This window comes from Cupriavidus sp. 05N39, assembly GCF_056397325.1.
In genome coordinates this window covers 1-57671 of sequence record NZ_JBFTNE010000044.1, presented here as the reverse complement: position 1 = coordinate 57671, position 57671 = coordinate 1, and the positions used below count along the sequence as shown (strand labels likewise).

The 57671-nt window shown below is 65.0% G+C and carries 47 protein-coding genes and 1 pseudogene; 25 read left to right on the top strand and 23 right to left on the bottom strand.

Going from position 1 to position 57671, the window contains the following annotated elements; all coding sequences use genetic code 11:
* Positions 1-70 precede the first annotated feature (70 nt).
* Together AC1DN0_RS21605 and AC1DN0_RS21600 are read left to right on the top strand one after the other, a co-directional pair.
* Positions 71-274 carry a DUF465 domain-containing protein gene (locus AC1DN0_RS21605; protein ID WP_035860131.1) on the top strand — a complete coding sequence of 68 codons (204 nt, stop codon included), beginning with the start codon at positions 71-73 and terminating at the stop codon, positions 272-274.
* 144 nt (positions 275-418) lie between these two features.
* Positions 419-2530 carry a DNA repair helicase YoaA gene (locus AC1DN0_RS21600; protein WP_441631277.1) on the top strand — a complete coding sequence of 704 codons (2112 nt, stop codon included), beginning with the start codon at positions 419-421 and terminating at the stop codon, positions 2528-2530.
* 84 nt (positions 2531-2614) lie between these two features.
* Here AC1DN0_RS21600 and AC1DN0_RS21595 read toward each other — a convergent pair whose 3' ends face one another.
* Entirely contained in the window at positions 2615-3445 is an 831-nt protein-coding gene (locus AC1DN0_RS21595; protein WP_035860133.1) for an outer membrane protein assembly factor BamD, read from the bottom strand.
* Positions 3446-3461: 16 nt separating this feature from the next.
* Here AC1DN0_RS21595 and AC1DN0_RS21590 point away from each other — a divergent pair, with 16 nt between their 5' ends.
* Positions 3462-4679, top strand: a complete 1218-nt coding sequence (locus AC1DN0_RS21590) for an RluA family pseudouridine synthase (RefSeq protein ID WP_035860220.1) — start codon at positions 3462-3464, stop codon at positions 4677-4679.
* Entirely contained in the window at positions 4669-5460 is a 792-nt protein-coding gene (gene pgeF, locus AC1DN0_RS21585; protein ID WP_441631233.1) for a peptidoglycan editing factor PgeF, read from the top strand. Before AC1DN0_RS21590 ends, pgeF begins: the two co-directional genes overlap by 11 nt.
* Before the next feature lie 13 nt (positions 5461-5473).
* On the opposite strand, the gene AC1DN0_RS21580 is transcribed toward pgeF, so the two are convergent.
* Positions 5474-5755, bottom strand: coding sequence for a hypothetical protein (locus AC1DN0_RS21580; RefSeq protein ID WP_477111175.1), 282 nt, complete (start codon positions 5753-5755; stop codon positions 5474-5476).
* Between the two features lie 370 nt (positions 5756-6125).
* On the opposite strand from AC1DN0_RS21580, the gene phaC reads away from it, so the two are divergent.
* The 12 genes from phaC to AC1DN0_RS21520 all read left to right on the top strand — a co-directional run bounded on the left by phaC (position 6126) and on the right by AC1DN0_RS21520 (position 18219).
* Positions 6126-7919 carry a class I poly(R)-hydroxyalkanoic acid synthase gene (phaC, locus tag AC1DN0_RS21575; protein WP_477111176.1) on the top strand — a complete coding sequence of 598 codons (1794 nt, stop codon included), beginning with the start codon at positions 6126-6128 and terminating at the stop codon, positions 7917-7919.
* 79 nt (positions 7920-7998) lie between these two features.
* The gene (locus AC1DN0_RS21570; protein WP_477145988.1) at positions 7999-9180 is read left to right on the top strand and encodes an acetyl-CoA C-acetyltransferase; all 1182 of its coding nucleotides are present in this window, start codon (positions 7999-8001) and stop codon (positions 9178-9180) included.
* A gap of 115 nt (positions 9181-9295) precedes the next feature.
* Positions 9296-10036, top strand: a complete 741-nt coding sequence (locus AC1DN0_RS21565) for a 3-ketoacyl-ACP reductase (protein WP_035860140.1) — start codon at positions 9296-9298, stop codon at positions 10034-10036.
* Between the two features lie 200 nt (positions 10037-10236).
* Complete coding sequence (locus AC1DN0_RS21560; protein WP_441631224.1) at positions 10237-10485, top strand: hypothetical protein; 249 nt, start codon at positions 10237-10239, stop codon at positions 10483-10485.
* Positions 10486-10491: 6 nt separating this feature from the next.
* Positions 10492-11043 (top strand): polyhydroxyalkanoate synthesis repressor PhaR, encoded by a 552-nt coding sequence (gene phaR, locus AC1DN0_RS21555; RefSeq protein ID WP_477145987.1) that lies wholly within the window; start codon positions 10492-10494, stop codon positions 11041-11043.
* 262 nt (positions 11044-11305) lie between these two features.
* Positions 11306-11608, top strand: coding sequence for a type II toxin-antitoxin system HigB family toxin (locus AC1DN0_RS21550; protein ID WP_441631222.1), 303 nt, complete (start codon positions 11306-11308; stop codon positions 11606-11608).
* 3 nt (positions 11609-11611) lie between these two features.
* Positions 11612-11968 (top strand): helix-turn-helix domain-containing protein, encoded by a 357-nt coding sequence (locus tag AC1DN0_RS21545; protein WP_477103931.1) that lies wholly within the window; start codon positions 11612-11614, stop codon positions 11966-11968.
* Positions 11969-12394: 426 nt separating this feature from the next.
* On the top strand, positions 12395-13375 hold the full coding sequence (locus tag AC1DN0_RS21540) for a tRNA dihydrouridine synthase (RefSeq protein WP_477145986.1): 981 nt from the start codon (positions 12395-12397) through the stop codon (positions 13373-13375).
* 178 nt (positions 13376-13553) lie between these two features.
* Positions 13554-14933 (top strand): 30S ribosomal protein S12 methylthiotransferase RimO, encoded by a 1380-nt coding sequence (gene rimO / locus AC1DN0_RS21535; protein WP_045241720.1) that lies wholly within the window; start codon positions 13554-13556, stop codon positions 14931-14933.
* 103 nt (positions 14934-15036) lie between these two features.
* Positions 15037-16221, top strand: coding sequence for a beta-ketothiolase BktB (gene bktB, locus AC1DN0_RS21530; RefSeq protein WP_441631216.1), 1185 nt, complete (start codon positions 15037-15039; stop codon positions 16219-16221).
* 12 nt (positions 16222-16233) lie between these two features.
* On the top strand, positions 16234-16887 hold the full coding sequence (locus tag AC1DN0_RS21525) for a hypothetical protein (RefSeq protein ID WP_441631214.1): 654 nt from the start codon (positions 16234-16236) through the stop codon (positions 16885-16887).
* Positions 16888-16992: 105 nt separating this feature from the next.
* A complete protein-coding gene (locus AC1DN0_RS21520; protein WP_477111177.1) occupies positions 16993-18219 on the top strand; it encodes a cystathionine beta-lyase in 1227 nt (408 codons plus the stop codon).
* A gap of 60 nt (positions 18220-18279) precedes the next feature.
* On the opposite strand, the gene serB is transcribed toward AC1DN0_RS21520, so the two are convergent.
* A complete protein-coding gene (gene serB / locus AC1DN0_RS21515) occupies positions 18280-19134 on the bottom strand; it encodes a phosphoserine phosphatase SerB (RefSeq protein ID WP_441631210.1) in 855 nt (284 codons plus the stop codon).
* Positions 19135-19452: 318 nt separating this feature from the next.
* Between serB and AC1DN0_RS21510 the strand changes: the two are divergent.
* The 4 genes and pseudogenes from AC1DN0_RS21510 to AC1DN0_RS21495 all read left to right on the top strand — a co-directional run bounded on the left by AC1DN0_RS21510 (position 19453) and on the right by AC1DN0_RS21495 (position 25358).
* Positions 19453-19694: pseudogene (locus AC1DN0_RS21510) on the top strand (type II toxin-antitoxin system Phd/YefM family antitoxin).
* A gap of 495 nt (positions 19695-20189) precedes the next feature.
* Positions 20190-21083, top strand: coding sequence for a lecithin retinol acyltransferase family protein (locus AC1DN0_RS21505; protein ID WP_477111178.1), 894 nt, complete (start codon positions 20190-20192; stop codon positions 21081-21083).
* Between the two features lie 149 nt (positions 21084-21232).
* Positions 21233-22993, top strand: a complete 1761-nt coding sequence (locus AC1DN0_RS21500) for a DUF262 domain-containing protein (protein ID WP_477111179.1) — start codon at positions 21233-21235, stop codon at positions 22991-22993.
* A gap of 25 nt (positions 22994-23018) precedes the next feature.
* Complete coding sequence (locus AC1DN0_RS21495) at positions 23019-25358, top strand: GmrSD restriction endonuclease domain-containing protein (protein WP_477111180.1); 2340 nt, start codon at positions 23019-23021, stop codon at positions 25356-25358.
* A gap of 278 nt (positions 25359-25636) precedes the next feature.
* On the opposite strand, the gene AC1DN0_RS21490 is transcribed toward AC1DN0_RS21495, so the two are convergent.
* The 4 genes from AC1DN0_RS21490 to mfd form a co-directional block, all read right to left on the bottom strand.
* On the bottom strand, positions 25637-27025 hold the full coding sequence (locus tag AC1DN0_RS21490) for an amidohydrolase (RefSeq protein ID WP_477145985.1): 1389 nt from the start codon (positions 27023-27025) through the stop codon (positions 25637-25639).
* A 79-nt stretch (positions 27026-27104) separates the two neighbouring features.
* Positions 27105-28409 (bottom strand): MFS transporter, encoded by a 1305-nt coding sequence (locus tag AC1DN0_RS21485; RefSeq protein ID WP_477145984.1) that lies wholly within the window; start codon positions 28407-28409, stop codon positions 27105-27107.
* 80 nt (positions 28410-28489) lie between these two features.
* Positions 28490-29695: an acetylornithine deacetylase gene (gene argE / locus AC1DN0_RS21480; protein ID WP_441634008.1), complete on the bottom strand. Its 1206-nt coding sequence runs from the start codon at positions 29693-29695 to the stop codon at positions 28490-28492.
* A 173-nt stretch (positions 29696-29868) separates the two neighbouring features.
* A complete protein-coding gene (gene mfd, locus AC1DN0_RS21475) occupies positions 29869-33330 on the bottom strand; it encodes a transcription-repair coupling factor (RefSeq protein ID WP_441634010.1) in 3462 nt (1153 codons plus the stop codon).
* A 350-nt stretch (positions 33331-33680) separates the two neighbouring features.
* On the opposite strand from mfd, the gene ispD reads away from it, so the two are divergent.
* The gene (ispD, locus tag AC1DN0_RS21470) at positions 33681-34457 is read left to right on the top strand and encodes a 2-C-methyl-D-erythritol 4-phosphate cytidylyltransferase (RefSeq protein WP_441634012.1); all 777 of its coding nucleotides are present in this window, start codon (positions 33681-33683) and stop codon (positions 34455-34457) included.
* Between the two features lie 40 nt (positions 34458-34497).
* Complete coding sequence (ispF, locus tag AC1DN0_RS21465) at positions 34498-35007, top strand: 2-C-methyl-D-erythritol 2,4-cyclodiphosphate synthase (protein ID WP_477103203.1); 510 nt, start codon at positions 34498-34500, stop codon at positions 35005-35007.
* Between the two features lie 52 nt (positions 35008-35059).
* Here ispF and AC1DN0_RS21460 read toward each other — a convergent pair whose 3' ends face one another.
* The 6 genes from AC1DN0_RS21460 to ompR form a co-directional block, all read right to left on the bottom strand.
* The gene (locus AC1DN0_RS21460) at positions 35060-35641 is read right to left on the bottom strand and encodes a GNAT family N-acetyltransferase (RefSeq protein ID WP_477103204.1); all 582 of its coding nucleotides are present in this window, start codon (positions 35639-35641) and stop codon (positions 35060-35062) included.
* Between the two features lie 212 nt (positions 35642-35853).
* Positions 35854-36375: a carboxymuconolactone decarboxylase family protein gene (locus tag AC1DN0_RS21455; RefSeq protein WP_035860200.1), complete on the bottom strand. Its 522-nt coding sequence runs from the start codon at positions 36373-36375 to the stop codon at positions 35854-35856.
* Positions 36376-36516: 141 nt separating this feature from the next.
* Positions 36517-37065 carry a peroxiredoxin gene (locus AC1DN0_RS21450; RefSeq protein ID WP_020201245.1) on the bottom strand — a complete coding sequence of 183 codons (549 nt, stop codon included), beginning with the start codon at positions 37063-37065 and terminating at the stop codon, positions 36517-36519.
* 289 nt (positions 37066-37354) lie between these two features.
* Positions 37355-38656 (bottom strand): MFS transporter, encoded by a 1302-nt coding sequence (gene tcuC / locus AC1DN0_RS21445; RefSeq protein WP_441634018.1) that lies wholly within the window; start codon positions 38654-38656, stop codon positions 37355-37357.
* 550 nt (positions 38657-39206) lie between these two features.
* Positions 39207-40556: an ATP-binding protein gene (locus AC1DN0_RS21440; protein ID WP_035871030.1), complete on the bottom strand. Its 1350-nt coding sequence runs from the start codon at positions 40554-40556 to the stop codon at positions 39207-39209.
* Positions 40557-40569: 13 nt separating this feature from the next.
* Positions 40570-41292 (bottom strand): osmolarity response regulator transcription factor OmpR, encoded by a 723-nt coding sequence (gene ompR, locus AC1DN0_RS21435; protein WP_006576352.1) that lies wholly within the window; start codon positions 41290-41292, stop codon positions 40570-40572.
* A gap of 256 nt (positions 41293-41548) precedes the next feature.
* On the opposite strand from ompR, the gene AC1DN0_RS21430 reads away from it, so the two are divergent.
* The gene (locus tag AC1DN0_RS21430) at positions 41549-41875 is read left to right on the top strand and encodes a hypothetical protein (protein WP_441634021.1); all 327 of its coding nucleotides are present in this window, start codon (positions 41549-41551) and stop codon (positions 41873-41875) included.
* A 163-nt stretch (positions 41876-42038) separates the two neighbouring features.
* Here the strand turns inward: AC1DN0_RS21430 and AC1DN0_RS21425 are convergent, their stop codons facing one another.
* The 3 genes from AC1DN0_RS21425 to hpnD form a co-directional block, all read right to left on the bottom strand.
* On the bottom strand, positions 42039-42935 hold the full coding sequence (locus AC1DN0_RS21425; protein WP_035871026.1) for an SMP-30/gluconolactonase/LRE family protein: 897 nt from the start codon (positions 42933-42935) through the stop codon (positions 42039-42041).
* Between the two features lie 102 nt (positions 42936-43037).
* Complete coding sequence (locus AC1DN0_RS21420) at positions 43038-44312, bottom strand: Zn-dependent hydrolase (protein WP_441634023.1); 1275 nt, start codon at positions 44310-44312, stop codon at positions 43038-43040.
* 133 nt (positions 44313-44445) lie between these two features.
* Complete coding sequence (gene hpnD, locus AC1DN0_RS21415; RefSeq protein ID WP_477145983.1) at positions 44446-45282, bottom strand: presqualene diphosphate synthase HpnD; 837 nt, start codon at positions 45280-45282, stop codon at positions 44446-44448.
* 599 nt (positions 45283-45881) lie between these two features.
* On the opposite strand from hpnD, the gene AC1DN0_RS21410 reads away from it, so the two are divergent.
* Positions 45882-47009, top strand: a complete 1128-nt coding sequence (locus AC1DN0_RS21410) for an efflux RND transporter periplasmic adaptor subunit (RefSeq protein ID WP_477111182.1) — start codon at positions 45882-45884, stop codon at positions 47007-47009.
* Between the two features lie 10 nt (positions 47010-47019).
* Entirely contained in the window at positions 47020-50133 is a 3114-nt protein-coding gene (locus AC1DN0_RS21405) for an efflux RND transporter permease subunit (protein ID WP_477145982.1), read from the top strand.
* Between the two features lie 53 nt (positions 50134-50186).
* On the opposite strand, the gene AC1DN0_RS21400 is transcribed toward AC1DN0_RS21405, so the two are convergent.
* The 7 genes from AC1DN0_RS21400 to AC1DN0_RS21370 all read right to left on the bottom strand — a co-directional run bounded on the left by AC1DN0_RS21400 (position 50187) and on the right by AC1DN0_RS21370 (position 57669).
* Positions 50187-50597 carry a DUF3830 family protein gene (locus tag AC1DN0_RS21400; protein WP_035871016.1) on the bottom strand — a complete coding sequence of 137 codons (411 nt, stop codon included), beginning with the start codon at positions 50595-50597 and terminating at the stop codon, positions 50187-50189.
* 33 nt (positions 50598-50630) lie between these two features.
* The gene (locus AC1DN0_RS21395) at positions 50631-51821 is read right to left on the bottom strand and encodes an amidase (protein ID WP_477111183.1); all 1191 of its coding nucleotides are present in this window, start codon (positions 51819-51821) and stop codon (positions 50631-50633) included.
* Between the two features lie 111 nt (positions 51822-51932).
* Positions 51933-52916, bottom strand: a complete 984-nt coding sequence (locus AC1DN0_RS21390) for an ABC transporter ATP-binding protein (RefSeq protein WP_441634044.1) — start codon at positions 52914-52916, stop codon at positions 51933-51935.
* Positions 52917-52971: 55 nt separating this feature from the next.
* On the bottom strand, positions 52972-54045 hold the full coding sequence (locus tag AC1DN0_RS21385; protein ID WP_441634032.1) for an ABC transporter ATP-binding protein: 1074 nt from the start codon (positions 54043-54045) through the stop codon (positions 52972-52974).
* A gap of 4 nt (positions 54046-54049) precedes the next feature.
* On the bottom strand, positions 54050-54934 hold the full coding sequence (locus tag AC1DN0_RS21380; RefSeq protein ID WP_477111184.1) for an ABC transporter permease: 885 nt from the start codon (positions 54932-54934) through the stop codon (positions 54050-54052).
* Between the two features lie 38 nt (positions 54935-54972).
* Positions 54973-55923: an ABC transporter permease gene (locus AC1DN0_RS21375; RefSeq protein ID WP_477111185.1), complete on the bottom strand. Its 951-nt coding sequence runs from the start codon at positions 55921-55923 to the stop codon at positions 54973-54975.
* A gap of 144 nt (positions 55924-56067) precedes the next feature.
* The gene (locus tag AC1DN0_RS21370) at positions 56068-57669 is read right to left on the bottom strand and encodes an ABC transporter substrate-binding protein (RefSeq protein WP_477145981.1); all 1602 of its coding nucleotides are present in this window, start codon (positions 57667-57669) and stop codon (positions 56068-56070) included.
* Positions 57670-57671 lie beyond the last annotated feature (2 nt).

Here is a 57671-nt window from a genome sequence, read left to right as displayed (position 1 = left end):
CCACGCGGTGCCAGCGTCGGAAGCCATACCGGCCCGSCGGCGCCAGCGCCGGCTTTGATCGGGGGAGCCCATGGACCGCAACCTGAATACCTTATCGCGGCAGATCATGGAGTTGCAGATCGAACACCGCGATCTCGATTACCTGATTGACCGCATGGCGGCTGACGCCACGCATGACGAGCTGCAGCTGCGGCGCCTGAAAAAGCGCCGCCTCAAGCTCAAGGATGCGATTACCTTGCTCCAGCTTCAGCTCGAGCCGGACGTGCCCGCCTGATTCCCCTTGTCCACGGGCCGTCGCTGAAGCGGTCCGCCATAAAGCCTCGCCTTGCCCGCCTCCGAAGAAGACCTTTCCGCCACGCCCGCGGTCCCCGTAACRACCACCGTGTCCGCTGCGGCCGACACGCCAGATACGCCCGCAATGCCGGCCGCCAGCGGTACCGGGCCGTCCGGTGCCGCGGTATCGCATGCCGCCGAACTGGCTACCATCTTCGCCCCGACCGGGACCCTGGCGCAGGGCATCGAAGGCTACCGCCCGCGCGAGGCGCAAGAGCGCATGGCCGAGGCCGTTGCCAGCGCGATCGAGCGCGCCGACACGGTCATCGTCGAGGCCGGCACCGGTACCGGCAAGACCTTTGCCTATCTGGTCCCCGCCATGTTGTGGGGCGGCAAGGTCATCCTCTCCACCGGTACCAAGAACCTGCAGGACCAGCTCTTCCTGCGCGATATCCCCACGGTGCGGCGCGCGCTCAATGTGCCGGTGTCGGTCGCGCTGCTCAAGGGGCGGGCCAACTATCTCTGCCACTACCATCTGGAACGCGCCGAAATCCAGGGCCGCCTGGCCTCGCGGCAGGACGCCGCATGGCTGCGCGAGATTGCCCGGTTTGCCAAGGTGACGTCCACGGGCGACAAGGCCGAGCTTGCCTCGGTGCCGGAAAACGCGCCGGTATGGCAACTGGTCACTTCGACTCGCGACAACTGTCTCGGCACGGAGTGCCCGAACTACAAAGAGTGCTTTGTCATGCGCGCGCGCAAGGAGGCGCAGCAAGCCGACCTGGTGGTGGTCAACCATCACCTGTTTTTTGCCGACGTCGTACTGCGCGACACAGGCATGGCGGAACTGTTGCCGGCGGCCAACACAGTCATCTTCGACGAGGCGCACCAGCTGCCGGAGACGGCCACGCTGTTCTTTGGCGACAGCCTGTCGACCAGCCAGTTGCTGGAGCTCGCGCGGGATACCGTGGCCGAAGGCCTCTCGCACGCGCGGGACGCCGCCGACTGGGTGCGCATCGCGGCACCCCTGGAGCGTGCCGCGCGGGACTTGCGGCTGGCCTTTACCAAGGACAATGCGCGCCTGGCGGTGAACCAGATCGAAGCGGACCCGCGCATCAGCAAGCCTTTTTTTGAGACGCTGGACGCACTCGAAAGTGCGCTGGGGGAGTTCGTGACCCTGCTGGAAAGCCAGGCAGAGCGCGCCGAGTCGCTGGAGCAGTGCCACCGCCGCGCGGTGGAGCTCGATCAGCGCCTGGCGGCCTGGCGTAGCGAATCCAAGGCCGCGCCGCAGCCCGCCGCGAGCGGCGAGGCGCAAGATGGCGCGGTGGCGGCCCCTGCAGCCGCCTTCGGGCCGGACACGGTGCGCTGGGTGGAGGTGTTCTCCCACACGGTGCAGCTGCATCGCACCCCGTTGTCGATCGCGCCAATCTTCACGCGTCAGCGCGAAGGCCACCCGCGAGCCTGGGTATTTACCTCGGCCACGCTCTCGGTGAAGGGCAATTTCAGCCACTACGCTGCCCAGCTCGGGCTGGACAAGGACAGGTCGCTGACCTTGCCAAGCCCGTTCGACTACGCCGAGCAGGGCCTGCTCTACGTGCCGCGAGACCTGCCGGCGCCGCAGTCGCCCCAGTTCACGGAAGCGGTGGTGCAAACCGCGTTGCCGCTGATCGAGGCGGCGGGCGGTCGCGCCTTTCTGCTCTGCACCACGCTGCGGGCGGTGCAGCGTGCCTCCGATATGCTTTACGAGGCCTTCGCGGAGCGCGGCCTGGCACTACCCCTGCTGGTCCAGGGCCAGGCCAGCCGCACGGAACTGCTCGACCGTTTCCGTGAGCTTGGCAATGCGGTGCTGGTCGGCAGCCAGAGTTTCTGGGAGGGCGTCGACGTGCGTGGCGAGGCGCTGTCACTGGTGATCATCGATAAACTGCCGTTTGCGCCACCCGACGATCCCGTGCTGGCCGCACGCATGGAAGTGCTGCAGAAAAAGGGCCTGAGCCCGTTCGCCGTGCACCAGTTGCCGCATGCGGTGATCACGCTCAAGCAGGGCGCGGGGCGCCTGATCCGCTCCGAGACAGACCGTGGGGTGCTGGTGATCTGCGATACCAGGCTGGTGGAGAAGCCCTATGGTCGCCAGATCTGGCAGAGCCTGCCGCCCTTCAAGCGGACGCGCGAGGCCGAGACCGTGATCCGCTTCCTAGAATCGATCCGGGACGGCGGGGAGGCGCCAGCGGCGGACCAAGGGGGCGAAGCGCGGCCCGATTGAGCAGGCAACAAAAAGCCCGGTTGAGACCGGGCTTTTTGTTGCCGGGGCTTGCGCCTCCGGCCTACTCAATTGCATGCCTGCCGTTCAGAACACTTCCCACCAGGACTTGTCCTTGCGGCGTTCTCCATACTTGATGTAATCGCTGTTGGGGAAGTTCTTTTCCATCACGCGGGCGGTATCGTCGCGCAGATCCTTCATGCCCAGCGAGTCGTAGGAACGGATCATGATGTACAGCGCTTCTTCGTTGGCCGGGGCGCCATCATATTCCTTGAGCGCCTGCTGGGCGCGGTTGGCGGCGGCCAGGTAGGCGCCACGCTTGTAGTAGTAGCGTGCCGCATGGACCTCGTGCTGGGCCAGCGCGTTCACGATGTACTGCATGCGCGCGGCGGAGTCCGGCGTGTACTTGCTGTCGGGGAAGCGCGTGACGAGGGTGTTGAATGCGTCATACGCGGCGCGCGCGGCCTTGGGGTCGCGCTCGCTCAGGTCCTGGCCGGAAAAGCGGCCGAGCCAGCCCAAATTATCATTGAAGTTGATCAGGCCCTTCAGGTAATAGGCATAATCCACGTTCGGGTGATTCGGATGCAACTGGATGAAGCGGTCAACCGAGGCCAGGGCCGCGGCGGTTTCGCCATCCTTGTAGCTGGCATAGGCGGAATCGATCTGCGCCTGCTGCGCGAAACGGCCGAAGGGGTAACGTCCTTCCAGCTTATCGTACAGCTTGACTGCACGGGTGAAGTCGCCGGAATCGAGTGCGTCCTTGGCTTCCGAATATAATTTGTTAGCCGACCAGCCGGCAGTTTCGTCTGGTTGATCCGACAGCAGGCCGCACGCCGATAGCATGACGCAGCCGCCTGCGAGCAGAATCGCTCCAATTCTTGCGCGCCAGTTGGCGCGCTTCATGCTCATCGATTGCATGGGCAACATATCCCGGATGAAAAATAGCGTCAAGCATTATAGCCCAAGCCCCTTGCCGGCAACCGCCGCCAAGGGCATCGCGCAGCAAGCTGCCGATTCAGCCGACACTTTGAACGAAGTGGAGGACCTGGAAGACCTGACCGATGTGGCCGCGCTAGGCGGCCTGGAGGCTGGTGCGCAGGCATCGCCGATCGAGTTGGAAATGCAGCAAGTGGAGTTTGAAGTAGACGGTGCGTCACATGGCGAGCGCCTCGATAAATTGCTGGCGCGCCATCTCAGCGGATTTTCGCGCAGCCGCCTGCAGCAATGGATCGAGAGCGGCGCGGTGCTGGTCGACGGCGAGGTGCGCCGCTCGAAGGCTTCGGTCCAGATGGGCGAGCGCGTCGTGGTGCGGCCGCAGGCCCCCGCCGAATCGCGCGCCTTCGTGCCGGAAGACGTGCCGCTCGAGGTGGTGTACGAGGACGCGGCAATGCTGGTCATCGACAAGCCCGCCGGGCTGGTGGTGCATCCCGCGGCCGGCAACTGGGGCGGCACGGTGCTCAACGGCCTGCTGCACCGCTATCCCGAGGCCGTGGGCCTGCCGCGCGCCGGCATCGTCCACCGGCTCGACAAGGAAACCTCCGGGCTGATGGTAGTGGCGCGCACGCTTACCGCCCAGACCGATCTCGTGCGCCAGTTGCAGGCGCGTACCGTCAAACGTACCTATCTGGCGCTGGTGTGGGGCGAGACGCCCGAATCGGGCACCATCGATGCGCCGATCGGCCGCGATCCGCGCGAGCGGATCCGCATGGCGATCGTGCTCACCAACAGCGGCAAGCCTTCGCGCACCCATTTCCGCACGCTGGGCACGGTGCCGCTCGGGCGGGGCCATGTCTCGATGGTGATGTGCCAGCTCGAAACCGGCCGCACGCACCAGATCCGCGTGCATTTCGAATCAATCGGCCATCCCCTGGTCGGCGATCCGGTCTACCATCGCGCCGCTACGCAGCGCGGCCAGCGCCCGGCCATCAAGGCGCCGCTGCCGGTGCCGCTGGGGCGCCAGGCGCTGCACGCCTTCCGGTTGGGGCTGGTGCATCCGACGACCGGCAAGTCCATGTCGTGGGAGGCGCCGCCGCCCGACGACCTGCAGGCATTGATCGAAGCGCTCGATTTCGACCGCGCCGATGATGAGGACGAGGATGACGGCTGGGTGGAGGGCGAGGACGGCGCATGGGAGTACGGCGATGACGACTGAGGCGCCGTGGCTGGTTCCTGACTGGCCGGCCCCGGCGCGGGTGCGCGCGTTGTCCACCACCCGTCAGGGCGGCTTGAGCCAGGCCCCTTACGGCCTGGCGGACGGCAGCCCGGGCGGGCTTAACCTCGGCACCCACGTGGGCGACGATCCCTCGGCGGTCGCCGGCAACCGGGCGCGCCTGGCCGCGCGGCTGCCGGCCGCGCCAGGCTGGCTGGAGCAGGTGCATGGCTGCGCGATCGCCACCGAGGACAAGTTCGCGGCCGATGGCGCGGTTCCGCAGGCGGACGCAAGCATTGCCGCGACCCCTGCGCGGGTCTGCGCCGTAATGACCGCGGATTGCCTGCCGGTGCTGCTCTGCGATCGTGCCGGCACGGTGGTGGGCGCGGCGCACGCTGGCTGGCGCGGGTTGTGCGGCGGGGTGATCGAATCCACGGTGGCACGCATGGGCGAGCGGGCAGGCGCGCAGGCCGAGTGGCTGGCCTGGCTTGGTCCTGCGATCGGCCCGCAAGCCTTCGAGGTCGGCGCCGAAGTCCGGCAGGCCTTTCTTGCCCAGGCGCTGCCCGAAGAAGCGGGACCGGTGGATCGCGCATTCCGCGCCGGCGCGGACGGCAAGTATTTCGCCGATATCTATGCGCTTGCCCGCATCCGCCTCGCGCGCGCGGGCTGTACCGCGGTGTATGGCGGCGACGCCTGCACCGTCAGCGATGCGCGGCGCTTCTACTCTTACCGGCGCGATGGCGTCACTGGCCGCATGGCCAGCCTGGTCTGGTTGGTCGCCTGAATTCCCCTCGCCGTTAGTCCCGGGCGGGCGGCAGGGCTGGTCGCGCGCCCGTCGCCTGGGCGGGCTGGGTTGCCTCGGGCTCCCCGGCGGCCGCGGGGTCCGGCTCGCTCTTGGCCTGTTTTGCTTCCTCGGCCTTGCGCCGGCGCCGGCGTCCAGGCGTGCCCATGATGTACACCAGGATCGCCACCGGGAACAGGCCATAAAAGACGAAAGTGGCCACGCCCGCGACCACGGTATGTTCGGTAATGGCCATCATCAGGACCACGTACAGCCAACCGATTGCAACGATGTACATCAGAAAGTCATCCTTCTCGTGCAAGCTTGCCCCGGGGCCGGAGTGGCTGCGCCGGGCTGCCCGCAGATTCGCGCCGGGCGCATTTTGCCATTAGCGCCGGTCCGCGCAATTTTCCGCATTGACAGGCAGAACATTGCAAGGCAACAATGGCCTCGAGTGGCTTGCGATTATGTGTTCGCGAGCATTCGCAGGCTCCGCCGGCACCATCCGGTCCGCGGAGAGGCGTGTCCGGCAAGCATACCGCATGACGTCACCAGCCGAGGGTGTCAGCGCGGGCCGGTTTCGAGGCTGGAGGCGGGGGTGAGTCCCGCAGTGGTGGCACGCCGCCCAGCCAGCTTTCAAATAAGTGACGGCAGAGAGACGAAACATCATGGCAACCGGCAAAGGTGCGGCAGCTTCCGCCAAGGAAGACAAGTCCCAACCGTTTTCATTTGCTTCGGGGCCATTTGATCCAGCGACATGGCTGGAATGGACCCGTCAGGCACAGGCCAACGGTATGGCGACCCAGCAGGGCATGTCCGGCATGCCCGGCATTCCCGGTTTCGAGGCTTTGACGGGTTCCGCCATGGCGGGCGTGAAGATCGCGCCCGATCAGTTGGCCGGCATCCAGCAGCGCTACATGAAGGACTTCAGCGAGCTGTGGCGAAGCATGGCCGAAGGCGGCGCCAATCCGGCGGAGGCACTGGCCGACCGCCGCTTTGCCGGCGATGCCTGGCGCAGCAGCGCGGCCTTTCACTACGCGGCTGCCTTCTACCTGATCAACGCACGCGCCATGAATGAGCTGGCCGACGCGGTCGAGGCCGATGCCAAGACCCGCCAGCGCATCCGCTTCGCCGTCTCGCAGTGGGTCGATGCCATGTCGCCGGCCAATTTCCTCGTCACCAATCCGGAGGCGCAGAAAAAACTGATCGAGTCGGGCGGTGAGTCGCTACGGGTTGGCGTGCTCAACATGCTGGAGGACCTTGGCCGCGGCAAGATCTCACAGACCGACGAATCCGCCTTCGAAGTGGGCCGCAACGTGGCTGTCACCGAGGGTGCGGTCGTCTACGAGAACCCCTACTTCCAGTTGCTGCAATACAAGCCGAGCACCGAAAAGGTGTTCACGCGCCCGCTGCTGCTGGTGCCGCCGTGCATCAACAAGTACTACATCCTCGACCTGCAGCCGCAGACCTCGCTGGTGAACTACATGGTGGAGCAGGGGCACACGGTCTACATGGTGTCCTGGCGCAACCCGGATGCCTCGATGGCCGAGATCAGCTGGGATGACTACATCGAGCATGCCGCCATCCGCGCCATCGAAGTCACGCGCGAGATCAGCGGCCAGGACCAGATCAACGTGCTGGGCTTCTGCGTGGGCGGCACCATCGTGTCCACCGCGCTGGCGGTGCTGGCCAAGCGCGGCGTGCGGCCCGTGGCCAGCCTGACATTGCTGACCACGCTGCTGGATTTCGCCGAGACCGGCGTGCTGGATGTGTTTGTCGACGAAGCCCACGTCAAGCTGCGCGAAGCCACCCTGGGCGGCGTCGGGGGCGCGCCATGCGCGTTGCTGCGCGGCGTGGAACTGGCCAACACGTTCTCTTTCCTGCGCCCCAACGACCTGGTCTGGAACTATGTCGTCGACAACTACCTGAAGGGCAATACTCCGGTACCGTTTGACCTGCTGTTCTGGAACGGCGACGCCACCAACTTGCCGGGACCCTGGTACTGCTGGTACCTGCGCCATACCTACCTGCAGAACGAACTCAAGGAGCCGGGCAAGCTGACCGTGTGCAATGCGCCGGTGGACCTGGGCAGCATTGACGTGCCCACCTATATCTACGGCTCGCGCGAGGACCATATCGTGCCCTGGGCATCGGCCTACGCCTCGACCGCGCTGCTCAAGAACAAACTGCGTTTCGTGCTTGGGGCATCGGGCCATATTGCCGGTGTGATCAACCCGCCGGCCAAGAAGAAGCGCAGCCACTGGACCAACGACAAGCTTCCGGCGTTGCCAGAGGACTGGCTCAGCGATGCCACCGAGCATGCCGGCAGCTGGTGGCCCGACTGGGCATCCTGGCTGGGCAAGCACGCCGGCGCGCGCAAGGCAGCGCCCACCGACTACGGCAACAAGGATTACCGCGCCATCGAGGCGGCACCGGGCCGCTACGTCAAGGCGAAGGCATAGGATTTGTCCGGGCCGGCACCCCATTGGGCAGCCGGCCTCTTTCACCCCTTATCCGCATTCAACTCGAGAGGACCTCCCAATGACTGACATCGTCATCGTATCCGCTGCCCGTACCGCGGTGGGCAAGTTCGGCGGCKCGCTCGCCAAGATCCCCGCACCTGAACTCGGCGCCATCGTTATCAAGGCCGCGCTCGAGCGCGCCGGCATCAAGCCCGAGCAGGTCAGCGAAGTGATCATGGGCCAGGTGCTGGCCGCCGGCTCCGGCCAGAACCCGGCGCGCCAGGCCGCGCTGAAGGCTGGCCTGCCCGTGATGGTGCCGGCCATGACCATCAACAAAGTCTGCGGCTCCGGCCTGAAGGCCGTGATGCTGGCGGCCAACGCCATTGCCGCGGGCGATGCCGAGATCGTGGTGGCGGGCGGCCAGGAAAACATGAGTGCCGCGCCGCACGTGCTGCCGGGCTCGCGCGACGGCTTCCGCATGGGCGATGCCAAGCTGGTCGACAGCATGATCGTGGACGGTCTGTGGGACGTCTACAACCAGTACCACATGGGCGTCACCGCCGAGAACGTCGCCAAGGAATACGGCATCACGCGCGAAGCGCAGGACGCGTTCGCGGCGGCCTCACAGAACAAGGCCGAAGCTGCCCAGAAGGCTGGCAGGTTTGACGAGGAAATCGTGCCGGTGCCGATTCCCCAGCGCAAGGGCGATCCGGTGCAGTTCGCCACCGACGAGTTCGTGCGCCACGGCGTCACGCAGGATGCGCTGGCTGGCCTGAAGCCCGCCTTCGACAAGGCCGGCACGGTGACCGCGGCCAATGCCTCGGGCCTGAACGACGGTGCCGCCGCGGTGGTGGTGATGTCGGCTGCCAAGGCCAAGGAACTCGGCCTGACTCCGCTGGCGACCATCCGAGCCTACGGTACCGCCGGTGTCGATCCCAAGGTAATGGGCATGGGCCCGGTACCTGCATCGCAGCGTTGCCTGTCGCGCGCCGGCTGGAGCGTGGAAGAGCTCGACCTGATGGAAATCAACGAAGCCTTCGCTGCCCAGGCCCTGGCCGTGCACAAGCAGATGGGCTGGGACACGTCCAAGGTCAACGTCAACGGCGGTGCTATCGCCATCGGGCATCCGATCGGCGCGTCGGGCTGCCGCGTGCTGGTCACGCTGCTGCATGAGATGAAGCGCCGCGGTTCGCGCAAGGGCTTGGCCTCGCTGTGCATCGGCGGCGGCATGGGCGTGGCGCTGGCGGTGGAACGCGAGTGACAATCTGCATCGCTTGCCGCAACGCATAGCGCGCAAGCTGGTCTGAGGGGTGTGCTGGCGGGGAGAGGGCTTCTTCCCGCTGGTTTCAATAAAAACTAGCCATCAAGGAGTAGATATGACTCAGCGCATTGCATACGTAACCGGTGGCATGGGTGGCATTGGAACGGCCATCTGCCAGCGTCTGGCCAAGGATGGCTACAAAGTGGTGGCCGGTTGCGGCCCCAACTCGCCGCGCCGTGAAAAATGGCTCGAGCAGCAGAAGGCCCTGGGCTTTGATTTCATCGCGTCGGAAGGCAACGTTGCCGACTGGGATTCGACCAAGGCCGCATTCGACAAGGTCAAGGCCGAAGTCGGTGAAGTCGACGTCCTGATCAACAACGCCGGCATCACGCGTGACGTGGTGTTCCGCAAGATGACGCGCGCCGACTGGGACGCCGTGATCGATACCAACCTGACCTCGCTGTTCAACGTGACCAAGCAGGTCATCGACGGCATGGCGGACCGTGGCTTCGGCCGCATCGTCAATATTTCGTCGGTCAATGGGCAGAAGGGCCAGTTCGGGCAAACCAACTACTCCACCGCGAAGGCAGGCCTGCACGGCTTCACCATGGCGCTGGCGCAGGAAGTGGCGACCAAGGGCGTGACCGTGAACACGGTGTCGCCTGGGTACATTGCTACCGACATGGTCAAGTCGATCCGCCAGGATGTGCTGGACAAGATCGTCGGCACCATTCCCGTCAAGCGCCTTGGCGCGCCCGAGGAAATTGCGTCGATCTGCGCCTGGCTGGCGTCCGATGAGTCGGGCTTCTCGACCGGCGCGGATTTCTCGCTGAACGGCGGCCTGCATATGGGGTGATGGGCTAGGGCCGCCTTTGGTATTCGGGTGGCTTTTTGTCTTGGGAGGTCCTCTTCGGAGGGCCTTTTTTGTTTTTGGTGGCGGAACTGGCAGGGCGGCCAATCCGGGCAGTCAACCGAAGTCCCCGCATGTTCTCCAAATAGACCTTGAGCTGCCCCATTCCCCGCAGCAATATTGCATTGCACTCCCTGCACCGCACCATGCCGACTGAACCGGGTAAAAACCTGCCCCCGCATTTCCCGCAATCCATTGCCCCGTGCGGGTTTTCCTTAACGGCCCCGGCTTTCAATAGTGCCTTGTTGGGCATAGAATCAGGGCAGCGGCTTGCCCGCACCAAAATAGATCATGCGTTGCAGGTCAACACGTTGTATCCCCCGCTGCCGGTTTCGATTTTGCGCACCGCACAGCATGCGGTGCAGCAGCATGCAACAGCGACGATAAAAGGATAGAGCACGATGGCTACCACCAAGAAAGGCGCAGAGCGACTGATCAAGAAGTATCCTAATCGCCGGCTCTACGATACGCAGACCAGCACCTACATCACGCTAGCCGACGTCAAGCAGCTCGTGATGGACACCGAGGATTTCAAGGTGATYGACGCCAAGTCAGGCGACGAGCTCACGCGCAGCATCCTGCTGCAGATCATCCTGGAAGAAGAGACCGGCGGCGTGCCGATGTTCTCCAGCTCCATGCTGTCGCAGATCATCCGCTACTACGGCCATGCCATGCAGGGCATGATGGGGACCTACCTGGAGAAGAACATCCAGGCCTTTATCGATATCCAGAACAAGCTGGCCGAAAACTCCAAGGGGCTATACTCCGGCGAGCCGTTCAGCCCCGACATGTGGTCCCAGTTCATGAACATGCAGGGCCCGATGATGCAGGGSATGATGAGCAACTACATCGAGCAGAGCAAGAACCTGTTCGTGCAGATGCAGGAACAGATGCAGAGCCAGGCCAAGAACATGTTCGGCACGTTCCCGTTCAACCAGCMGGACAAGAAGTAAGCCGTCGCCAGCCGCCCTGGCGAGGCGGCATGGTATTGCCTGGCAGGGCAACAGTTCTGTAACAGTTCTGTTGGGCGGGCCTGGCCCGGTTAGGGCCAGGAGTCGGGATCTCCCTCCATTGGCACAAGGCCGCTCGCTGCCGCCGACACTGCGTATTCCACCATTCGAATTCCATTTACCGCCCCCGCTTGCGCGCAAGACGGGTGACTGCGTTTGCCGAATCGATCTGACGTAGTCCCATTTTGGGACTATAATCAGTGCCATGCGAATTATTGCGAAACGACATCTGCTGATGTTCTGCGAGAAGCACCCGGGCGCAAAGCAGCCGCTGCTGGCGTGGCACGAGGAAGCCATCCGGGCGCGATGGTCGACACCGCAAGACATCAAGGACCGATACGCGTCGGCCAGCTTCGTAGGTAGCAATCGTGTGGTGTTTAACATCGGCGGTAACAACTACCGGTTGATCGTCGCAGTCGCATACCGCGTGGGCGTTGTGTACGTGAAGTTCATCGGGACACACGCCGAATATGACCGGGCCGATGCGGCAACCGTGGAACTGGAGTAACGCATGGACATTCGACCTCTGCACACTGACGATGACTATCAGGCGGCGCTGGCCGACGTGTCGGCGCTCGTCGATATCGATCCGGTACCCGGCACCCCGGAAGGGGATCGCCTGGAGATCATGGCAACCCTCATCGAGCGCTATGAAGCGGATCATTTCCCGCTGGAGCACCCGGACGCAATCGAGGCAATTCGTTTCAGGATGGAGCAGGGCGGTCTGACTGCACGCGATATGCAGCCGTATTTCGGAAATCTGAATCGGGTGTATGAGGTGCTGAACCGCAAGCGAGGCCTCAGCCTGGCCATGATCCGGCGCCTCAATCAGGAACTGAAAATCCCGGCGGAAGTCTTGATCGCCTGACTCCTGCCTTTCGCGTTAAGCAGGGCGTCCCGCCAGGCGAGCGCCACAAAGCCAGAATCCCGCGCAAGGCGGGACAGGACCGGGCAGGTGCGGACGCCGAACGTGCCACCTGCAAGCGCAACGCACTGTGAATCCAGTTGCGTCCCGGCGCGAAAATCCTGCCGAGATTTGCTGGTTGGGGCGATCGGTTAAAATCACGCATATCCGGGTGACGCGCGGCTTCATCGCGCTGGCTACCCTTCTCAAATGTGGCGATTCATATCGAGGACTCGCCTGCACAGTGCGAATCCCAATGCCTTCCGAAATCCAGGACATTCACCAGGTGCTTGCCGCCGAGGCCAGGCCCGTTCCGGCGGCCGGTTTCGTGTTTTCCGGTTTTCCGGCATATCGCCAGGACAAGCGCCACACTTCGGCGCCAGCTTTCGCATGAGCCGGCTGTTTCTGGCCCCCATGGAAGGGCTTGCGGACTACGTGTTGCGCGACGTGCTGACCGGCGCGGGCGGATACGACGGGTGTGTGTCCGAGTTCGTCAGGGTGACCGGCTCTCTGCTTCCCGAGCGCGTCTACGAGAGGGACACCCCCGAGATCCTCGACGGAGGCCATACTCCTAGTGGCACGCCGATGGTGATCCAGCTGCTTGGAAGCGATCCGGAATGGCTGGCGCTGAACGCGGCCCAAGCAGCGACGTTGTCGCCGCATGGACTCGACCTGAACTTCGGTTGCCCCGCCAAAGTCGTCAACAGGCACGGTGGCGGGRCCATGTTGCTGGCGGACCCTGAGCTGCTGAACCGGATCGTTTCGTGCGTTCGCGCCGCGGTGCCTGCCAGCATCGCCGTAACGGCAAAAATGCGGCTTGGCGTGTCCGATACCTCGCTGGCGATCGACTGCGCCACCGCGCTGGCGGAAGGCGGCGCGGCTTCCCTCGTCGTGCATGCCAGAACGCGCGACCATGGCTACCGGCCGCCGGCCCACTGGGAGTGGATCGCGCGTATCGATGCTGCCGTGGACGTGCCCGTTGTTGCCAACGGAGAAGTCTGGACGGTCGCCGACTGGGAACGCTGCCGGGCTGTCAGCGGCTGTGCCGACGTGATGATAGGGCGGGGCGCCGTATCCGATCCTTTCCTGGCCTTGCGGATACGCGGGCTGATGGAAAGGGTGGCATCCGGCGAGGAATGGCCGCTCGTGCTTCGTCACATTGCCGACTACCTGAAGAAGTTGCAGGCCCGTGTCGAATGCCGTCATGAGCACGGACGCGTCAAATTGTGGCTCAGCTATCTGAAGCGGACCTGGCCGCAAGCCGCCGAGCTGCATGCGGCCATCCGGCGCCTGCAAGATTCGTTCGAGATTCAAGACGTGATTGAGCGTGCCCTGGCGGACATGCCAGGGACTTCATCCGCGCGGATGTGACGCCGCTGCGCAGGGCAGGCTGGCCCATTGATGCGATGAGACTGGTTGCGACAGGTTTACCGCGGCATGTCGGGGATCAGGCGCCGAGAAACTTTGGCGAGCGGTTAAAATGCGCGATTGGCTTTGTACCGCCAGGCGGCCATGTCCCGCCTCGCCCGCCCCACATTTGGAAGTAACCGTGAAAAACCCTTCAGAATCAACGACTAATAAAGACCATATTCCAAATGTGGGATTCGTGAGCCTTGGCTGTCCAAAGGCGCTTGTGGATTCCGAGCAGATCATTACCCAGCTGCGCGCCGAAGGCTATGCCATCAGTGGCACCTATGACGGCGCCGACCTGGTGGTCGTCAACACCTGCGGCTTTATCGACGAGGCGGTGCAGGAAAGCCTGGACGCGATCGGCGAGGCGCTGGCCGAGAACGGTAAGGTTATCGTTACCGGCTGCCTGGGCGCCAAGAAGAACGCGGCGGGCGAGGACATCATCACCTCCGTCCACCCGAAGGTGCTGGCCGTGACCGGCCCGCATGCGCTGGGCGAGGTGATGCAGGCGGTGCACACGCATCTGCCCAAGCCCCATGACCCGTTCCTCGACCTGGTGCCGGCCGCCGGGATCAAGCTCACGCCCAAGCACTACGCTTACCTGAAAATTTCCGAGGGCTGCAACCATCGCTGCTCTTTCTGCATCATCCCTTCGATGCGCGGCGACCTGGTCTCGCGTCCGGTGGCGGAAGTCATGCTGGAAGCCGAGAACCTGTTCAAGTCCGGCGTCAAGGAACTGCTGGTGATCTCGCAGGACACCAGCGCGTACGGTGTGGATGTGAAGTACCGCACCGGCTTCTGGGACGGCCGCCCGCTCAAGACGCGCATGACCGAACTGGTCGCGGCGCTGGGCGAACTCGCCGCCAGGTACGGCGCCTGGGTCCGTCTGCATTACGTGTACCCGTACCCGCACGTCGACGAGATCATTCCGCTGATGTCGCAAGGCCATGTGCTGCCTTACCTGGATGTGCCGTTGCAGCACGCCCACCCGGACGTGCTCAAGCGCATGAAGCGCCCGGCCAATGCCGAGAAGACCATGGACCGCATCCGGGCCTGGCGCGAGATCTGCCCCGAACTGACCATCCGCAGCACCTTTATCGCGGGCTTCCCCGGCGAGACGGAGGAAGAGTTCCAGACGCTGCTGGACTTTATCGCCGAGGCCGAACTGGACCGCGTGGGCTGCTTTGCCTATTCGCCCGTAGAGGGTGCCACCGCCAACGATCTGCCAGGCGCCTTGCCTGACGAGGTCCGCGAAGAGCGCCGCGCGCGCTTCATGGAAGTGGCGGAGGAAGTGTCCGCCCGGCGGCTGCAGCGCAAGGTCGGGCAGACCCTGCGCGTGCTGGTCGACGAGGTCAACCAGGATGGCGGTATCGGCCGTTCCTCGGCTGACGCGCCGGAAATCGACGGCCTGGTTTATATCGACCCGCCGGCGCAAGGCTCGCCGCGCTACAAGGTCGGGGAATTCGTCTCGGTGAAGATCACCGGCGCCGATGGCCACGACCTCTGGGGCGAGGTCTGAGCCAGGCAAGGTCCGTGCGCTGCGATAGGTAAAAGTACGCTCGTTCGTTTTTTGCGGCGCGCCGTTATACTGTGCGCTGCAACATCAGCCCTGGAGACACAAAATGACACGTGAAGTGGTGGTGGTGAGCGGCGTCCGGACCGCAATCGGTACCTTTGGCGGCAGCCTGAAGGATCTTTCCCCGACCCAGATGGGCGCCATGGTCGTGCGCGAGGCGCTGGCCCGCGCGCAGGTCAGCGGCGATGAAGTTGGCCACGTGGTGTTCGGCAACGTCATCCAGACCGAGCCCAGGGACATGTACCTGGGTCGCGTGGCGGCAGTGGAGGGCGGCGTCACGATCGACGCGCCGGCACTGACCGTCAACCGCCTGTGCGGCTCGGGCCTGCAGGCCATTGTCAGCGCGGCGCAGACCATTTTGCTGGGCGATGCCGATGTGGCCATCGGCGGCGGGGCGGAGAGCATGAGCCGTGCTCCCTACCTGGCGCAATCGGCCCGCTGGGGGGCGCGCATGGGCGACGCCAAGATGCTCGACATGATGCTGGGCGCGCTCCACGATCCCTTCCACGGGATCCACATGGGCGTCACCGCCGAGAACGTGGCCAAGGAATACGACATCAGCCGCGGCCAGCAGGACGAGGCCGCGCTGGAGTCCCATCGCCGCGCCTCGGCAGCCATCCGTGCCGGCCACTTCAAGGACCAGATCCTGCCGGTCACGCTGAAGGGCCGCAAGGGCGACGTCACCTTCGACACCGACGAGCACGTGCGCCACGACGCGGTCCTGGAAGACATGACCAAGCTCAAGCCGGTCTTCGTGAAGGAAAACGGCACGGTCACCGCAGGCAACGCCTCGGGCCTGAACGACGCCGCTGCCGCCGTGGTGCTGATGGAGCGTGCCGAGGCCGAGAAGCGCGGCCTCAAGCCGCTGGCCCGCCTGGTTTCCTACGCCCACGCCGGCGTCGATCCCAAGACCATGGGCATTGGCCCCGTGCCGGCCACGAAGAAGGCGCTGGAGCGTGCCGGCCTGACCGTGGCGGACCTCGACGTGATCGAAGCCAACGAAGCCTTTGCCGCGCAAGCCTGCGCCGTCACCAAGGCGCTCGGGCTGGATCCGGCCAAGGTCAATCCGAACGGTTCGGGCATCTCACTGGGCCACCCGATCGGCGCCACCGGCGCGCTGATCACCGTCAAGGCGCTGTACGAGCTGCAGCGGGTGCAAGGCCGCTATGCACTGGTCACCATGTGCATCGGCGGCGGCCAGGGTATTGCGGCCATCTTCGAACGCATCTGATCCGAGGCTGACTTGCGGCGCGTAGCGACTCTATCCCTCTCCGTTTCCCTGTCACTGGCAACCGGACTGGCAGCGGCAACGCTGGCTGGCGCCGCGCTGGCCGCCGGCGGCACCGAGCTGTCCACGGGCACGCCCGGCGCCGGTACCGCCGGCAATAGTGCGGGCAGCCCAGAGGGCTTCGGCATCAACCAGGCGATCCGCGAGGGTGAGTCGAAACGCGGCACCCAGCTTTCCACCGGCGCGGCGCCCAAGGCGCTGGCGCCGCGTCCCGAATACGCGTCATTACCGGTCTACGTGGGCACGCTCGGCGACCAGCCGGTGCGCCTGCGGCTCGGGCCCAAGCCCGACGAGCGCGACAGCGTGCATGGCGAGTACAGCGTCGGCCGCGCCGGCGGCGTGCGCGTGCTGGCCGGCGAATATGAAAACGGCGCCTTCCTGATGGAAGAGTCCAATGACGGTACGCACGTCACTGGCAATTGGGAAGGCACCATCGACGGCGCCGGCGTGGTTCATGGCAACTGGACCGACCCCGTCAACCCGGCCATCGTGCTGCCCTTCATGATCCGGCCTTTGGGCGTGCTAGTGATCCCGCCCTTCGACATGACCCCCAACAGCGGCATCACCTACGCGCCGCCGCCGCCGAAATCGTCGATTTCCGGCCGCTGAGGGAGCGGGGCGGATAGCGCCGGGTAAGGCGCACGCAAGCCAACACGCCCCCGATTGCTGGTAAGCTCGAACGTTCATCGAGTCATTGCCAGACAAGGAATCGCCGTGTCCGACCGCCAGCCTCCCGAGAAGTCCGCTGCCCAACCCGCCTACCTGCAGACCGTGGCCGTCCAGCCCGAGCTGGATATCGCACCCGGCTTCGCTTCATTTTCCCCTCCCACGCATCGCGGCTCCACCGTGGTCTTCCGCAGCCTGGCGGAGTTGCGCGCACACGGCGACGGCGCCACGACCTACTGGCGCTACGGCCTGCATGCCACGCCCACCAGCGAAGCGCTGTGCCAGCATCTGGCGCTGATCGAGGGCGCGCGCAAGACGCTGCTGCTGCCATCCGGCCTCGCCGCTATCTCGCAGGTGTACTTCGCGCTGGTCAAGTCGGGCGATGACGTGCTGGTCCCGGACAACGTCTACGGCCCTAACCGCGACCACGGCGAATGGCTGGCGCGGGACTTCGGCGTGTCGGTCCGCTATTACGATCCGATGATCGGCGCCGGGATTGCCGGCCTGATCCGCCCCAATACCCGCCTGATCTGGATGGAGTCGCCGGGGTCGGTGACGATGGAAGTGCCCGACACCGAGGCCATCGTGGCCGCGGCGAAGGCGCGTGGCGTGCTCACCGCGATCGACAACACCTGGTCGGCGGGCGTCTATTTCCGGCCCTTCGACAAGGGCATCGACATCTCGGTGCAAGCGCTGACCAAATACCAGTCGGGCGGCGGCGACGTGCTGATGGGCGCCGTGCTGACCCGCGACGAAAAGCTCCACGACCGCCTCAGGCGTGCCCGCATGCTGATGGGCTGGGGCGTGTCGGCGGACGATTGCTACCTGGTGCTGCGCTCGCTGCCGAGCATGCCGGTCAGGCTGGCGGCACACGACCGCGCCGCGCGCGAAGTGGCTGAATGGCTCTGCCAGCGCCCGGAGGTGGTCAAGGTCCTGCACCCGGCCTTGCCGGACTGTCCGGGGCATGACTTCTGGCGGCGCGATTTCAGCGGCGCCACCGGCTTGTTCTCGGTCGTGCTGCATGCGCGCTATACGCGGGCCCAGGTCGATGCCTTTGTCGAGGCGCTGCGGCTGTTCGCGATCGGCTGGTCGTGGGGCGGAGCGCACAGCCTCGCGGTGCCGTATCACGTCCAGACCATGCGTCCCCAGGGCAGCTGGCCGCCAGCGGGCTGGCAAAACGCCGGCGAACTGGTACGCCTCTACATCGGGCTGGAGGATACCCGCGACCTGATCGCCGACTTGCGCGGCGCGATGGAGTCGCAACTGGTGGCATGACATGGAACGGGCTGCGCCGGACATGATCCGGGGCGGCCCATCACTTGGTCACTTGGTCATTTAATGCGGAAACAGTTGCAGCAAGCCGTCCAGCCCGACGTGGTTGAACGCAACGCTTGCCTGCGCGCGCACCACCGGCTTGGCCCGGAAGGCCACCGACAGGCCGGCCACGGCCATCATCTTGAGATCGTTGGAGCCATCGCCCATGACGATGGCCTGGGACGGCTCCACGCCGATCTGCGCGCACATTTCCTGCACCGTGCGGGCCTTGACGTCGGCATTGACRATCTCGCCCAGCACCTGGCCGGTGAGCTTGCCGTCAATGATCTCCAGCGTATTCGCGCGGGTGACATCGAGTTTCAGCCGAGGCTTGAGCTTCTCGGTGAAATGCACGAAGCCGCCTGAAACCAGCAGGGTGCGCATGCCCAGGGCCTGCACGGTCCGCAGCATGTCTTCCGCGCCGGGCGACAGGCGCAGGCGCTCTTCATACACGCGGTCCAGCACGCTGGCGTCCAAGCCCTTTAGCAGGGCCACGCGGCGGCGCAGGCTTTCGTTGAAGTCGGTGATCTCGCCGCGCATGGCGGCTTCGGTGATGGCCGAGACCTCGGCCTTGAGGCCGCAGAAATCGGCGATCTCGTCGATGCACTCGATGGTGATCAGCGTGGAGTCCATATCCATCGCCACCAGCTTGAAATCCGAGAGCTTGCGGCCGGCGGGCACGATGGCCCAGTCGATGGCACGGGGGGCACAGCAGGCGTCGAGCGCTTCACGCAGGGCGGGCGTCAGTGGTGCGCTGTCGCTGGCCGTTGCCACGGTTTCGTCACGCAGTGCGAGGGAAGGCGCGTGGGCAAGCGTGCGGATGGCATCGATGTCGGCGGAAGCGAGCGGGGCGAGGCTTTGCAGGATCAGGGGCATGGCGGGGGCGCCGCGCGGCGAGGGCGTGGCGGCGGGTGCGTTGAATGCGGAGACCGTGCCGCGCTAGGCGGCGAAGGACAGTATTGTAACTGCCCCTGTGCCTGCCTCATAACGGGCAGCGAATTCGAGGTCGGCAGGTCCGTTGGCCGCACGCAATCGGGCAGCCGGCCGCTGTTTGCAGTGAGCCGTGGCTAAAGTTGCGGGCGTGACGAATGTTGTGATCCCTGCCGGGGCGAGGACGACAAGTGACCGACCGCTGTATGGCGTGTCCCTCTTCAATCTGACTCAGCCCACAAGGCATTGTTTAACTGGACCGATATGCGAACCATCAATCACCATGAGGCGAAGAGGCAACTTTCGCGGCTCCTCGAGAAGGCAGCGAGGGGGCGTTCGTGATTGCCAAGGCCGGCAAGTCACTCGTGAAGGTGATTCCGCTAAACGTGCCAGAGGCCGGCCAGGTGAAACGGCTGGGTTTCATGGTCGGCCAGATCACCGTGCCGGACGATTTTGACCGGATGGGAACTACCGAAATCGAACGGCTTTTCGGCGGCGACGCATGAAGCTGCTACTGCACACGCATCTATTACTGTGGGCGGCAGGCGTCCCGGAGTGCTAGCGGGAGCCAACTTGCAGCCGGCTCCCCCCGCATGCTTACGCCGTCGGCGTGCCGGCCCCGTTGATGTCACCGCCCTCACACCGCGCGGCCAGTTCGCTCAACACCAGCGACAAGGTTGGAAGACCGGACAAAGGAACCGGCAGGGCCGAAGCCCTCCTCGCCAAGCAGTGTGACCAACATGGGTCGAGAGGCGGTTGAATGTCATAGCTGCTTTATATGACCGCTTCCGTTGGAGCCGTTGGCCAATCCGGCACTCGATGCCTCCTTTCCGTCAGGTCTCGGTAGTATGGCCAAACTCGATCTCTCGGCAGTGCCGCCTAGAATTCAGCAACAGCAGTGGGCGGTGGAATTGCCGCGGGAAAGGGTCGCGCCATAACGTATGTAGTGGCCTGCCCAGTGTGACACCCTAAAGTCTGTCTTTCTTGCTTCCGATATACCGATGGCAGATAAACCAACGGTATTTTTGGAAGACATGGCGACTGTCTACGAACTCAAAGGTGGAGACCACATCTACGTCCGGCGTCTCGGATACTCGCACCACGGCCTGTATCTTGGCGATGGTCAGGTAATCCAGTATTCCGGGCACTCGTCTGATGATCTGATGGGCAAGATCGAAGTCGTTCCCATGCATGATTTTGTCGGCGATACAGGAGGTGAGGTCAAAGTCCGGCTATATGAAAAGCGTCGCTTTGGGCGAACTGCCAGCATTGCCCGCGCGCTGGGTCGGCTGGGTGAGAAGCTCTATAACGTCATTCTCAACAACTGCGAGCACTTTGTTACGTGGTGTATCACGGGATGGCACTCAAGCCGTCAGGTCAACAGGGCGGCGAAGTTTGTCTACGATGTTTATCGCTTGTCGCGCGTCACATTGAACACGCTGCTCACGCATTCATGGGCACTCAGCGATCTGCTCGATCCACGTTCGTTGATGTATCGACTTGCCAAGCGCGTGGCAGCGGCGATGGCCAAGAGGGCGACCAAGGCCATCGCCTCGCCGAATGCAAGGATGGCCGCCCGGATATTGACCGAAGGTATCAATGCATCGATGAAGATTGCCGGCGCCACGATCATGCCGGTGGGATTCGCCATTGTCATTGCCGCCCACACGGCTCTGGAGTTATTATCGGCCGCGACCGGCATTCCTGTTCAGAGCCTGCCGCGCGCCATTATCGGGGTAGTCCGGGCGGTAGTGACGAAGATCTGTGCAACAGCGAAGGGCGTCTTTCGCAAGGCCGTCGACATGGTCAGAAGCATTGGCCAGCGGATATGGGATGGAGTCGGAAAGCGGATCGGGGGAATCTTCCGCTGGGCGCAGGACGTGTTGTGGTGGTGAAGATGTGCGTCGTCACGAGGGTCAGGTTGGCTTCACGGTGCTGCCCCGACGCTGTGTGGCGGAGCGTACGTTCGGCTGAATGATTCGCTGGCATCGCCAGGTCAGTGACTACGAGCAGCCTCTATGAAAATAACAGATGGAAGAAGCGGATGACAGCACTCTCTTCGACGACCGCGCCGGTAAGCAGCGGTCAATCGTACGCACTGAAACACAAGACGGTAGGCGACATACGCGGGCATTTCTTCGTGCCGAGCTATCAGCGTGGTTACCGGTGGGATCCATCGGACGTCATGCGCCTGCTCGACGACATCTGGGACAGCGGGGGCAAGGGCTACAGCTTGCAGCCGATCGTCGTGAAGTTGCACCGCAATGCGGAACAGCCCGAGAAGAAGGAGTGGGAGCTGATTGACGGCCAGCAGCGGCTGACCACGCTTTACCTAATCTTCCGATACATGGAGAAGGATGCGAAGCAGGGTTTCGGCGCGCCTTACTCGATTTTCTATCAAACTCGCGCAGGTAGCCAGGAATACCTAAATACGCTCGACGAAGCGATCCACGGTACGAACATCGACTACTTTCACCTCTACCAGGCGTACCAGGCTATCGACACATGGTTCAAACGCCGTGGCGACATCTATGCGCGCAACCATGCGGCGGGAAAGATTCATTGCTACCTGTTCGAATCAGTGCGCGTGATCTGGTATGAGGCGCCATTCGACGTTAAGGCCATTCCTCTTTTCACCCGGCTCAATGTAGGTCGTATCCCRCTAACCGATGCAGAACTCGTCAAAGCCGCGCTTCTCTCCAAGGCACGCAGCGTGTCGCCCGATCGCGCACACGAAATCGCGGCGCAGTGGGACGGCATCGAGCGCGATCTGCATCGCCCGGACATCTGGTCGTTCATTGCCGGCCTGCAATCTGGCGCGGACGACGAACGATACCCCACGCGCATCAGCCTGCTGCTCGACACGCTGGCTGACCAGCAGCCTCGCGACAACGACGCAGGTCAGCGTCATCACACCTTCGACGCGTTGCAGGGACTCATCGAGAAAGACTTCTCGGGCTTCTGGAAAAAAGTTATCGCGCTGCATGCGCAGATTCTCGGTTGGCACGACGTCCCGGGCGCGTACAACCGGATTGGCTACCTCGTTGCCACGGGCGCGAAAATCGGTGATGTCGTCACCGCAGCAAAAGGCAAACGCAAGAGTGAATTCGAGCAATACCTGACGCTCAGTATCAGGGCCCGCCTGGGCGTGGGGGATGACGATCTCGACGATCTCGACTATGAAGAGAAAAAGCGCGGCTATCCGAAACTTCTCGATCTGCTGCTTCTCATGAATGTCGAAACGTGCAGCCGGGCCGGGCTGCGCTTTCCGTTCGTCCAACACGTTGGGCAGAGCTGGTCACTCGAACATATTCACGCGCAGAATGCGGATGCACTCAACAAGGCGGAGCAGTGGCGGACATGGCTCAGCACGCACGAACGCGCGATCGAGGCACTCGGCACGCACAACGAAAGTCGCACACGATTGAATGCGGACATTCAGGCCGCCATCAACGAAATAGATAGCGGCAGGTCTGGCGGGTTCACCGGCGAACGGTTCAACGCGTTGAGCATGCGGATACTGCAACTGCTGAACACCGACACACTGGCGGATCATTCCATTCGCAACCTCGCACTGCTGTCGAGCAGCGACAACAGCCGCCTGAACAGTTCGGTTTTCGAAGTGAAGCGCCAGATGATCCTGGAGCTGGATCGCGCGGGGAAATACGTGCCGCCGTGCACGCGGAACGTGTTCCTGAAGTACTACGCGGCCGCCGATGCGCAGCAACCGCATTTCTGGAGTGAACAGGACAAGACGAGTTATCTCGACGCGATTCGCGACCTGCTCAAACCGTACCTTAGCTAATTTCCGCGGAATTACTTTCTTCTCCATGAATGCTCCTCTATCTCAGTCTTCGGTGCCTTCGGTGTCTTCGGTGCCTCCGTCGCTCGTCAGCTTCGCCACGCTCTTTGGACGGGAAATCTGCAACCTCGTGATAGCCGAGGTCGAGATTCCGCTCATTCAGCGCGATTACGCACAAGGCCGGAAAACACAAGCTGTCAAGCGGATTCGTGAACAGTTTGTCGTTACGCTATGCGACGCGTTGATGCCCGAAGGCGATCCCGTGGACCTCGATTTCGTATTCGGTGACGTGGAAGAGTCTGGCAAGTTCGCGCCTCTCGACGGCCAGCAACGATTGACCACGCTGTTCCTTCTGCAGTGTTATCTTGCCTGGCGAACGGGCGTGGACATCACCCAGCAGCCCTGGTCCCGCTTCAGCTATGCGACGCGACCCGGCGCGCGCGACTTCTGCTCATTCCTCGCGAGCTGCCGTCCGGAATTCGACGGACGCCTGTCCGCATGGATCACGGACCAGCCTGGCTATCTGCCGACGTGGCGACACGATCCGACCATTCAGTCCATGCTGACCGTGCTGGATACGCTCGACGCCACCTTCGCGAAGGCAGGCTTCTCCGACTTTCGTACCGCATGGGAGAATCTCACCAACACGCTGAACCCGGCAATCCGCTTCCACGTGCTGCCAGTAAAGGCAAACGGCCTGACCGACAGCCTGTACATCAAGATGAATTCGCGTGGCAAACCGCTCACCGACTTCGAGAACTTCAAGGCGCATTTCGAAGCACTGTTAAGGAAGGCAGAGGATCCGAAAATAGCCGATGATTTCACCAAGAAGGTCGATACCGTATGGTCCGACATTCTCTGGCCGTATCGCGACACCGGCAATCTCATCGATAACGAGTTCCTGAGCTATTTCCGCTTTATTACCGAAGTCAACGCGTGGCGAGCCAACATCGAATTCAACTCGCGGACGCGAGACGATGATCTGGCAGAGCGGGTCTATGGCGCGCAGGCTTCTCGCGCTAGCGAGAGTGTCGAGTTTCTCTTCCACGCTTTCGACACATGGAAAGACCTGGACATCCGGACGGAGTTCGCCAGGTACTTTCGTGCCAGTACCACGACTTCGAATAACGGCGACGGCGCACTACTCCTGTTCAATCCGATCGATAAAGAAGGTGTCGACTTATTCGGCGCCTGCTGCCGGCACTACGGCAACAACGGATGGACCCTGGCTCATACGCTGCTCTTCTACGGTGTACTGGTGCATCGCAGGGAAGCGGAAAGCGGGCAACCCAACCGACTCCGTCTGATCCGGAATCTGATTGAAGCGTCGAAGGACGAGATCCGCACCGGCGAGCGCAACAGCATGCCGCGTTTGCTGGAAGAGATCGTCGGGATTGTCCATAATGGAGACCTTGCGAAAGTTGTCACGTTCAACCAGGCTCAGGTCAGGAACGAGATCGCGAAGGCCGATATGCTACGCGCCGCGCCGGAACTGGAAGCAGATCTTTACAATCTGGAGGACCACGATCTGTTGCGCGGCGGCCTCACCGTTTTCGATCTCGACACCGCTCATTTCAGCGCGCGTGCCCAGGCGTTTATCTCGACATTCGATAAGGCCGCTCAAGGGCAAAGCTGGAAGGACGTCACCGCCGCACTGCTCGCGAAAGGCGATTATTCGCGTAAAGAGCTGCGTGGGTCGAACCATACTCTGGCGGATTTCGGCGCACCCCGAAACGACGAGCCCTGGCGTGAACTCTTCCGCGGCAAAAAAGGCGAAAGCACTCACCCGGCCCTGAACCCCTTGGTGGCGTTTCTGGATGACATTATCGGGAATCAGCTCACGCCGGCAGCGATTCGCCAATCCTACCTCGACGCGAGCGGTACTGCCAAAGACTGGCGATACTATTTCGTCAAATACGAGGCAATGCGTGACGGCGCGTCGGGCCGCTACACGCTCAGCCCCAAGGGCGGGTATCAGGCCTGCATGCTGAACAAAGCGCGAATGAGCAGCAACTATCGCGACCCCTACCTGCTTGCGATCGTTGTCAAGAGCGGCCTGGCGAGAAACCGGATCGCCAACGCGGGTTGGCCGAACAGTTTCTCTGGATTCGAAACGGCGCGACGAGCCCTTGTTCTCGTCAATAGCGGCTTGGAGATCCGCAGTGTTGCCGAGGGATGGGAAGTCGCGGGCGTGCCCAGCGCCGCGGTGCATCGCGAAGCCTGGGACAGCACCTGCAAGTCGCTCGGCATGGATACGAGTACCGCTACGCGACTCTACGCGATACCGCAAACCGGTGGCGTCGACAATGAAGATCGAGTCGAGAAAGGCGCCCAACTTTTGCACCACATGGCAGAGTGCGACCTCTGATGTGCCGCTGACAGACCGGGCGTCTCCGGTCTGTCTCAAGCGATTACCTCTGATCGGCGCTGCCGTATGTGGCATTGTGGCATCGATGCTGGGCCCTTGAGCTGGACTCTGTGCTCCGGCCGGATGCCGGCGCGGCTCTTCACAGATATTCGTTTTCGTCTTTCCTATCCTGTACTCGGCTTTCTGTATTGAACGGCCGCAGCCGGAAGCAGTCATCGCCCATAACAGCCTTCCAAACAGACGAGATCACCCCGACCATCGCCCGCCCGGCAATCCCCCTATCGCTGCACCATAGTCATATAGTCGACCGTCAAACCAGCCAACGCCCTGACCCCATTCACCAACGCCGCCTCGTCCACATAAAACTCCGGCGAATGATTCGCGGGTGCCTTGTTCACATCCGTCCCCTTGGGCGTCACCCCCAGGTTAAAGAACAACCCCGGCACCTTCTCCTGATAGAACGAGAAGTCCTCGGAAGCCGTCAGCTTCGGGCTAATCATCCAGTTCCCGTCCCCCGCCACACGCTTGAGCGTGGGCGCCATCTTCTCGGTCAGCGTCGGCTGGTTGACGGTGGCGTTGTAGAGTTCCAGCACCTTGAAATTCGCCTCGGCGCCGGCGCTGGCGGCGATGGCTTCGGTGGTGCGTTTCATGCGGGCGTGGATGTCCTTCCTCATGCCTTCGTGGTAGGTGCGGATGGTGCCCTTCATCTCGACCATTTCAGGCACGATGTTCATGCGGTTGCCGCCATGGATGGTGCCCACGGTGATGACGGACGGTTCCAGCATGGCGTCGACCTGGCGGCTCTGGATGGTCTGCAGGCCGAGCACGATCTGGGAGGCCACCACGATGGGGTCGATGCCACCCCAGGGCAGTGCACCGTGGGTCTGGCGGCCTTTGACGTCGATGCGGAACTGGTCGGCGGCGGCCATGGCGGGGCCGCTGCGCCAGCCGAGCTTGCCAGACTCGATGCCGCTGCTCACGTGCAGGCCGAAGATGGCATCCACCTTGGGATTGTCCAGCACGCCTTCCGCCACCATCTGCTTGGCGCCCCACATATTGCTGCCGTCAGGCTCGAAATCCGCCGGGCTTTCCTCGGCCGGCTGGAAGATGAACTTGACCGTGCCGGGCAACTGGTCCTTCATGCCGGCCAGCACCTCTGCCGTTGCCATCAGGATCGCGACGTGCGTGTCATGCCCGCAGGCGTGCATCACGTCCACCTCCTTGCCCAGGAACAGGCCCTTGGCCTTGGAGGCGAAGGGCACGTCCACGCGTTCCTTGACCGGCAGCGCATCCATGTCCGCGCGCAGCGCCACCACCGGACCCGGCTTGCCGCCCTTGAGCACGCCTACCACGCCGGTCTTGGCTACGCCCGTCTTCACCTCCATGCCGAGCTTGCGCAGGTGGTCCGCCACCAGCCTGGAGGTGCGGACCTCGTAGTTGCCAAGCTCCGGGTGCTGGTGGAWRTCGCGSCGCCAGKCGATCAGTTGCGCCTCGACCGCCTTGGCGCGGGTGTCGATCTGCGCCTGCAGGCTTTCGCCGCTGGCGCCTTGGGCTTGTGCGGCGGGGACGAGACAGAGCAGGCCGGCGGCCAGCGAGAGTGCGGACAGGCCAGCACGCAGTGTGGAGCGCGTGGACGTTTGGGAACGATGGGCTTGTTGCACAGCCATGAAGTGGTCTCCTTGATTTTGCTGTCGACCCTGAAAAACGGGGCCTGGCCCGGCCCCGCAACCGTATGCGTACCGCGCCTCAGCGGATGCCCAGGCGCGCGCGCGTCTGGCCCAGCGCCACCAGGCTCACCACAGCGCAGGCCATCAGGTAGAAGCTCGGCGCCAGCTTGCTGCCGGTGGCGCCGATCAGCCAGGTCAGGATGAAGGGCGCAAAGCCGCCGAACAGTGTCACCGCGATGTTGTAGGACAGAGAGAGGCCGGTCGTGCGCGTCTTGACAGGGAAGATCTCCGACGCCAGCGCGGGCAGCGCGCCGAAGTACAGCGTCATCATCAGCCCCAGCGCCACCTGCACCGCCAGCATCATGCCGAAGCCAGGATAGTGGCTGAGCAGCCAGAACAGCGGCCAGATCGACACCAGCAGGAGGACCGCGGCGATGCGCATGGGCGCGATGCGGCCGTAGCGATCCGACCAGTGCCCGACCAGCGGCGAGAACAGCATCTGCACCATGCCCGTGGCCAGGGTGGCAGCGAATGCGGTCGAGGGTGGCAGGCCCAGCTGCTTGACGGCATAGGTCGGCATGTACAGCACGAGATAAGTCGACACCGTGGCGACAATCACCACGCCCATCGCCAGCAGCAGGCGTTCCTTCTGGTGGCCAAGCGTGTCGCGCAGCGGCGTGTCGGTGGTTTCGGCATGGAGGAATTCGGGTGTTTCGTCGACATGGCGGCGGATGTAGTAAGCCACCGGGCCGATCAGCAGGCCGAACAGGAAGGGCACGCGCCAGCCCCAGGATTGCATCTGCTCGGGCGCGAGCGTGGTGGTGAGCACGGCGCCGAAGCCCGCCGCGAGCAGGGTGGTCAGGCCCTGGCTGGCGACCTGGAAGCTCGAGTAAAAGCCGCGCCGGTCGGGGGCATGCTCTGCCAGGAAAGCCGTCGCGCTGCCGAACTCGCCGCCTGCGGAGAAGCCCTGGATCATGCGCGCCAGCACGATGCCGACAGGTGCCAGCACGCCGATCGAGGCATAGGTGGGTAGCAGCGCGATGATCAGCGTACCCACCATCATCAGCAGGATCGACAGCGTCAGCGCGGCGCGGCGGCCTTTGCGGTCGGCATAGACGCCGATCACGATGGCCCCCAGCGGCCGCATGAAGAACGACACGCCGAACGTGCCCAGCGTCAGCAACAGCGAGGTGGTTTCGTCGTGGTTGGGAAAGAACAGCGCGGAGATGGTGACGGYGAAGAAGCCGTAGACGACCAGGTCGAACCACTCCAGGGCATTGCCGATGGAGGCCGATATCACCGCGCGCCAGGGATGGCGCGAAACGGGCGCTGCCGCCTGCGCCGCGCCGGTGTTGCCGGTACCGCTTGCCGATACTGCTGTCATGGTGTCTCCCTGTTATTTTTGGACATGACGCAACAACCGGCCCGCCGCGGAGGCGGGCCGTCCACAACGCAAAAAACGGCTTAGTTCACCCGCAGGCTGTCGACCACCTTGTGCAGGAACGACTCGCAGGCGGCGAGTTGTTCCAGTTCGACGAACTCGTCGGGCTTGTGCGCCTGCTGGATATCGCCGGGGCCGCATACCACGGCCGGGATGCCGGCGCGCTGGAACAGGCCGGCCTCGGTGCCATAGGCGACCTTGTTGACGTCACGGTCGGCGGTGAGCGCGCGCACCAGTTGCGTGATGGCTTCCTGCTCGGCCACGTCGAGCGACGGCGCGGCGGCGATCTTGCTGATGGTGAGGCCGGCGTCGCCGTGCTCGGCGCGCATCCTGGGCAGCAGCACCTCGTTGGCGTAGCCCTGGATGCGGGCGAAGATGGCTTCGGGATCGACCCCCGGCAGGTTGCGGAACTCGAACACGAACTCGCACAGCGCCGGGATGGTATTGAGCGCGATACCGCCCTGGATGGTGCCGGTCTGGGCGGTGGTGAAGGGCACGTCGAAGTCGCGGTCGTAGGGGCCGTTGGCCTTGAACTCGTCGGCGATGTCGCGGATGAAGCAGATCAGGCGCGCGGCGTACTCGATGGCATTGACGCCCTTGGGCGTGAGCGACGAATGCGCGGCCTGGCCCTTGACGCAGCAGCGGTAGGCATTGATGCCCTTGTGCGCCACGATCACGCGCATGCTGGTGGGCTCTCCCACGATGCAGCCGGCCGGGCGCACGCCGCGATCGCGCAGTTCGGCCAGCAGGTAGGGCGCGCCCATGCAGCCGATCTCTTCGTCGAAGGACAGCGCGTAGTGCACCGGCTCGCGCAACTTGGCCTGCAGGATGGTGGGCAGCAGCGCCAGGCTGGTGCCGATGAAGCCTTTCATGTCGCAGGTGCCGCGACCGTACAGGCGGCCGTCGCGGATCACCGGCTTGAACGGATCGGTGGTCCAGTTCTGGCCGTCCACCGGTACCACGTCGGTGTGGCCCGACAGCACGATGCCGCCATCGGTGCTGCCGTCTGCGGCGGGCACGGTGACGAACAGGTTGGCCTTGTCGCCCTGCGGGTTGTAGGTCAGGTGGGGGCGCAGACCCTTGGCCAGGAAATGATCGCGCACCGCTTCGATCAGGCCGAGGTTGGAATGGCGGCTGGTGGTGTCGTAGCTGACCAGGCGCTGGGTCCAGTCGAGCGCGCTGCCACGGTTGGCGGCATCGGCAGGCTTGCTGAGGGTATCGGCTTGCATGGCTTGGGGCCTTTGGCTTTGGGTAACGTGTTAACGTGTTAAGTGAACGATGCTACACCGAGGCGGGCTGAAGGTCCATGCACGGTGCACCATCGCCGCCCGCTCCCGCTCCCGCACCCGCGGCAATGCGCCGGAAGCGGGTAGCAGGGTGGCGGGGTAGCGCGGAGCAATGATCAGGCCAGTTGGCGCAACGTATGCTTGATCGTTTGCGCGCGCACTGCAATATCGGGCATCTTGGCCTCGATGCGCAGCTTGTCCTGGCCGGCGAGCTTGATGTGCCGGTTCTTCTGCACCAGGTCGATGATCTTCATCGCATCGATCGGCGGGTTGGGCAGGAACTGCATGCTGATCGCCGCATCGCTGGCGTCGATCTTGCGCACGCCCAGCGGCACGGCGGCAATGCGCAGCCGGTGGGTTTCGATCAGCGCCTGCGCCTGCGGCGGCAGCCGGCCGAAGCGGTCGATCAGCTCCTCCTGGATATCGTCCACGCGCTCGGCCGCTTCGCAGTTGGCCAGGCGCTTGTACAGCGACAGGCGTTCGTGCACGTCGGTGCAATAGTCGCTGGGCAGCAGGGCCGGGGTGCCGAGGTTGATTTCGGTGGTGGCCGCCAGCGGCGCCATCAGGTCGGGCTCCTTGCCGGCCTTGAGCGCCTTGACGGCGGCATTGAGCATGTCGGTGTAGAGCTGGAAGCCGATCTCGTGGATCTCGCCGGATTGCTTGTCGCCCAGCACTTCGCCCGCGCCGCGGATCTCCAGGTCGTGCATGGCCAGGTAGAAGCCCGAGCCCAGTTCTTCCATCTGCTGGATGGCTTCGAGACGGCGCTGCGCCAGCTTGCTCAGGCCGTCCACATCGTGCACCAGCATGTAGGCGTAGGCCTGGTGGTGCGAGCGCCCGACGCGGCCGCGCAACTGGTGCAGCTGCGCCAGGCCGAACTTGTCGGAGCGGTGGATCAGGATGGTGTTGGCGGTCGGCACGTCGATGCCGGTCTCGATGATGGTGGTGCACAGCAGGATGTTGTCGCGGCGCGCGACGAAGTCCCGCATCACGCGCTCCAGCTCGCGCTCGTGCATCTGCCCGTGCGCCACCGCGATGCGGGCTTCCGGTACCAGTTCGGCGAGCTTGGCGCGCTTGTTCTCGATGGTGTCGACTTCGTTGTGCAGGAAGTAGACCTGCCCGCCGCGCTTGAGCTCGCGCAGGATGGCCTCGCGCACCACGCCGTCTTCCTCGCGCCGCACGAAGGTCTTGATGGCCAGGCGCTTTTGCGGCGCGGTGGCGATCACCGAGAAATCGCGCAGGCCTTCGAGCGCCATGCCCAGCGTGCGGGGGATTGGCGTGGCGGTCAGGGTCAGCACGTCGACCTCGGCGCGCAGGGTCTTGAGCATTTCCTTCTGGCGCACGCCAAAGCGGTGTTCCTCATCGATAACGACCAGCCCGAGGCGCTGGAACTTGACATCGTCCGACAGCATCTTGTGCGTGCCGATCACGATGTCGGCGGTGCCGTCGTTGATCTGCTTGATGGCGCCGTCGATCTCCTTCTTGGTCTTGAAGCGCGACAGCTCCACGATCCGCACCGGCCATTCGGCGAAGCGGTCGGAGAGATTCTGGAAATGCTGCTCGGCCAGCAGCGTGGTGGGCGCCAGGATGGCCACCTGCTTGCCGCCCATGACCGCGACGAAGGCGGCGCGCAACGCGACTTCGGTCTTGCCGAAGCCCACATCGCCGCATACCAGGCGATCCATCGGCTTGCCCGAGGTCATGTCGGCAATCACCGCGGCGATGGCGGCGGCCTGGTCCGGTGTTTCCTCGAAGCCAAAGCTCTCGGCGAATTTCTCGTAGTCCCTGGGCGTGAGTTCGAAGGCATGGCCCTGGCGCAAGGCGCGGCGCGCGTACAGGTTGAGCAGTTCGGCGGCCGTATCGCGGATTTGCTGCGCGGCTTTGCGTTTCGCGCGGTCCCACTGGCCGGAGCCGAGCTGGTGCAGCGGCGCGGTGTCCGGATCGGCGCCGGAGTAGCGCGAGATCACGTGCAACTGGTGCACCGGCACGTACAGCTTGCTGCCTTTCTCGTAATCCAGGTGCAGGAATTCCTCTTCGCCCTGGCCCATGTCGAGCGTGACCAGGCCCTGATAGCGGCCGATGCCGTGTTCGCTGTGCACCACGGGGTCGCCGATCTTGAGCTCGGCCAGGTCGCGCACCATCGAGTCGACCGCGCTGGCTTGTTCCTGCTTGCGCCGGCCCGTGCGGCGCGCGGTGCCGGCATACAGCTCGGCCTCGGTGACAAAGGCCAGCGGCGCGATGCCGTCCGCGCCGGCCAGGGCGAAGCCGCTTTGCAGCGGCGCCACCACGATGGAGAAATGCGAGTCGCCGGCCAGGAAGGCGGCAAAGTCGTCGATCGGCTGCGGGCGCAGCCCGCTTTCGCCGAACAGCTGCAGCAGGGTTTCGCGCCGGCCGGCGGAGTCGGCGCACATCAGCACGCGCCGGTCCTTCTTCAGCAGCAGGGCTTCGAGGTTGACCAGCGGGTCTTCGGCGCGGCGGTTGACCGAGACATCGGGCAGCGGTTCGGCCAGCGGCGTAGTGTCCGCACTGGCGGCAGCCTGCAGCACCAGCCGCGCCAGCGGCTTGGCGCCGGCGAAGAACTGTTCCTCCAGCAGGAACAGCGCCGCGGGCGGCAGCAGCGGCCGCTCGCGGTCATGGCGCATGAAGTTGTAGCGCTGCGTGGTATCGGCCCAGAAACGGCGGATCGCCTCGTGTACATCGCCGACGTAGGCGATCTGGCTATCGGCCGGCAGGTAATCGAAGACGGTGGCCGAGCTTTCGAAGAACAGCGGCAGGTAGTACTCGATGCCGGCCGACGGTACGCCGTTGCCAATGTCCTTGTAGATCGTCGATTTGCTCGGATCGCCTTCGAACAGTTCGCGCCAGCGGCCGCGGAAGGCGGTGCGCGCGGCTTCGTCGAGCGGAAACTCGCGGCCGGGCAGCAAGCGCACTTCCTTGACCGGGTAAAGGCTGCGCTGGGTGTCGGGGTCGAAGGCGCGGATGGTTTCGATTTCCTCGCCGAACAGGTCGATACGGTACGGCAGCGGCGAGCCCATCGGGAACAGGTCGATCAGGCCGCCGCGCACGCTGTACTCGCCGGGCCGCATGACGGCGCTGACATGCTCGTATCCGGCCAGCGTGAACTGTGCCTTGAGCGCGGCTTCGTCGAGCTTCTCGCCCTGCTTGAAGAAGAATGTGTAGGCCGCCAGGAAAGCAGGCGGTGCCAGCCGGTAGAGCGCGGTCTGCGCCGGCACCAGCATGATGTCGCACTGGCCGCCCTGGATGTCGTGCAAGGTGGCCAGCCGCTCGGAGACCAGGTCCTGGTGCGGCGAGAAACTGTCGTAGGGCAGGGTTTCCCAGTCGGGCAGCAGGCGCACCCGCAAGTCCGGCGCGAACCAGGGGATTTCCTCGGCCAGTCGCTGGGCGTCGATTGCATTGGCGCACATCACCGCCAGCATCGGCACGCGCTCGCGGTGCTGGCTGGCGTAGGCGGCCAGCGCCAGGGCGTCGGCGGAGCCGGCCAGGCCGGACACGGTGTTGCGCTGGCCGGCCTTGACCAAGGGGAGGTTGGCGAAGGGGGCGGGACGATTGGCTTCAGGCATCGGGTGCGGGCTGGCTTGGTGGCTTGCTTGGGGCGTTGCGGACGTTGCAGGCGGTATGTGCTGTGCGTGTGCGTACGGTTGCGGGCAAGAAAGCGTGYCATGCAACAGCGACACCCCGCCGGCGTTGCGGGCGGGGTGCAGGCGGAGCAGGCGGCGCTCACAGGAACAAAGGCACTGCGCTTTCGTCGCCCGCATGTCCGCGGGCGAAGGCCGTATTATAGAATGCGCTCCGAAATCCGCGTTTTCAATGCCTTGCCTCGCGCCTGCCAGTCGGGTGGCGAGGGTGGAAAACTTGAAAGCCTTGCGCCGTGCTCCGTGCACGGCACCCACCTTGCCCCCTTGCGCTATCCGTGTCTGCTCGCCGTTTTGCCCTGATCCCCTGTGCCGGTACCGGCAGCCGCGCCGGCGGCAGCTTGCCCAAGCAATACCAGACTGTGGCCGGCCGGCCGATGATCTGGTACGCGCTGGCCGCCTTCGCGGCCTGCGATGCCATCAGCGCCACCGCGCTGGTGCTGGCGCCGGACGATATGCCGCTGGAGTCCCGCTTCGGCGCGGCGGCCTTTGCCGGCCTGCGTTTTGACACCGCGTTCGTGGGCGGCGATACGCGTCATGCTTCCGTGCTGGCGGGCTTGCATCACCTGGCACAGCTCGGCGCCACCGACCGCGACTGGGTGCTCGTGCACGATGCCGCGCGTCCCGGGCTCACGCCTGCCATGATCCACGCGCTGGTGCGCGCCGTGGAGGGCGAGAGTGGCGCGGAAGAAGATGGCCCCGACGCCGCCATCGGCGGCATCCTGGCGGTGCCGGTGCCCGATACGCTCAAGCGCGCCGACCCGGCATCCGGCGCCCAGCCGGCTGCCGTGGTGCGCATCGGCGCCACGGTACCGCGCGAGGGTTTGTGGCAGGCGCAGACGCCGCAGATGTTCCGCGTCGGCGTGCTCCGGCAGGCGCTGCAGGAAGCGTTGGCGGCGGGCGCGGTGGTGACCGACGAGGCCAGCGCGATCGAGCGGCTGGGCCTGCATCCGCGGCTGGTCAACGGCTCGCTGCGCAATTTCAAGGTGACCTATCCCGAAGACTTCGCCCTGGCCGAGCTGCTGCTGGGCGAAGACGCCGCCACGAAGCCCTGAAACCCATTCCCTAACCCGATCCTGAAGGAGTGCCGCTCCCATGACCCCATTCGATATCCGCGTCGGCCAAGGCTACGACGTGCACGCGCTGGTGCCCGGCCGCAAGCTCATCCTGGGCGGCGTGGACATCCCCCACGATCGCGGACTGCTCGGGCATTCCGACGCCGACGCGTTGCTCCATGCGATTACCGATGCATTGTTCGGCGCGGCAGGCCTGGGGGACATCGGCCGGCATTTCCCGGATACCGATGCGCGTTTCGCGGGGGCGGACAGCCGTGTGTTGCTGCGCGAGGCCGCTCGGCGGGTTCGCGAGGCCGGCTACGAAATCGGCAATGTGGACGCGACCGTGATCGCGCAGGCGCCGAAGCTGGCGCCGCATATCGGCGCCATGGTGGCAAACCTGGCCGAAGACCTCGGCTTGCCGCCGGCAAGCTGCAACGTCAAGGCCAAGACCAATGAGAAGCTGGGCTTCGAGGGAAAGCAGGAAGGCATCGTGGCGCAGGCCGTGGTGCTGATCTGGCGCGGCACGATCGCGAACACGCAGGACTAAGGCTGACGGCGGGGACGGTGACCGCCGGGCCGGCGTTCGGCCGTCCCGGTGTTCAGCCTTTGGACGTTGTGCCGGCCTCCGCCGCTTTTTCGGGCGACAGGGTGTAGACGTAGTCGATCAACCGGGCCATCTGTCCTGAGCGCGCACCAGCCTCCGTGCGTTTGGCAAAGCCCATTTGCTCGCAAAGCCGGTTGGCGGATTTCATTTCCGGCATGGTCCGCACCAGCAACGCGCTGGCGCCGATATCGCGCGCGCGCTGGATGCAGACCTGCATCAGCGTGCGGCCCAGCCCAAGGCTCCGCGCCTGCGGGTTCACCGCCAGCAGGCGTGCTTCCGGCAGGCCTAGCGTGATGGTGCTGCCGTCCAGTGCCTGCAGGGTGGCGCCCGGGTGGCAGAACAACACCGCACCGCTGATGCCGTGATCGGTTTCCGCCACCCACCACTCCATTTCCGAGGTTGTTGCCGCCAGCACGGATTTCATGCCTTGCTGGAAGGACGCCCGGCAATCCTCCATGATCTCCAGTTCGTATTGGCCATAGGCCTGCTGGGTCACCGCGGCAATGTCGCCCCAGTCGTGCACGGCGGCAAGCCGGTAGTGGAAGCGCGGGGAGGTATGCGAGGGAAGGGAGCTCATGGCGGAGGGGTGAAGACTGTGACCTTTGCTGGATTGTAGGCTCTTCGGTGCACAAATGCAGTCAGTGAATCACCGACTTGGCACACCGGCCACAGGCTTGCGCCGCCACGAGCGGAACGTGTGGCGGGGCCCGTCGGCATAACGCCGCGGGGCCCCGTGGACGCACCATGAAGGCCGGGCCGGCACGTGCCGGCCTGCGGCCCTGTGCGGTCTTATTCCGCGGCGATCACATTGGCGGCGGCCACTACGACGGCAGCAATGCGGCCCACGTCGCGCAGTTGCTGCGCGGTCATGCCTTGCTCGTTCTTGAGCAGCGCGTAGTGCGACTTGATGCAGAAATGGCACTTGCCGACGATGGAGGCGGCGAGCGCATACATCTCGAAGCGGCGCTTGTCCACGCCGCCATGCGTGGCGTACGCATTCATGCGCAGGCCGGCCGGTTGGGTGGCCAGATCGGGGTCGTCCGCCATTTCAACGAACGGATACCAGACGTTGTTCATCCCCATCAGCGCGGCGGCGGTCAGCACCGCGTTGGTTTCCTCGGGCGACAGCACGCCGGCATTGCGGATCGCATCGACAATCACGCGGCTCTTGGCGGCAAACGCCGCAGCCAGGGCTACCGCTACCGCATCGTTGCCCTCGAGCGAGGAGCGGGCGATGGTGCCGTCAAGGTTCAGGCGAATGTCCTTGGCGTAGTCAGGGATGAGGCCTTTAATCGTGCTGAGGAATTCCATACAAATCTCCTATCGGTAGGGGCTCAAAAAACCCGCCATGGCGGGTTTCGAGGTGCGGGCCGGAGCCCGCCGCGCAAATCGTCACAAACCACCGGCCATTGAGCACCGGCGGTTTGTTCAGCATGCCAGCTGGTCGACAGCTTACAGCGTGGCGCCGCCAACAGCGCGGTTGCACGGGCACAGCTCGTCCGTTTGCAGGCCGTCGAGGATACGCAGGACTTCGTCCGGGTTACGGCCGACGTTCAGGTTGTTCACCGACACGTGCTGGATGACATTGTCCGGATCGACGATGAAGGTAGCGCGCAGTGCGACGCCGGCAGCGTGGTCACGCACGCCAAGCTGGTCGATCAGCGAGCCGGTCACGTCGGCGAATTGCCATTGGTCCAGCTTGTTCAGGTCCTTGTGCTCACGGCGCCATGCCAGCTTCACGAATTCGTTGTCGGTCGAGCCGCCCAGCACGATCGCGTCGCGGTCGGCGAAGTCGCCGTTCAGCTTGGCGAAGGCAACGATTTCGGTCGGGCACACGAAGGTGAAGTCCTTCGGGTAGAAGTAAATGATCTTCCACTTGCCTTCGAACGATTTTTCGGTGATGTCTTCGAAGGCCGACTGGCCGTTCTCTTCATGGTTGTTGAAACCCGGCTTGACACCGACGACGTGGAAGGCTTCGATCTTGTCACCAACGGTCTTCATMGACTGCTCCTGGATACGGTTGAAGAGAAACGCTCGCGCTGCCAGCCAGGCCTTGAGGCCCGGGCTGCCGCGCAACGAACATGGATTATGCGTCATCCCCGGAGGCGGGGCTAATTGATATTCTCAAAGAGCCCGATAGCCAGGCGCGGGGGGCCGCGTGTCCGGCAGCGCGCGCGCCGATCGACGATGGTGGCGGCGCCATGTTGCGGCGCGATGTCAGCCGCCTCCGCCGCTCGCRCAGCCCTGCCGGAAGGGGGAGTCTACCCCAGCAGGGCCGCCGTGGCGTAGCTCAGACCGTCCTGGCCGCCGGTTCGACGTAGGCGTGCTGCCGTCCGCCGCGGAAAATCACCAGCGTGGCGATAAGCCCGCACGCAGCGGCGAACATCAGCCACAGGCCGGGCGCGGCCTTGTTGCCGGTGCTGTGGATCAGGTAGGTCGAGATGGCCGGCGTGAAGCCGCCGAACAAGGCCGTGGCGAGGCTGTAGGCCAGCGAGAAGCCGGCAGTGCGCACCGCGGGCGGCATCACTTCGGTCAGCGTCACCACCATCGCGCCGTTGTAGCTGCCATACAGGAAAGACAGCCACAGCTCGACCATCAGCAGGCGGCCGAAAGACGGCTCAGCCACCAGCCAGGACACTGCCGGATAGGCCGTGAGCAAGGTGAGGATGGTGAAGATCACCAGCAGGGGCTTGCGGCCCACGCGATCCGACAAGGCACCCATCAGCGGCAGCCAGATGAAGTTGGACAGCCCAACGCACATGGTGACGATCAGGTTGTCCACGTCGTCGAGCTTGAGCACGGTCTTGCCGAAGGTCGGCGTGTAGGCGGTGATCATGTAGAACGACACCGTGGTCATCACGACCATCATGCAGCCGGCGATGATGATGCGCCAGTTCTCAAGCATCGAGCGGTAGATCTCGCGGATGGCGGGGCGATGCTTGCGCGTCTTGAATTCCTCGGTTTCCTCCAGCGAGCGGCGGATCAGGAACAGGAAGGGCACGATCAGGCAGCCGATCAGGAACGGCACGCGCCAGCCCCATTCACCCATCTGCTCGGGCGACAGCATGGCATGCAGGACCACGCCGAGCAGGCCGGCAAAGATCACCGCCACCTGTTGGCTGGCCGACTGCCAGGCCACGTAGAAGCCCTTCTTGCCGGGCTTGGCGATCTCTGCGAGGTAGACCGACACGCCGCCCAGTTCCACCCCTGCGGAGAAGCCCTGCAGCAAGCGGCCCGCCAGCACCAGCAATGGCGCGGCCACGCCGATCGAGGCATAGCCCGGCACGCAGGCGATCAGCAAGGTGCCCAGCGCCATCAGGACCAGGGTCAGGATCAGCCCCTTGCGGCGGCCGTGATGGTCGATATACGCGCCGAGGATGATGGCGCCGAGCGGACGCATCAGGAAGCCCGCGCCGAAGGTCGCGAGCGAGAGCATCAGCGACGCGAACTCGTTGCCGCTGGGGAAGAACGTCTTGGCGATGGCGGCGGCATAAAAGCCGTACACCATGAAGTCGTACATTTCCAGGAAGTTGCCGCTGACGACGCGGAACACGGTGCGGAACCCGTGTTGCTGGGTGGGGGAGTTTGACATTTGGCTGTCTCTCGCAGATGCCGCCGGTTGGTTCCGGAGGCTTGATTTTGGTCGGCTGCCAGCCAGGATCCGGGATCAGCTATGCGGGGGACTGGCTTTGGCTGGGCTTGGGTTTGGGGGTGTCCTGCTGATGGCGGCAAGTTTGCGCCGGGGGGGCTGTCATTACGCTGTCAAATGGCTTTCAGTTTGATATCAAATGCTGTCGAAAGCCTGTCAGCGGAGGGGGGCGGTGGGGTGTTGTTGGCGTTTGTGATTTAACGTCAACTGTAACTGCTTAACTTCAAAGTCAATGGCTTAAAGTCAAAGGCAGTTTCACCTCCCCTGCGGGGAGGCGACCTACTTTCTTGTCTCGCCAAGAAAGTAGGCAAAGAAGGCGCCCCATACGGGATGAGCAAACCTTCACGGCTCGCTTCGCATCGCGGGATGGTGTGGCCCGCCCGTCGGGCGCTTCTCACGGCTAAACCGAATCGCGGATCGGTTGCGGCGCCTTGATTTGAGATCTTGCGCAGTGCGAGCGCTGGGGTTTGGGGTCGGCGGGGCTGCGCGCGTTTTACGCCCGCCTGAAAAACGCACTGACAACCAGCCCCGTAGCCGGCGCTGGCCGGTTGGCCAACATCAAGCGCCCGCCATTCCGCTGCAGGATACGGTTGACAATCGACATGCCCAATCCCGCCCCCTTCGCTTCGCTGCGCGCGCCATCCAGCCGGTAGAACGGTCGCGTCAACAAAGGCAACTGGGCTTCTGGCACACCATTGCCATGGTCGGCCACCGTCAGCACGGCTTCTTTGTCTTCTATCCGCGTACTGATCTCGACGACCGCCACCCCGTTGTCTTCATCCTTGGCATAGCGCCGCGCGTTTTCAACGAGGTTGTCGAGGATGCGCTGCACTTCCATGCGGTTGGCAACGGCCATCACGGGGGCGCTGGCGCGTACATGCACGCGCACATCGTCGTGCGCGCCATAGACGCCGACAGCATCCTGGACAAGGGCGGACAGGTCGACGGGTTCGACCGTCTCCAGCGCCGGCCGGGCGTAGTTGAGGAATTGCCCGATGATGGCGTCCATCTGTTCGATGTCGGCAATCATGGCCTCGCGTGTGGTGTCATCCACGGGCGACATTTCGGTTTCCAGCCGCAGCCGCGTGAGCGGTGTGCGCAGGTCGTGCGAAATGCCGGCCAGCATGACCACGCGGTCGTCGTCGAGTTGGCGCAGGTCGCGCACCATCTGGTTGAAGCTGTGGTTGGCCTGCGCTACCTCGCTGGCGCCGTGTTCGGGCAGTGTGGGCGGGTCGCCCCCGCCGCCGATGGCGCGCGCCGCGTTGGCCAGCCGCTTGAGCGGGTGGTTGACCAGTGACGTGATAAAGGCGGCGCCGATGATCGACAGCAGCAGCGCGGCAATACTCCACCAGAGCCACTGGATGCCGGGCACGCGTTCGAACCGTTCGGGGCTGATCGCGACCCAGTAGTCGTCGCCTTCGATCTCGAAGCTGACCCAGACACCCGGGATGTCGTTCACCGTGGTCGCGATCACGGTGCCTTCGCCAAGCCGGCTGCGAATCTCCTGCTGCACCAGTGGGGTCAGGAAGGGATTTGTCGTCGCTACCGTGAAATCGTCGTCTTTCTCACGCGGGTAGACCTTGATGCCTTCGTTCTGCACCAGGTCGAGCAGCAGGAAGCGCCGCCGCGCGGGGTCGGAATAGAGCAGGGCTGCGCGCGTGAGCTTGACCACGCTGACCACCTGCATGGCGACCTGCTGGGCGCGCGGAGCGCGTTCGAAGAGCCGATAGCTCTGGAACCAGATACCCAGCGAGATCGCCAGCAAGAGGGCGATCAGCATGAAAGTTCGCCAGAACAGCGAACCGAACAGGCGCGTAGCCGTGCGGCTGATGACAGTCGCCACGATCCGCGGCGCCTTACTTCACGCCATCGGGGATGAATACGTAGCCGAGGCCCCAGACCGTTTGTATGAAACGCGGGTTGCCCGGATCGGGCTCGATGAGCTTGCGCAGGCGCGAGATCTGCACGTCGAGACTGCGGTCGAATACCTCGTACTCGCGGCCACGCGCCATTTCCATGAGCTTCTCGCGCGACAGCGGCTGGCGCGGATGCCGGGCGAAGACCTTGAGCACCGAGAACTCGCCGGTGGTCAGGGTGATCTCTTCGTCGTTCTTGGTCAGCGTGCGCGTAGCGAGGTTGAGCACGAAGTCGCCGAAAGCGAAGGTTTCCGGTGTTTCGGAGGGGGCGCCGGGGACTTCGGCGGGGCCCTTGCGGCGCAGCACCGCGTGGATCCGCGCAATCAGCTCGCGCGGGTTGAAAGGCTTGGGCAGGTAGTCGTCGGCACCCATCTCGAGGCCGACGATGCGATCGACATCCTCACCCTTGGCGGTAAGCATGATGATGGGCGTCTGGTCGTTGGCGCCACGCAGCCGGCGGCAGATCGACAGGCCATCCTCGCCCGGCATCATCAGGTCGAGTACTAGCAGGTCGAAACGCTCGCGCAACCAAAGCTTGTTCATCGCGGTGGCGTTTTCTGCTACCAGTACCGTGAAGCCCTGTTCGCCAAGGTAGCGGCGCAGCAGGTCGCGCAGACGGGGGTCGTCGTCTACGACGAGAATCTTGTGACTGGTATTTTCCATGGCGGTATCTTAGCGACAAACGCTTTCGGTCAAAATGGCTTAACAAAAGGTTACATACTTTACCGCGTGGTATGCGGGCGCGCATCTACCCTGCGTTTACACTGCCGCATACCGTTTCCGCAGCCAGTCCCACGGGTTTTTCGTGGGTTTCCGCCGTGAAAACTCACTGCCATGAGGCGGCGAGGCGGGGCTACCGGATTTCCGGCTTCCGGCGGTCCTGCTACTGCCGCTTCCGAAGCCAAAACCGCCATTATCAATGAAAGTCACCCGCAAGCGCGCCGGGCGTACCCTTTACCGCGCCGGCGCGGCTGTCGCGCTGCTCCTTGCTGCCAGTGCGGGATACCCGCAATCGCCTGGCATGGCGCACTTGCTGCCTGGTCCCGGCAAGGCCGGACTCCGTGAGGGCGGCCCGCACAACGGGCAAGATGAGGCGCGCGCGCGCGCCGGAAAGTACCGCACCGAGCGCGATCTGAACGAGCGTTTGCCCCGCGCACTCCCAAACGACAAACTTTCGCCGGACGATCGGCGCAAGCTGCGCCAGAACCTGTATGAACTGGGGCGGGAGATGTACCAGGGCGGCTAGGCCGCGCATATGACGCAGCTTGGCATAGTGCGCGGCATCCGGATATCGGGGTGCGTCCTACTTCTGGCCTGTAGGCCCGCCTGCAGCCGCCGCCAGCGTCCAGCCCGCGGCGTCCCGGTCCTTCCCAAGACTTTCCCGCCGGTTGCCGTGCCGGCGGCCTCTTTCAGGGCAGGCCGGCGTGCGGCACTTCCACTTCGGTCATCAGGATATGGCCCAGGCGGGAGGCGCGGCGCTCGGCCTCATCGAAATTCGGCGCCGCGGCCAGGAACAGCGTGGTGCCTCGCGGGCCACCCAGGGCTGCCGCGAATATGCCCGTCCCGCAGGCGATCTCTTCAGCGATATGGCCGCCGGGCATCACCCGCAATACACGATTACCGATAGCGTCGGCCACCCACAGCGCGCCTTCCGCGTCCTGCGCGCAGCCATCCGGCGCGACCTTGGCGCCGCCCAGCACCTGAGCCAGCTCGGTGCCGGCAGGCTGGCTGCCGAACAGCGCCCAGTCGCGGCGGGGGCCAAGCGAGCCATCCGCGTGCAGATCGAACGCCGAGATGCGGTTGCCAAGCGTCTCCCCAACCACCAGTGACTTGCCGTCCGGCGTAATGACCGAGCCGTTCGGAAAGAACAAGCCGTCGGCCACCACGGTGACCGTGCCATCGGGATCGACCCGCGCCAGGCTGGCGGTGCGCATGGGCGCGCCGGCCATCAGGTCGAAGCCGAAATTGCCCACATAGGCACGGCCGTGCTGGTCCACCACCATGTCGTTCACATGCCCGCTGGCCACTGCTGACAGGTCGGCATGCACGCTGAGGCTGCCGTCCGCTTCGCGCCGCAGCAGCTTGCGGTCGCGCATCGAGACGATCAGCAGGCGCCCGTCCGGCAGCCAGCCGAGGCCCGAAGGCTGCTGCGGTACCTCGGCGATCGGCTCGACGGTGCCATCCAGGCTCACCGCCATCACCCTGTGCGTGTAGAAATCCGAGAGCCAGAGCCGGCCCTCGTGCCAGCGCGGGCCTTCCAGGAAGGTGTGTCCCTCGGTCAGTACCGACAATTCGCGGCGCGCCATGCGTGTCTCCTTTGTGATCTTTCGATCTTTCGATCTTGTGATTGGATGTGCCTACATCCAATACGATTTGCGCCGGGATCGCAAGCGTGCCGCAGTGGGGTGTCAGGCGCGCGGCTGGAAATGCCGCAGGAAGTCGACGAAGGCCTCGGCGGCCTGCTGGGCGTCGTCCGCGGTGATGGTCTCGAGCGGGTTGTGGCTGATGCCACCGTTGCCGCAGCGCACGAAGAGCATCGCCACGTCGGTAATGCGCTGCATCATCATGGCGTCGTGCCCCGCGCCCGAGGGCAGTTCGTAGGCTTGCAGGCCGCGCTTTTTCAGCACCGCGCCAAACTGGTCCATCAGCCAGCGCGCGCAGGGCGCGTTGTTCACCGGCGCCACGCGTTCCACCTCGGCAACGAGGCCGCGGCGCGCGGCGATCGCCTGGATGCCGGCCACGATGTCGGCAATGGCGGCCTCGCGGATGCCATCCTCGCCAGCGCGGATGTCCATGGAAAACACGCATTCGGCGGGGATGACGTTGCTTGAGCCGTTCGGCACCTGCAACTGGCCCACCGTGCCGACCAGCGCAGGCACCTCGGCGCAGCGCCGTTCCACCAGCAGCACCATTTCGGCGGCGGCCGCGGCGGCGTCCTTGCGCATGGTCATGGGGGTGGTGCCGGCGTGGCTGGCCAGGCCTTGCACGCGTACCTGGAAGCGGCTGCTGCCTGCAATCTGCGTGACCACGCCGAGCGGCAGGCCGTGGTGCAGCAATACCGGGCCTTGCTCGATATGGACTTCGACAAAGCCATGCAGGGTAGCGGGGTCCACCGCCGCGGCTTGCAGGGCTTCAATGGTGCCCGCGCCCGGCAGGCCAGAGGCGGCCAGCGCTTCGCGCAGCGTCACGCCATCGGTGTCGGTGCGGTCCAGCAAAGCCGGGTCGAAGCGCCCGGCCAGCACGCTGCTGGCCAGGAAGCTGGTCTTGAAGCGCAGCCCTTCCTCTTCGGCGAAACCCACCACGTCAAAGTGATAGGGCAGGCGGATGCCGGCGGCATTGAGCGCGCCCACCACGGCAACCGGCAGCAGGATGCCGAGCCGGCCGTCATAGCGGCCGCCGTTGCGCACCGTGTCGAAGTGCGAGCCGGTCATCAGCACGCGCGCCGCATCGCCCACGGCCGGGTCGGCGGCATAGCGGCCGATCACATTGCCGATGGCATCGATGCGAACCTGCATCCCCGCCGCCTCCATCCATTCGGCCAGCCGCGCCTGCGCGGCGCGGTGGGCGGGCGTCAGGTAGGCGCAAGTCAGGCCACCCTCCATGTCCGAGAAGCACGCCAGGGCGGCAGCCTGGTCAAGAATGGCCTGGCCAAGCGGAAAGGGGGGCTGGGGAGATTGGATCATGGCAGTTGCGCGGAAGGGAAGGCAGAGACAATGCGGAAATCCTCACGCCCGGAAGCGGGCGTGAGGACTCGTGATGATACCCGGAGGCGGGCCGCCAGGAGCCCGTCGCGCCCGGCTGGCACTCAGGCGGCAGTCAGCGATTGCCCATCCAGGTCTTCCATGCGATCCAGAGCTTGCGCATCGGCGTCAGCGAGATGCGCTGGTTCAGTACCTGGAAGCCGCTGGCCTCGACTTCATCAAGCAGTGTCTGGTAGATCGCGCCCATCACCAGGCCGGCGCGCTGGGCGCGGCGATCGGCGCGGGGCAGCAGCGCCAGCGCTTCCCGGTAGAGTGTGCGAGCCTGTTCGGCCTGGTGGCGCATCAACGTCACGAAGCGGTCCGAATGGATGGCCTGGTTGATCTCGGACACGGGTACCTCGAAGCGCTGCAGCGTGTTGACCGGCAGATAGATCCGGCCGCGCCGGGCGTCCTCGCCGACATCGCGCAGGATATTGACCATCTGCAGCGACAAGCCCAGCTTTTCCGCGAATTCGAGCGTGCGCGCATCTTGATAGCCCAGGATGCGCGCGCTCATGGTGCCGACCACGCCGGCCACGCAATGGCAATAGCGCGCGAGCGCGATGTCATCAAGGTAGCGCGACTGGGTCAGGTCCAYCTCCATGCCTTCGAGCACTTCGCCGAACATCGACTGCGTCAGGCCGTACGCCTGCACGTGCGGCTGGAGCGCCTTGGTGACGGGGTGGGTGGGTGCGCCATTGAACATCTGGCCAAGCTCGCTGCGCCACCAGGCGAGCTGTTGGTGGGCAACGCTGGCGTCCTGGGTGTCGTCCACCACATCGTCGACTTCCCTGCACCAGGCGTAGAGCGCGGTGATGGCCTGCCGCCGCTCCGGCGGCAGGAACAGGAAGCTGTAATAGAAACTGGAGCCGCTCTGCGCGGCTTTTTCTTGGCAATACTGATCGGGCGTCACGCCGGTCTCGGGTCGGTGATTGGGGGGCTTTATGACTGCGGGCGTCGCCGCGGCCTGTCTGGCGGAACATGGGGGCCGRCCTGGGTGCAACCGGCAGCACGCGTTTTCGCGGGACGCGCCATGGCAGCGCCAAGAGCCGGGAACGTGGGCGACAGCCGCCCCGCGATCCGTGGCGAGGCCGCGCGAGCGACGGGCCGGATTGTAGCATTTGCCCTCTAATGGCCTTGCGGTGCGTCATCGGCGCCAGCCAGCAGCGATGGCTGGCGCGGCAGGCTGCGCGCCAGCCGGCAACAATGGCGTCTGCGACGTTACGCCGCGCCGCGCCCCGATTTTTTGCGCCACATTGGCTCGCCGGCGTGTTTGTCACCTGAATAGTGCTTTTTTCGTTGCATGTTCTTCCGGTGTGGTTTGACGCCTTCGGGTGGTCCCCTATATATTGCTGACCGGCGAGTTATTAATTAACGCGCCGCCTTCCGCAGTGCCCGCTGTTTCACCGATTCCTCGCTTAACTCATGCCAGTGCCTTCTCCCAGGCCGGAAGTTGCGGCCGTCGATGTGCCTTTTTCCACTCTGGTGGATGCCAGCGGAGCTGCTGCGGCGATGGCGGATACCGCTCGCCGCGCGCTGCCGGCCCGCGCGCGGCTCATGGTGCCGGTACTTGCCGGCTTGCTGGTGCTGGGTGGCTGTAATCGCCAGCCCGAGCGCCCACCTGAAATCCGCCCCGTGCGGTTGATGCAGGTGCGGCCCGGCGCGGGCAAGACCGATCTCGAGTTCTCCGGCGACGTGCGGCCCCGGATCGAATCACGGCTGGGCTTTCGCGTCGGGGGCAAGATCGCTGCCCGCCTGGTCGATGTGGGCGCCACAGTCCGCAAGGGCCAGCCGCTCGCACGGCTCGATCCCACCGACCTGAGCCTGGCGGAAGCGGGCTCGCGTGCCCAGTACGACGCGGCCAGGACCGATCGCGACCTCGCCGAGGCCGATCTCAAGCGTTACAACGAGCTGTTCGCCAAGAAATTCATCAGCGCCGCCGAGCAGCAACGTCGCCAGGCCACCTATGACTCCGCCGTCTCCCGCCTGCGCCAGGCCGAGGCAGGGCTGCGCAACCAGTCCAACCAGACTACCTATGGCGTCCTGACCGCCGACGCCGACGGCGTGGTGACGCTGATCGAAGCGGAGGTTGGCCAGGTAGTCGCGGCAGGCCAGTCGGTTGTCCGGGTGGCGCAAACCGCCGAGAAAGAGGTGGCGGTCGGGTTGCCGGAAGATCAGGTCGAGCGCCTGCGGGGCATTTCCGACGTGACGGTGCGGACCTGGGCCGAGCCCGGCCGTCCCCTGCCAGGCCGCGTGCGGGAGATATCCCCGATGGCCGACCCGGTTACGCGTACCTATGCGGCCCGCATCAGCGTGCCCAACCCGCCGCCGGACTTCAAGTTCGGCATGACCGCCGTGGTGACATTCACCCGCACCGGCGACAACGCCACGCTGCGCGTGCCGCTTTCCGCGCTGCTGCAGCAACAGGGTAGCAACCAGGTCTGGGTGTATGACGCTGCCAAGGGCACCGTGCAGCCGGTCGCGGTCACCCTGGGCGAACTGCAGGGCAACGAGGTCCAGGTCAGGCAGGGGCTGTCCGCCGGGCAAACCATCGTCACCGCGGGCGTGCACCTGCTCAAGCCCGGCCAGAAAGTGAGGCCGCTGCAGGCGGTGGCGTCCGCGCCGGCCGTGCGCAACTAGGGCGCGCAGCATGGACCATTCCCGTTTCAATCTCTCCCGCTGGGCCCTGGAGCACCAGCCGCTGACCCGTTACCTGCTGGTGGTGCTGCTGCTGGGCGGGCTCTTCGCGTTCTTCCAGCTCGGCCAGGACGAAGACCCGCCCTTCACCTTCCGGGTAATGGTGGTGCAGGCGTTCTGGCCTGGCGCCACCGCCGAGCAGATCGCGGTGCAGGTCACCGACAAGATCGAGCGCCAGTTGCAGGAGGTGCCCTACGCCGACAAGATCCGCAGCTTCTCCAAGCCCGGCGAGACCACGGTGATCTTCCAGCTCAAGGACACCGCGCCGGCAAAGGACACCGCGCAGATCTGGTACACGGTGCGCAAGAAGGTCGGCGACATCGCGCAGACGCTGCCGCCGGGCGTGCGCGGGCCATTCTTCAACGACGAGTTCGGCGACGTGTACGGCTCGATCTACGCGCTGTCCGCCGATGGCTTCAACTACAAGGAACTGCGCGAATACGCCGACCTGGTGCGCCAGCAACTGCTGCGCGTGCCGTCGGTAGCCAAGGTCGCGCTGATCGGGCTGCAGGACGAGAAGGTCTATATCGAATTCAACCAGGCACGCTTTGCCCAGCTCGGCCTGGACATCAATGCAATCGCGGACCAGATCTCCCAGCAGAACAGCATGACCGCCAGCGGCGTGCTGGTGACGCCTGGCGACAACCTGCAGGTGCGCCTGTCGGGACAGTTCGCCAAGGTGGCCGACCTGGAAAACCTGGTGCTGCGCGGCCCCAACGGCACCGCCAACATCCGCCTGGGCGATATCGCCCATGTCTACCGCGGCTATGTCGATCCGCCGGCGAGCAAGATGCGCTTCCAGGGCAAGGAAGTGATCGGGCTGGGCATCTCGATGGAGAAGGGCGGCGACATCATCGCGCTGGGCAAGAACCTGCGCGCCGCGACGGATGGCTTGCGCGGGCAGTTGCCGGTCGGCATCGAGCTGGATCAGGTGCAGAACCAGCCCGACGCGGTCGAGCGCTCGGTTGGCGAGTTCGTGCAKGTGTTGATCGAAGCGGTGGTGATCGTGCTGGGCGTGAGCTTTGTCTCGCTCGGCCTGCATACCAGGCCGCTGCGGCTGGATGTGCGGCCGGGGCTGGTGGTGGCGCTGACCATTCCGCTGGTGCTCGCCGTCACGTTCCTCTTCATGAACATGTTCGGCATCGGGCTGCACAAGATATCGCTCGGGGCACTGATCGTGGCGCTCGGGCTGCTGGTCGACGACGCCATCATCGCGGTGGAGATGATGGTGCGCAAGCTGGAGGAAGGCTTCTCCAAGATGGAGGCGGCCACGTTCGCCTACACCYCCACCGCGATGCCGATGCTGACCGGCACGCTGATCACCGCCGCCGGCTTCCTGCCAGTGGGGCTGGCGCGTTCGACCGTGGGCGAGTACACCTTCGCCATCTTTGCCGTGACCGCGATGGCGCTGGTGCTGTCGTGGCTGGCCGCTGTCTACTTCACGCCCTACCTGGGCTACCTACTGCTCAAGTCCCGGCCGGCCGGCGAGGGCGAGCAGCATGAGGTGTTCGACACGCCGTTCTACAACCGCTTCCGCCAGTTGGTGAACTGGTGCGTGACCTGGCGCAAGACGGTGATCGTCATCACCCTGGTGGCCTTCGGCCTTGGCCTGTACGCCTTCAAGTTCGTCGAGAAACAGTTCTTCCCGGATTCGAGCCGGCCGGAGCTGATGGTGGAATTGTGGATGCCCGAGGGCACCAGCTTTGCGCAGACCGAGGCCGAGGCCAAACGCTTCGAGGCCGCGCTGCGCGGGGACCGCGAGATCGCCAGCCTGACCACATTCGTGGGCAGCGGCGCGCCGCGCTTCTACCTGCCCCTCGACCAGATATTTCCGCAGACCAATGTGGCGCAGGTGATCGTGATGCCGGCCGGGGTGGCACTGCGCGACCGCGTGCGGCAGCGCGTCGTCAGCCTGCTGGCGAGCGATTTCCCGCAGTTGCGCGGACGCGTCAAGCTATTGCCGAACGGGCCGCCGGTACCTTATCCGGTGCAGTTCCGGGTCATCGGGCCGGATGCCGCCGGCGTGCGCAAGCTGGCCGACGAAGTCAAGGCCGTGATGAGCGCCAACCCGAATACGCTGGGCGTCAATGACAACTGGAACGAGAGCGTCAAGGTGCTGCGCCTGGATATCGACCAGGACAAGGCACGCGCGCTCGGCGTCAGCACCACCGCCATCGCGCGCGTGACGCAGACCGTGCTGAGCGGCGTGGCCGTGGGGCAGTATCGCGATGGCGACAAGCTGATCGACATCCTGATGCGCGCGCCGCGCAACGAACGCGACGCCATGTCCGACCTGCAGAACATGCAGGTACCCACCGCCAGCGGCCGCGTGGTGCCGTTGACCCAGGTCGCGCGCATCGCTTTCCGCTCCGAGCCTGGCGTGATCTGGCGCGAGAACCGCGACTTCGGCGTGACCGTGCAGTCCGATGTGGTCGAAGGCATCCAGGGCCCCACCGTGACGGCGCAGATCAATCCCAAGCTGGACAAGCTGCGCGCCACGCTGCCGGCGGGCTACCGCATCACCGTGGCCGGGGCGGAAGAGGAAAGCGGCAAGGCTGGCGCGTCGATTGCCGCGCAGCTGCCGCTGTGCATCTTCATCATCTTCACGCTGCTGATGCTGCAGTTGCACAGCTTTTCGCGCTCGCTGATGGTGTTCCTGACCGGGCCGCTGGGGCTGATCGGGGCGGCCGCCACGCTGCTGCTGCTGAGCGCGCCGATGGGCTTTGTGGCGCAGCTTGGCATCACCGCGCTGCTGGGCATGATCATCCGCAACTCGGTGATCCTGGTCGACCAGATCGAGCAGGACATCAGCGCCGGCGCGCCGGTCTGGGAAGCCATCGTCGAGTCGGCCGTGCGCCGCTGCCGCCCGATCATCCTGACCGCCGCGGCCGCCGTGCTGGCCATGATCCCGTTGTCGCGCTCGGTGTTCTGGGGGCCGATGGCGGTGGCGATCATGGGCGGGCTGGTGATTGCCACGGCGTTGACGCTGCTGTTCCTGCCGGCGCTGTATGCGGCGTGGTTCCGGGTGAAGGCGCCGGAAGCGGGCGCGGCAGTCCTGGCGCGCTGAACATGCCCGGGATCGTGCTCGGACGGCTGGCGCCGCCGAGTACGCATCGCGCCTTACATCAATTCAAAACTCACATCCTGCGCCCCTTCCCACAGCACCTTGGTGCCCAGCGCGCGCAGGTTCTCCTTGCCTTCCACGATCGTCAGGAAATGGTTGCCCGCCAGTTGCCCCATCTTGCTGGCGAAGCAGCAACTGCCGTACGCCAGGATGATCTCGGTTTCGCTGTAGCCGCCGGGGTAGAACAGGATGTCGCCCACCGACGGGTGGCTGGTGTGGTTCTCGAAGTCCACGCCCAGCTTGAATTCGCCCAGCGGAATCCAGCAGCCTTCGCCGCTCCAGCGGACGTGGATCAGCTTTTGCCGGTAGGGCAGCAACTTGGTGAAGGCCGCCACGGTCTGTGGGGCATCGGGATTGGTTTCGGCGACAAACTGGTAGCCGCCGGCGGTGATACGGATTCGGGCCATTCTGGCTCTCCTTGGGGGAATCGGGGCAGTGGTTCAGCTTAGTGCCATCACCAGCTTTTCTGCAAATGCAATCAGGCTGCGGTCGCTGCCGGCGGGGCCCATCAGCGAGACGCCGAGCGGTGCGCCGGCGCGGCCGGCCAGAGGCAGGCTCAGGTGGGGAAAGCCGGACAGGGGCGCCAGGCAGAGGGTCTGGGCGGAGCGGTTGCGGTAGGTTTCCAGTTCTTCGCCAGCGGCGTCCGACAGGGGCGCGATGTCCGGCATGGTCGGCAGGATCAGGATGCCATCGTTGCCGAGCAGCGCCGCGAGGTGGGCGGTGAAGGCGCGGCGGATGGCACTGGATGCTTCGAACTGCGCGGCCGTGACGCTCTTGGAGAAGGCAAATCGTGCGGCCACGTCCGCGCCGAGCTGCAGGCCGTACTGCTCGATCATGGCGCCGTCGGTTTGCCAGGCTTCCCAGCCCTGCACGTAGCGGAAGGCCCACCAGATATCTTCCAGCGCGCGATCCGCGACCGTGACGGGGGTGGCTTTGCCGAAGGCGGCCTCGATGCCGCCGACCACCGGTAGCAGCGCGTCCAGCGCGGCAGGGGTGGGCATGCGGAACAGGTCTTCGGCGAGCAGCAGGCGCGGGCTGGCGGGCAGCGGCCTTGCATCGTCCCCGAGCAGCACGCCGGCCACGCGCGCAAAGGTGCCGATATCGCGGGCGAAGAAGCCGCAGGTATCGAAACTGTCACACAGGGCCAGGCATTGCGCGAGCGAGATGCGGCCGTGCGTGGGGCGGATGCCGAACAGTCCGCAATGGCTGGCCGGGGCGCGCACCGAGCCGCCGGTGTCGGTGCCTAGCGCGAAGTCGCATAGCCCGTTGGATACCGCCGAGGCCGAGCCCGACGACGAGCCGCCGGTGATGCGTCCCGGTGCCGCGCCGTTGACCGGCGCGCCGTAGTGGGCATTCTTCCCGTTCATCGAGAACGCCAGTTCATCGGTGTGGGTCTTGCCGACGAAGGCGGCGCCGGCGTCAAGCAGGCGCTGCACGGTTGGGGCGGTGGCGGTCTTGATGCCCGACATCGCCAGCACATGGGGGTTGCCCCCGCCGGTGGGGTAGCCGGCCACGTCGAACAAGTCCTTGGCGGCAAAGGTGAGGCCGGCGAGCGGCCCGCTCGCGGCGTTGGCGACCGGCGCTGCCGGGTAGGGAAGGAAGGCGTGGGAGGGATGGCTGGCCAGGTTCATGGATGCGGTTAGCGGTGTGGGAAGCAATCAGTAAAGGTGATATTGGCACGGACTGCACGGCGGGCAAAGCATGCAACTTGTGACCGTGCGCTCTTGAACGGAGCGCACGGCTCAAGCCACGGCCTGCGCGATGGCAACTGGCTCGGCGGCCAGTACGCAGCTTACGCGATGACCACCGCCCAGCGCGACGCTCTGCGGCACCGCCTGCAGGCATTGCGCACGCGCCTGCGGGCAACGCGGGGCGAAGCTGCAGCCGGGCGGCAAGGCGGACAGGTCGGGCGGCGAACCGGCAATGGTCTGCAGCCGCTGGCCCCGGTCCATGCCGTGCTGGCGGCTTTGCAGCAGTGCCATGGTGTAGGGATGGCGCGCGGCCCGCAGGATGGTGCGGATCGGGCCTTCCTCGACAATGCGCCCACCGTACATGACGGCCACGCGGTCGGCGATCTCCACCGCCGCGCCGATGTCATGGGTGACGAACACGATCGACAAGCCCAGCTCGCGCTGCAGTTCCCGCAGCAGGATCAGCACCTGGATCTGCACGGTGGCGTCCAGCGCGGTAGTGGGCTCGTCGGCCAGCAGCACCTTCGGGTTGGCCGACAGCGCCAGCGCGATCATGGCGCGCTGGCGCATGCCGCCCGACATCTCGTGCGGATAAGCCGCCAGCCGCCGCTCCGGGCTGGGAATGCGCACCGCCTCCAGCGCCCGCAGGGCGCGCTGGCGCGCTTCGGCGGCGGACACGCGGGCATGGGTGCGAATGCATTCGATGATCTGCTGGCCAACCGTGTAGACGGGGTCCAGCGCCAGCAGGGGCTCCTGGAACACCATCGCAACGGTGCCGCCGCGCAGGCGGGCCAGCCCGCGCGAATCCAGCGCGGTGACGTTGGCGCCGTTGATGCGGATCTCGCCTTCCATGCGGGCGCGGCGCGGCGGATGCAGCCGCATCAGCGCACGCAGCGTCACGCTCTTGCCCGAGCCGGATTCGCCGATCAGGGCGAGTGCCTCGCCCGGCGCAACTTCCAGCGATACGCCGTTGACGGCGCGGATGGTCTTGCCGCCGCCGGAGAAGGTGACGCGCAAATCGCGCACCGATACCATGGGCGCGGCAGTTTGCGGTTCTGGAGTGGGGTTGGATGCAGTCACGATGAGGCCCTCAAATCGTTGCAGCGAGCGGACCGGCGGCCGCCGGCAGATGCCGGCTGTGGCCGCCGTCGGCGTTGGCCATCAGGCAGGCCACGGGATGCCCGGCCAGCGCATCCGACAGTACCGGCGCGCGGCGCGAGCACACGTCCTCGGCCATGGCGCAGCGTGGATGGAAGCTGCAGCCGGACGGCGGGTTGATCGGGTTGGGCGGATCGCCCGCCAGCGGCGCGACCAGCGTGCGGCGGTCCGGATCCATTGCCGGCATCGAGGCCAGCAGCGCGCGGGTGTAGGGATGCGATGGGTTGGCGTACAGGGTCTCGGTATCGCCCACCTCCACCACCTTGCCCAGGTACATCACCATCACGCGGTCGCACAGGTAGCGGATCACGTTCAGGTCGTGGCTGATAAAGACATAGGTGAGGTCAAACTCGGCCTTGAGGTCGAGCAGCAGGTTCAGCACCTGCGCTTCCACCGATTTGTCGAGTGCCGACACGGCTTCGTCGAGGATCACCAGGCGCGGGCGCAGTACCAGCGCGCGCGCGATGTTCACGCGCTGGCGCTGCCCGCCGGACAACTCGTGCGGATAGCGTCCGGCGAAGCGCGTCGGCTCCAGGCCCACGCGATCCAGCAGGGCGCGGGCACGCGCGGTGGCTTCGGCGGCGCTGATGCCGTGCACGCGCGCCGTAAAGGCAATGGATTCCTCGATCGTCAGGCGCGGGTTGAGCGAGGAGTAGCTGTCCTGGAAGACCATCTGTACCTGGCTGCGGTAGCGCTTCATGGGCAACTGGGCCGATCCGACGCCCAGCGCATCGAAGATCAGCTCGCCCCTGTTTTGCTCGATCAGCTGCATCAGCAGCCGCGCGGTGGTGGACTTGCCGCAGCCGGATTCACCGACCACGCCCAGCGTCTCTCCCTTCCTGACTTCGAAGCTGACGCCATCGACGGCGCGAACCTCGCCGCCGCGCTGCCAGGGAAGCTTCGATTTGAGCGGAAAGTGCTTGATCAGGTCGCGCGCGATCACCAGCGGCTGCGCCGGGCCGCCCACATCGGCATTGAGCAGGGTATCGGTCATGGCATCGGTCATGGCATCAGTCCTTGATTTCCATCGCCGAGCGGATGCCGTCGGCGAGCAGGTTGAAGGAGATCGAGGTCAGGAAGATCATCGCGCCGGGCAGGGCGGCGACCCACGGCTGCGTATAGATCGCCGTGCGCAGCGTGTTGAGCATCAGGCCCCATTCCGGCTCGGGGGGCTTGACGCCAAGGCCCAGGAAGGACAGGCCCGAGGCCAGGATCATCGAGACCGAGATCAGGCTGGTGGCATAGACAAAGATCGGGCCCAGCACGTTGTTGAGCACATGGGCGCGCACGATGGTCAGCGACGACGCACCCGAGGCGCGCGCCGCGTCGACGAACTCGCGGTTGCGTACCTGCGTGGTCACGCTTTCCGCCACGCGCACGATCTGCGGCACGAACACGATGGTCAGCGACAACAACGCATTGCCCACACCCGCGCCCAGCGTGCCCGACAGCGCGATGGCCAGCAGCACCGAGGGGAAGGCGTACAGGATGTCGACCAGCCGCATGATCACGGTATTGGTCCAGCCGCCGGCGTAGCCCGCCACGATGCCCAGCGCGCTGCCGACCACGAAGGCGATCAGCACCGGCGTGATGCCCATGAACAGTGACAGGCGGGCGCCCAGCATCAGGCGGGACAGCATGTCGCGCCCGAGTTCGTCGGTGCCAAGCAGGTAGTGCTCGGTGCCGACGGGCTTGAGGCGCTTGAGGATGGAAGCGGCGTAGGGATCCGCCGGCATCAGCACTGGCGCGAAGATCGCCATCAGCACCAGCGCCAGCAGGATCAGCGCGGCCAGCATGGCCAGCTTGTTGCGCAGCAGGCGCCGGCCTACGGTGGTCCAGTAGCCTGGCGAACGCTGCACGACAGGCAGCGCGGGCTTCGTCAAAGTCATTTCCATGGGGACTCCCGGTTTCCTTGATGGCGTCAGTTACGGCGTCAGTTGCGCTGGATGCGCGGGTCGAACAGGGTTTGCAGCGCATCGACCAGCAGGTTCAGCAGCACGAAGAACACGGCGAGCACGAGGATGGTCCCCTGCAACAGCGGGAAGTCGCGCTGGAAGATCGCCGAGTTGAGCAGGAAACCCGTGCCGGGCCAGGAGAACACGGTCTCGATCAGGATGGAGCCGCCCAGCAGGTAGCCGAGTTGCAGGCCCATCACCGACAGCGCGGTAGGCGCCACGTTCTTCAGCACATGGCGGAACACCGCCAGCTCCGACAGGCCGCGCGCCTTCAGGCCGACGATGAATTCATTGGAGAGGATTTCCGCAACGAGCGCGCGGATGGTGCGGGCCACGATGCCCATCGGGATCACCGACATCGTCACGGCCGGCAGCACCATGTACTGGATATGTTCCCAGTCCCACGCCCAGTCGCCGGAACCACCCGGGCCCGCTCCCGTGGGGGGCAGCCAGCCGAGGAAGACCGAGAACACGATCACCAGCACCATGCCCAGCCAGTAGTGCGGCATGCTCACGCCGAACACGGACAGGAAGGAGGCGGTGCGATCCGCGGCGGAATCCCGGAAGTAGCCGGCCACGAAGCCGAACAGGCAGCCGAAGGTAAAACCGATCAGCGTGGCCACCGTGGCGAGCCGGACCGAGTTGATCACCGCCGTCATCACTTCGCTCATCACCGGGCGGTTGGTGGCGATGGAGGTGCCGAGGTCCCCATGCAGCGCGCGGGTGAGCCAGTGCAGGAATTGTTCGAGAAAGGGCTTATCGAAGCCATACAGCGCGGTGAGCTGGCGGCGCAGGTCCTCGGAAGCATCGGGCGGCAGCACCGACACCAGCGGGTCGCCCGGCGCGATATGGACCAGCGAGAAGCAGAGCAGGGCGACCCCTAGCAGGATGGGGATCGCATAGATGAAGCGGCGGAGCAGGTAGAACATGATCGTGGCCGGGAAGGCAGGCGCGGGCGCCTGCCGTGGTTTGCGGGGTGCCTGGCCGATGCGTGCCGGCCGGACATTCTCTTGATTGCGCTGTGCGTGGCCGGCCCGGGACCGGCCTCGCACGCGAGCCGCGCAATGCGCTGCTTAGTCCATCGACATGGTGGCGATGTCGATAAACCAGCTCTGCGGCTGCACCACGCCCTTGATCTTCCTGGAGATGGCGCGCGGGCCGACGTCATGCGCGATCAGCACGAAAGGCGCTTCTTCCACGATGCGCGCATGCAGCCTGGCCAGCGCCGCGTCGCGCCCCTTGTCGTCAAACGAGGTGCGCGCGGTTTCGATCAGCTTGTCGAACTCCGCGTTGCCGAAGTAGCCCCAGTTGTTCGAGACCGGCGGCTGCGTCTTGGTGCTGACAAAGCGGACCATGGCGAAGAACGGGTCCATCGCCGCAAAGCTCACGTTGACCGCGTTGGCGCCGTGCGCGCTCGGGTCCTTGGCGCCGATGCGCCAGTTGGTGAAGAGCGTGTTCCATTCGACCACGTCGAAGTCGACGTCGATGAAGCACTCCTTCAGGTTCTGCTGCACGTACTCGTTCATCGGCAGCGGCTGCATCTGGCCCGAGCCCGAAGCCGAGACCTGCACCTTCACCTTGAGCGGCTTGGCGGCGGAGTAGCCCGCTTCCTGCATCAGCTTGCGCGCGGCGTCGGCGTCGTACTTGATATCGAATTTGGGATTGCCCCACCACGGGTTGCCCGGTTCGACAATGCCCTTGGCCTCGGCCATATAGCCGCCCAGCAGCGTCTTCAGGCCGGAACGGTTGACACACAGGTTGGCGGCTTGCCGCACGCGCTTGTCGAGCCAGGGCGATCCGGGCGCGAACGACAGCTGCCACGGCCACATATGCGGTTGCGCGTTGGCGTAGACCTCGAAGCCGCGGCTCTTGATCTGTGCCACCGCATCCGGTGCCGGCGCCTCGATCCAGTCGACCTGGCCAGACAACAGGGCGGCGGTGCGCGCATTGGCCTCGGGCATCGGCTGCATCACCACCTTGTCGATCCTGGGCACACGCCTGGCGTCCCAGTACTGCGCGTTCTTCACCAGTTCCAGCCGCTCGCGCGGCACGAAACGGCTCATCTTGAACGGGCCGGTGCCCGAGGCGTCGGCGGCGAAGGCTACCCACGCTTGCTTGGAACGCTCCGCCGGATCCGTCACCGAGGCCGGTACCGCGGCGAGCTTCTTCTCCCATTGCGTGGGCGAAGCCATGAACAGGTTGCTCAGGTTGTACGGCAGGAAGGAGTCAGGCTCCGAGGTGATCAGCTCAATGGTCATGTCGTCGATCTTCCTGGCTGAACGCAAGGTGGGCATGCGCGAGGCGGTCACGCCGACCTGGCTGGGATCGAACTGCCTGGCGGTCTTGTCGAGCACCTTGCCCACGTTCCACACCACGGCATCCGCATTGAACGGCGAGCCGTCGTGGAACTTCACGCCGGGGCGCAGCTTGAAGACCCACCTGGTCTTGTCCTTGGTATCGACTTTCCATTCCGTGGCCAGGTCGGCAATCAGCAGGCTCGGGCCGTTGCCCTTCGAGAGATCCCACTGGGTCAGCCCGTCGTACATCGGGATGCCGGTAAAGCGGTTGCCTTCGAAGCCCTGGTCGGGCTGGCCCAGCGTGCGCGGGATGTCAGCGGCGGTCATGCCGATGCGCAGCACCTTCTCGGCCATCGCCGTGCCTGGCAACGCAAGCAGGG

Coding starts and splice junctions, on each gene's coding strand:
- AC1DN0_RS21590 (WP_035860220.1), top strand. CDS start 3,462: ATGAAAAATAGCGTCAAGCATTATAGCCCAAGCCCCTTGCCGGCAACC.
- AC1DN0_RS21545 (WP_477103931.1), top strand. CDS start 11,612: ATGGACATTCGACCTCTGCACACTGACGATGACTATCAGGCGGCGCTG.
- argE (WP_441634008.1), bottom strand. CDS start 29,695: ATGCAAGCCGATACCCTCAGCAAGCCTGCCGATGCCGCCAACCGTGGC.
- AC1DN0_RS21410 (WP_477111182.1), top strand. CDS start 45,882: ATGGCGGATACCGCTCGCCGCGCGCTGCCGGCCCGCGCGCGGCTCATG.
- AC1DN0_RS21455 (WP_035860200.1), bottom strand. CDS start 36,375: ATGGAATTCCTCAGCACGATTAAAGGCCTCATCCCTGACTACGCCAAG.
- AC1DN0_RS21550 (WP_441631222.1), top strand. CDS start 11,306: ATGCGAATTATTGCGAAACGACATCTGCTGATGTTCTGCGAGAAGCAC.
- ompR (WP_006576352.1), bottom strand. CDS start 41,292: ATGGAAAATACCAGTCACAAGATTCTCGTCGTAGACGACGACCCCCGT.
- AC1DN0_RS21375 (WP_477111185.1), bottom strand. CDS start 55,923: ATGTTCTACCTGCTCCGCCGCTTCATCTATGCGATCCCCATCCTGCTA.
- AC1DN0_RS21600 (WP_441631277.1), top strand. CDS start 419: ATGCCGGCCGCCAGCGGTACCGGGCCGTCCGGTGCCGCGGTATCGCAT.
- pgeF (WP_441631233.1), top strand. CDS start 4,669: ATGACGACTGAGGCGCCGTGGCTGGTTCCTGACTGGCCGGCCCCGGCG.
- AC1DN0_RS21400 (WP_035871016.1), bottom strand. CDS start 50,597: ATGGCCCGAATCCGTATCACCGCCGGCGGCTACCAGTTTGTCGCCGAA.
- AC1DN0_RS21430 (WP_441634021.1), top strand. CDS start 41,549: ATGAAAGTCACCCGCAAGCGCGCCGGGCGTACCCTTTACCGCGCCGGC.
- AC1DN0_RS21385 (WP_441634032.1), bottom strand. CDS start 54,045: ATGACCGATGCCATGACCGATACCCTGCTCAATGCCGATGTGGGCGGC.
- phaC (WP_477111176.1), top strand. CDS start 6,126: ATGGCAACCGGCAAAGGTGCGGCAGCTTCCGCCAAGGAAGACAAGTCC.
- AC1DN0_RS21425 (WP_035871026.1), bottom strand. CDS start 42,935: ATGGCGCGCCGCGAATTGTCGGTACTGACCGAGGGACACACCTTCCTG.
- AC1DN0_RS21565 (WP_035860140.1), top strand. CDS start 9,296: ATGACTCAGCGCATTGCATACGTAACCGGTGGCATGGGTGGCATTGGA.
- ispF (WP_477103203.1), top strand. CDS start 34,498: ATGACCCCATTCGATATCCGCGTCGGCCAAGGCTACGACGTGCACGCG.
- AC1DN0_RS21580 (WP_477111175.1), bottom strand. CDS start 5,755: ATGTACATCGTTGCAATCGGTTGGCTGTACGTGGTCCTGATGATGGCC.
- AC1DN0_RS21395 (WP_477111183.1), bottom strand. CDS start 51,821: ATGAACCTGGCCAGCCATCCCTCCCACGCCTTCCTTCCCTACCCGGCA.
- AC1DN0_RS21460 (WP_477103204.1), bottom strand. CDS start 35,641: ATGAGCTCCCTTCCCTCGCATACCTCCCCGCGCTTCCACTACCGGCTT.
- AC1DN0_RS21560 (WP_441631224.1), top strand. CDS start 10,237: ATGCCGACTGAACCGGGTAAAAACCTGCCCCCGCATTTCCCGCAATCC.
- AC1DN0_RS21380 (WP_477111184.1), bottom strand. CDS start 54,934: ATGGAAATGACTTTGACGAAGCCCGCGCTGCCTGTCGTGCAGCGTTCG.
- tcuC (WP_441634018.1), bottom strand. CDS start 38,656: ATGTCAAACTCCCCCACCCAGCAACACGGGTTCCGCACCGTGTTCCGC.
- AC1DN0_RS21505 (WP_477111178.1), top strand. CDS start 20,190: ATGGCAGATAAACCAACGGTATTTTTGGAAGACATGGCGACTGTCTAC.
- AC1DN0_RS21595 (WP_035860133.1), bottom strand. CDS start 3,445: ATGCAATCGATGAGCATGAAGCGCGCCAACTGGCGCGCAAGAATTGGA.
- AC1DN0_RS21495 (WP_477111180.1), top strand. CDS start 23,019: ATGAATGCTCCTCTATCTCAGTCTTCGGTGCCTTCGGTGTCTTCGGTG.
- bktB (WP_441631216.1), top strand. CDS start 15,037: ATGACACGTGAAGTGGTGGTGGTGAGCGGCGTCCGGACCGCAATCGGT.
- AC1DN0_RS21390 (WP_441634044.1), bottom strand. CDS start 52,916: ATGGTATCGGTGCGCGATTTGCGCGTCACCTTCTCCGGCGGCGGCAAG.
- AC1DN0_RS21450 (WP_020201245.1), bottom strand. CDS start 37,065: ATGAAGACCGTTGGTGACAAGATCGAAGCCTTCCACGTCGTCGGTGTC.
- AC1DN0_RS21605 (WP_035860131.1), top strand. CDS start 71: ATGGACCGCAACCTGAATACCTTATCGCGGCAGATCATGGAGTTGCAG.
- AC1DN0_RS21420 (WP_441634023.1), bottom strand. CDS start 44,312: ATGATCCAATCTCCCCAGCCCCCCTTTCCGCTTGGCCAGGCCATTCTT.
- mfd (WP_441634010.1), bottom strand. CDS start 33,330: ATGCCTGAAGCCAATCGTCCCGCCCCCTTCGCCAACCTCCCCTTGGTC.